The 56,629-nt window shown below is 59.5% G+C and carries 56 protein-coding genes and 2 pseudogenes; 36 read left to right on the top strand and 22 right to left on the bottom strand.

Annotated elements, in window-relative coordinates:
* Window positions 1-10 precede the first annotated feature (10 nt).
* The 6 genes from U1A53_RS23815 to U1A53_RS23790 all read right to left on the bottom strand — a co-directional run bounded on the left by U1A53_RS23815 (window position 11) and on the right by U1A53_RS23790 (window position 8,170).
* Window positions 11-472 carry a hypothetical protein gene (locus U1A53_RS23815; protein WP_322284377.1) on the bottom strand — a complete coding sequence of 154 codons (462 nt, stop codon included), beginning with the start codon at window positions 470-472 and terminating at the stop codon, window positions 11-13.
* 24 nt (window positions 473-496) lie between these two features.
* Window positions 497-2,425, bottom strand: coding sequence for a DNA topoisomerase IV subunit B (locus U1A53_RS23810; RefSeq protein WP_322284375.1), 1,929 nt, complete (start codon window positions 2,423-2,425; stop codon window positions 497-499).
* 171 nt (window positions 2,426-2,596) lie between these two features.
* On the bottom strand, window positions 2,597-3,484 hold the full coding sequence (locus U1A53_RS23805) for a TIM barrel protein (RefSeq protein ID WP_322284374.1): 888 nt from the start codon (window positions 3,482-3,484) through the stop codon (window positions 2,597-2,599).
* Between the two features lie 63 nt (window positions 3,485-3,547).
* Complete coding sequence (locus U1A53_RS23800; protein ID WP_322284373.1) at window positions 3,548-4,549, bottom strand: hypothetical protein; 1,002 nt, start codon at window positions 4,547-4,549, stop codon at window positions 3,548-3,550.
* Window positions 4,550-5,015: 466 nt separating this feature from the next.
* On the bottom strand, window positions 5,016-6,857 hold the full coding sequence (locus tag U1A53_RS23795) for a GreA/GreB family elongation factor (protein WP_322284372.1): 1,842 nt from the start codon (window positions 6,855-6,857) through the stop codon (window positions 5,016-5,018).
* Window positions 6,858-6,919: 62 nt separating this feature from the next.
* Window positions 6,920-8,170 carry a class I SAM-dependent rRNA methyltransferase gene (locus U1A53_RS23790; protein ID WP_322284371.1) on the bottom strand — a complete coding sequence of 417 codons (1,251 nt, stop codon included), beginning with the start codon at window positions 8,168-8,170 and terminating at the stop codon, window positions 6,920-6,922.
* A gap of 144 nt (window positions 8,171-8,314) precedes the next feature.
* On the opposite strand from U1A53_RS23790, the gene U1A53_RS23785 reads away from it, so the two are divergent.
* The gene (locus U1A53_RS23785; RefSeq protein ID WP_322284370.1) at window positions 8,315-10,501 is read left to right on the top strand and encodes an AMP-binding protein; all 2,187 of its coding nucleotides are present in this window, start codon (window positions 8,315-8,317) and stop codon (window positions 10,499-10,501) included.
* Window positions 10,502-10,567: 66 nt separating this feature from the next.
* On the opposite strand, the gene queA is transcribed toward U1A53_RS23785, so the two are convergent.
* Complete coding sequence (gene queA / locus U1A53_RS23780; RefSeq protein ID WP_322284369.1) at window positions 10,568-11,548, bottom strand: tRNA preQ1(34) S-adenosylmethionine ribosyltransferase-isomerase QueA; 981 nt, start codon at window positions 11,546-11,548, stop codon at window positions 10,568-10,570.
* 121 nt (window positions 11,549-11,669) lie between these two features.
* On the opposite strand from queA, the gene U1A53_RS23775 reads away from it, so the two are divergent.
* Together U1A53_RS23775 and U1A53_RS23770 are read left to right on the top strand one after the other, a co-directional pair.
* Window positions 11,670-12,797, top strand: a complete 1,128-nt coding sequence (locus U1A53_RS23775; RefSeq protein WP_322284368.1) for a Gfo/Idh/MocA family oxidoreductase — start codon at window positions 11,670-11,672, stop codon at window positions 12,795-12,797.
* Between the two features lie 4 nt (window positions 12,798-12,801).
* Window positions 12,802-13,482: an SDR family oxidoreductase gene (locus tag U1A53_RS23770; protein ID WP_322284367.1), complete on the top strand. Its 681-nt coding sequence runs from the start codon at window positions 12,802-12,804 to the stop codon at window positions 13,480-13,482.
* A 55-nt stretch (window positions 13,483-13,537) separates the two neighbouring features.
* Here the strand turns inward: U1A53_RS23770 and U1A53_RS23765 are convergent, their stop codons facing one another.
* Both U1A53_RS23765 and U1A53_RS23760 read right to left on the bottom strand, forming a co-directional pair.
* Complete coding sequence (locus U1A53_RS23765) at window positions 13,538-14,275, bottom strand: RNA pseudouridine synthase (RefSeq protein WP_322284366.1); 738 nt, start codon at window positions 14,273-14,275, stop codon at window positions 13,538-13,540.
* On the bottom strand, window positions 14,272-14,967 hold the full coding sequence (locus tag U1A53_RS23760; protein ID WP_322284365.1) for a M15 family metallopeptidase: 696 nt from the start codon (window positions 14,965-14,967) through the stop codon (window positions 14,272-14,274). Before U1A53_RS23760 ends, U1A53_RS23765 begins: the two co-directional genes overlap by 4 nt.
* A 62-nt stretch (window positions 14,968-15,029) precedes the next feature.
* Between U1A53_RS23760 and U1A53_RS23755 the strand changes: the two genes are divergently transcribed.
* Window positions 15,030-16,184, top strand: a complete 1,155-nt coding sequence (locus tag U1A53_RS23755) for a prepilin peptidase (RefSeq protein WP_322284364.1) — start codon at window positions 15,030-15,032, stop codon at window positions 16,182-16,184.
* A 10-nt stretch (window positions 16,185-16,194) separates the two neighbouring features.
* Here the strand turns inward: U1A53_RS23755 and U1A53_RS23750 are convergent, their stop codons facing one another.
* From U1A53_RS23750 to U1A53_RS23705, 10 genes are all read right to left on the bottom strand, one after another.
* Window positions 16,195-17,259 carry a cobalamin-independent methionine synthase II family protein gene (locus tag U1A53_RS23750; RefSeq protein ID WP_322284363.1) on the bottom strand — a complete coding sequence of 355 codons (1,065 nt, stop codon included), beginning with the start codon at window positions 17,257-17,259 and terminating at the stop codon, window positions 16,195-16,197.
* A gap of 9 nt (window positions 17,260-17,268) precedes the next feature.
* Entirely contained in the window at window positions 17,269-18,021 is a 753-nt protein-coding gene (locus U1A53_RS23745) for a phosphocholine cytidylyltransferase family protein (RefSeq protein WP_322284362.1), read from the bottom strand.
* A 23-nt stretch (window positions 18,022-18,044) separates the two neighbouring features.
* Window positions 18,045-19,307, bottom strand: coding sequence for an MFS transporter (locus U1A53_RS23740; RefSeq protein ID WP_322284361.1), 1,263 nt, complete (start codon window positions 19,305-19,307; stop codon window positions 18,045-18,047).
* Window positions 19,308-19,360: 53 nt separating this feature from the next.
* Window positions 19,361-20,941, bottom strand: a complete 1,581-nt coding sequence (locus U1A53_RS23735; protein ID WP_322284360.1) for a sulfatase — start codon at window positions 20,939-20,941, stop codon at window positions 19,361-19,363.
* Between the two features lie 34 nt (window positions 20,942-20,975).
* Window positions 20,976-22,487, bottom strand: a complete 1,512-nt coding sequence (locus tag U1A53_RS23730; protein ID WP_322284359.1) for a sugar ABC transporter ATP-binding protein — start codon at window positions 22,485-22,487, stop codon at window positions 20,976-20,978.
* The gene (locus U1A53_RS23725) at window positions 22,484-23,521 is read right to left on the bottom strand and encodes a substrate-binding domain-containing protein (protein ID WP_322284358.1); all 1,038 of its coding nucleotides are present in this window, start codon (window positions 23,519-23,521) and stop codon (window positions 22,484-22,486) included. The genes U1A53_RS23730 and U1A53_RS23725 overlap by 4 nt, the downstream gene beginning before the upstream one ends.
* 43 nt (window positions 23,522-23,564) lie before the next feature.
* Window positions 23,565-24,017 carry a ribosome silencing factor gene (gene rsfS / locus U1A53_RS23720; protein WP_322284357.1) on the bottom strand — a complete coding sequence of 151 codons (453 nt, stop codon included), beginning with the start codon at window positions 24,015-24,017 and terminating at the stop codon, window positions 23,565-23,567.
* A gap of 8 nt (window positions 24,018-24,025) precedes the next feature.
* On the bottom strand, window positions 24,026-25,276 hold the full coding sequence (locus U1A53_RS23715) for a DUF1343 domain-containing protein (RefSeq protein ID WP_322284356.1): 1,251 nt from the start codon (window positions 25,274-25,276) through the stop codon (window positions 24,026-24,028).
* A gap of 72 nt (window positions 25,277-25,348) precedes the next feature.
* Window positions 25,349-27,610, bottom strand: coding sequence for a peroxiredoxin family protein (locus U1A53_RS23710; protein WP_322284355.1), 2,262 nt, complete (start codon window positions 27,608-27,610; stop codon window positions 25,349-25,351).
* Between the two features lie 132 nt (window positions 27,611-27,742).
* Window positions 27,743-28,606: a ThuA domain-containing protein gene (locus U1A53_RS23705; protein ID WP_322284354.1), complete on the bottom strand. Its 864-nt coding sequence runs from the start codon at window positions 28,604-28,606 to the stop codon at window positions 27,743-27,745.
* Window positions 28,607-28,759: 153 nt separating this feature from the next.
* On the opposite strand from U1A53_RS23705, the gene aroE reads away from it, so the two are divergent.
* Both aroE and infC read left to right on the top strand, forming a co-directional pair.
* The gene (gene aroE, locus U1A53_RS23700; protein ID WP_322284353.1) at window positions 28,760-29,644 is read left to right on the top strand and encodes a shikimate dehydrogenase; all 885 of its coding nucleotides are present in this window, start codon (window positions 28,760-28,762) and stop codon (window positions 29,642-29,644) included.
* Between the two features lie 908 nt (window positions 29,645-30,552).
* On the top strand, window positions 30,553-31,239 hold the full coding sequence (infC, locus tag U1A53_RS23695) for a translation initiation factor IF-3 (protein ID WP_322284352.1): 687 nt from the start codon (window positions 30,553-30,555) through the stop codon (window positions 31,237-31,239).
* Between the two features lie 41 nt (window positions 31,240-31,280).
* On the opposite strand, the gene rpe is transcribed toward infC, so the two are convergent.
* Complete coding sequence (rpe, locus tag U1A53_RS23690; RefSeq protein WP_322284351.1) at window positions 31,281-31,955, bottom strand: ribulose-phosphate 3-epimerase; 675 nt, start codon at window positions 31,953-31,955, stop codon at window positions 31,281-31,283.
* A gap of 69 nt (window positions 31,956-32,024) precedes the next feature.
* Here rpe and tadA point away from each other — a divergent pair, with 69 nt between their 5' ends.
* On the top strand, window positions 32,025-32,576 hold the full coding sequence (tadA, locus tag U1A53_RS23685) for a tRNA adenosine(34) deaminase TadA (protein ID WP_322284350.1): 552 nt from the start codon (window positions 32,025-32,027) through the stop codon (window positions 32,574-32,576).
* 87 nt (window positions 32,577-32,663) lie between these two features.
* Here tadA and U1A53_RS23680 read toward each other — a convergent pair whose 3' ends face one another.
* The gene (locus tag U1A53_RS23680; protein ID WP_322284349.1) at window positions 32,664-33,056 is read right to left on the bottom strand and encodes a hypothetical protein; all 393 of its coding nucleotides are present in this window, start codon (window positions 33,054-33,056) and stop codon (window positions 32,664-32,666) included.
* A gap of 83 nt (window positions 33,057-33,139) precedes the next feature.
* The gene (locus tag U1A53_RS23675) at window positions 33,140-33,763 is read right to left on the bottom strand and encodes a hypothetical protein (protein ID WP_322284347.1); all 624 of its coding nucleotides are present in this window, start codon (window positions 33,761-33,763) and stop codon (window positions 33,140-33,142) included.
* Between the two features lie 431 nt (window positions 33,764-34,194).
* Here U1A53_RS23675 and rpsL point away from each other — a divergent pair, with 431 nt between their 5' ends.
* From rpsL to U1A53_RS23535, 29 genes and pseudogenes are all read left to right on the top strand, one after another.
* A complete protein-coding gene (gene rpsL, locus U1A53_RS23670) occupies window positions 34,195-34,599 on the top strand; it encodes a 30S ribosomal protein S12 (RefSeq protein WP_322284346.1) in 405 nt (134 codons plus the stop codon).
* Window positions 34,600-34,633: 34 nt separating this feature from the next.
* Window positions 34,634-35,107 carry a 30S ribosomal protein S7 gene (gene rpsG, locus U1A53_RS23665; RefSeq protein ID WP_322284345.1) on the top strand — a complete coding sequence of 158 codons (474 nt, stop codon included), beginning with the start codon at window positions 34,634-34,636 and terminating at the stop codon, window positions 35,105-35,107.
* 48 nt (window positions 35,108-35,155) lie between these two features.
* The gene (fusA, locus tag U1A53_RS23660; RefSeq protein WP_322284344.1) at window positions 35,156-37,306 is read left to right on the top strand and encodes an elongation factor G; all 2,151 of its coding nucleotides are present in this window, start codon (window positions 35,156-35,158) and stop codon (window positions 37,304-37,306) included.
* Window positions 37,307-37,345: 39 nt separating this feature from the next.
* Entirely contained in the window at window positions 37,346-37,654 is a 309-nt protein-coding gene (gene rpsJ, locus U1A53_RS23655; RefSeq protein ID WP_294398955.1) for a 30S ribosomal protein S10, read from the top strand.
* Window positions 37,655-37,689: 35 nt separating this feature from the next.
* Entirely contained in the window at window positions 37,690-38,382 is a 693-nt protein-coding gene (gene rplC, locus U1A53_RS23650; protein WP_322284343.1) for a 50S ribosomal protein L3, read from the top strand.
* Window positions 38,383-38,400: 18 nt separating this feature from the next.
* Window positions 38,401-39,012: a 50S ribosomal protein L4 gene (gene rplD / locus U1A53_RS23645; protein ID WP_322284342.1), complete on the top strand. Its 612-nt coding sequence runs from the start codon at window positions 38,401-38,403 to the stop codon at window positions 39,010-39,012.
* Window positions 39,013-39,014: 2 nt separating this feature from the next.
* Entirely contained in the window at window positions 39,015-39,299 is a 285-nt protein-coding gene (rplW, locus tag U1A53_RS23640) for a 50S ribosomal protein L23 (RefSeq protein ID WP_322284341.1), read from the top strand.
* A gap of 48 nt (window positions 39,300-39,347) precedes the next feature.
* The gene (rplB, locus tag U1A53_RS23635) at window positions 39,348-40,187 is read left to right on the top strand and encodes a 50S ribosomal protein L2 (RefSeq protein WP_322284340.1); all 840 of its coding nucleotides are present in this window, start codon (window positions 39,348-39,350) and stop codon (window positions 40,185-40,187) included.
* A 24-nt stretch (window positions 40,188-40,211) separates the two neighbouring features.
* Window positions 40,212-40,490: a 30S ribosomal protein S19 gene (gene rpsS, locus U1A53_RS23630; RefSeq protein ID WP_294398970.1), complete on the top strand. Its 279-nt coding sequence runs from the start codon at window positions 40,212-40,214 to the stop codon at window positions 40,488-40,490.
* A 21-nt stretch (window positions 40,491-40,511) separates the two neighbouring features.
* Entirely contained in the window at window positions 40,512-41,294 is a 783-nt protein-coding gene (locus U1A53_RS23625; RefSeq protein WP_322284339.1) for a hypothetical protein, read from the top strand.
* A gap of 25 nt (window positions 41,295-41,319) precedes the next feature.
* On the top strand, window positions 41,320-41,760 hold the full coding sequence (gene rplV / locus U1A53_RS23620; RefSeq protein ID WP_322284338.1) for a 50S ribosomal protein L22: 441 nt from the start codon (window positions 41,320-41,322) through the stop codon (window positions 41,758-41,760).
* A 32-nt stretch (window positions 41,761-41,792) separates the two neighbouring features.
* A complete protein-coding gene (gene rpsC / locus U1A53_RS23615) occupies window positions 41,793-42,593 on the top strand; it encodes a 30S ribosomal protein S3 (RefSeq protein WP_345786505.1) in 801 nt (266 codons plus the stop codon).
* 47 nt (window positions 42,594-42,640) lie between these two features.
* Window positions 42,641-43,063 (top strand): 50S ribosomal protein L16, encoded by a 423-nt coding sequence (rplP, locus tag U1A53_RS23610; protein WP_322284337.1) that lies wholly within the window; start codon window positions 42,641-42,643, stop codon window positions 43,061-43,063.
* Window positions 43,064-43,103: 40 nt separating this feature from the next.
* Window positions 43,104-43,322 carry a 50S ribosomal protein L29 gene (gene rpmC / locus U1A53_RS23605; protein WP_322284336.1) on the top strand — a complete coding sequence of 73 codons (219 nt, stop codon included), beginning with the start codon at window positions 43,104-43,106 and terminating at the stop codon, window positions 43,320-43,322.
* A gap of 35 nt (window positions 43,323-43,357) precedes the next feature.
* Window positions 43,358-43,642, top strand: a complete 285-nt coding sequence (gene rpsQ / locus U1A53_RS23600) for a 30S ribosomal protein S17 (protein ID WP_322284335.1) — start codon at window positions 43,358-43,360, stop codon at window positions 43,640-43,642.
* A 44-nt stretch (window positions 43,643-43,686) separates the two neighbouring features.
* Window positions 43,687-44,055, top strand: a complete 369-nt coding sequence (rplN, locus tag U1A53_RS23595; RefSeq protein ID WP_294398988.1) for a 50S ribosomal protein L14 — start codon at window positions 43,687-43,689, stop codon at window positions 44,053-44,055.
* Window positions 44,052-44,339: a 50S ribosomal protein L24 gene (rplX, locus tag U1A53_RS23590; RefSeq protein ID WP_322284334.1), complete on the top strand. Its 288-nt coding sequence runs from the start codon at window positions 44,052-44,054 to the stop codon at window positions 44,337-44,339. The genes rplN and rplX overlap by 4 nt, the downstream gene beginning before the upstream one ends.
* 90 nt (window positions 44,340-44,429) lie before the next feature.
* Window positions 44,430-45,017, top strand: a complete 588-nt coding sequence (gene rplE / locus U1A53_RS23585; RefSeq protein WP_322284333.1) for a 50S ribosomal protein L5 — start codon at window positions 44,430-44,432, stop codon at window positions 45,015-45,017.
* Between the two features lie 29 nt (window positions 45,018-45,046).
* The gene (gene rpsH, locus U1A53_RS23580) at window positions 45,047-45,436 is read left to right on the top strand and encodes a 30S ribosomal protein S8 (protein WP_322284332.1); all 390 of its coding nucleotides are present in this window, start codon (window positions 45,047-45,049) and stop codon (window positions 45,434-45,436) included.
* Window positions 45,437-45,458: 22 nt separating this feature from the next.
* Window positions 45,459-45,998, top strand: coding sequence for a 50S ribosomal protein L6 (rplF, locus tag U1A53_RS23575; protein WP_322284331.1), 540 nt, complete (start codon window positions 45,459-45,461; stop codon window positions 45,996-45,998).
* A gap of 15 nt (window positions 45,999-46,013) precedes the next feature.
* Window positions 46,014-46,373, top strand: coding sequence for a 50S ribosomal protein L18 (gene rplR, locus U1A53_RS23570; RefSeq protein ID WP_345786508.1), 360 nt, complete (start codon window positions 46,014-46,016; stop codon window positions 46,371-46,373).
* A 22-nt stretch (window positions 46,374-46,395) separates the two neighbouring features.
* The gene (rpsE, locus tag U1A53_RS23565) at window positions 46,396-46,983 is read left to right on the top strand and encodes a 30S ribosomal protein S5 (RefSeq protein WP_322284329.1); all 588 of its coding nucleotides are present in this window, start codon (window positions 46,396-46,398) and stop codon (window positions 46,981-46,983) included.
* Window positions 46,984-47,022: 39 nt separating this feature from the next.
* Window positions 47,023-47,466, top strand: a complete 444-nt coding sequence (gene rplO / locus U1A53_RS23560) for a 50S ribosomal protein L15 (RefSeq protein WP_322284328.1) — start codon at window positions 47,023-47,025, stop codon at window positions 47,464-47,466.
* Between the two features lie 91 nt (window positions 47,467-47,557).
* On the top strand, window positions 47,558-49,060 hold the full coding sequence (gene secY / locus U1A53_RS23555; protein ID WP_322284327.1) for a preprotein translocase subunit SecY: 1,503 nt from the start codon (window positions 47,558-47,560) through the stop codon (window positions 49,058-49,060).
* A 17-nt stretch (window positions 49,061-49,077) separates the two neighbouring features.
* A complete protein-coding gene (gene map, locus U1A53_RS23550; RefSeq protein ID WP_322284326.1) occupies window positions 49,078-49,905 on the top strand; it encodes a type I methionyl aminopeptidase in 828 nt (275 codons plus the stop codon).
* Between the two features lie 38 nt (window positions 49,906-49,943).
* On the top strand, window positions 49,944-51,125 hold the full coding sequence (locus U1A53_RS23545) for an efflux RND transporter periplasmic adaptor subunit (RefSeq protein WP_322284325.1): 1,182 nt from the start codon (window positions 49,944-49,946) through the stop codon (window positions 51,123-51,125).
* A gap of 1 nt (window position 51,126) precedes the next feature.
* Window positions 51,127-54,204: pseudogene (locus tag U1A53_RS23540) on the top strand (efflux RND transporter permease subunit); the annotation flags it as partial.
* On the top strand, window positions 54,187-55,641 hold the full coding sequence (locus U1A53_RS27115) for an efflux transporter outer membrane subunit (protein WP_345786507.1): 1,455 nt from the start codon (window positions 54,187-54,189) through the stop codon (window positions 55,639-55,641). The pseudogene U1A53_RS23540 and the gene U1A53_RS27115, both read left to right, overlap by 18 nt.
* 235 nt (window positions 55,642-55,876) lie before the next feature.
* Window positions 55,877-56,629 (top strand): annotated as a pseudogene (locus U1A53_RS23535) (hypothetical protein); the annotation flags it as partial.

The following is a 56,629-nucleotide window of genomic DNA, read 5'->3' as shown; positions in this document are numbered from 1 at the left end:
TTAACGGTCGTCATTCTTTATTGAAAGTCTTCATGAGCAACTTCCACTGATAAAGTTCTTCCGCCTTCATATGCGTCGGTGGATGTGAAATAACAAATTCAATAAACTCAAGCGAGCGCAAGAGGAGTGGCTGCATGATGTCTTGAAGCGGCCAAGGCTTTGTTTCTGATGTGTGACGCAGCCGAGAATATGTTAGGTGCATCATGTCTTTGTTGAACCTCTTTCGGTGCTCCGGCGCAAGATTAACTGCACGAGTGGGAAATCCAAAGTCAGAGCATAAAACATCGTCTTGGCGGCGATCAGCGGACTCAAAGAAATGAAGGAGAATACGAGCGTGAATTAGCATGGAAAGAAAGACAGACTCACGAATGTGTCCATCTTTCGGATTGTGCTTGGGAATGATAAAAGCCATCTCAATCTCATATCGGATGTGAGATGAAATTTCCGCGAGATCTTGGGAAGACGGCGGCATATTCGGTGATAGCTAGCCTGTGGATCAAGCCGCTGCGGGCAGTTCCGCGGCATCCTTGAATTCGAGTTCTTCCTCGATGCGAAGGTTCTCGACGATGTAGGTCTGGCGTTCGGGGGTGTTTTTGCCCATGTAAAAGGTGAGCATCTCCTTCACGCTTTTATGCTCGGAAGGGATGGGGTTGCCGTCGGCGTCGAGGGCGTGGTCGCGGATGGTGACGGGTTCCAGGCGCATGTTGGGGCCGATGAAGTGCTTGAACTCGTCGGGGCTGATTTCACCGAGGCCTTTGAAGCGGGTGATCTCGGCGGTCTTGCCGCAGCGGTGGATGGCGCGCTGGCGTTCGTCGTCGCTGTAGCAGTAGAAGGTCTCCTTTTTGTTCCGCACGCGGAACAGCGGTGTTTGCAGAATGTAGAGGTGGCCTTTGCGCACGAGTTCGGGGAAGAACTGCAGGAAGAAGGTGATCATGAGCAGGCGGATGTGCATGCCATCGACATCGGCATCGGTGGCGAGCACGACGCGGTTGAAGTGGAGTTCTTCGAGGTCTTCCTCGATCTGCAAGGCGTTGGCGAGGAGGTAGAACTCCTCGTTTTCATAGACGATCTTGCGGGTGAGGCCGAAGCAGTTGAGCGGCTTGCCGCGCAGGCTGAAGACGGCCTGCGTTTCGACATCACGGCTCTTGGTGATGCTGCCGGAGGCGCTGTCGCCTTCGGTGATGAAGAGGGTGCTGTCGTCGCGGCGCTTGTCCTTGGTGTCAAAGTGGACGCGGCAGTCGCGGAGCTTTTTGTTGTGAACCTTGGCCTTGCGAGCGTTTTCGCGGGCGGCTTTCTGGATGCCGCTGATCTCTTTGCGCTCCTTTTCGTTGGCGTTGATCTTTTCTTGGAGCGACTTAGCGACGTCGCCATGCTTGTGGAGGAAATTGTCGAGTTGCGCGGTGATGACGCTGGTGATGTGGCCACGCAGGTTGCGCCCGTTCGGTTCCATGTGGCTGGAGCCGAGTTTGGTCTTGGTTTGTGACTCGAACACCGGCTCCTGCACCTTCACGCTGACGGCGGCGATGAGGCTGCCGCGCACGTCGGCGGGATCGAACTGCTTTTTGAAGAACTCGCGGCATTCCTGCACGATGGCCTCGCGGAAGGCGGCAAGGTGCGTGCCGCCCTGAGTGGTGTGCTGGCCGTTGACGAAGCTGTAATACTCCTCGCCATAGCCGGTGCCGTGCGTGAAGGCGACCTCCACATCCTTGCCTTCGAGATGGATGATCGGGTACTGCGGCTCCTCGGTGAGCTTGGCGCGGATGAGGTCCATCAGGCCGTCCTTGGACTTAAACTTCTCGCCGTTGAGGATGATGGTGAGGCCGGGATTCAGCCACGCATAGAAGCGCAGCATCTCGCGCACGAAATCGAGGCGGTAATGCGTGTCGTCGGCGAAGCTCTCCGCATCGGCCCGGAAGGCGATGCGGGTGCCGTCCGGTTCGTCACAGGCCTTGGGCTTGCCCATGTCGTAGATGACCAGGCCCTGGCTGAACTCGATGGTGCGCGTCTGTTTCTCGCGGATGGCCTGGATTTCGAAGAACTCGGAGAGGGCATTGACGGCCTTGATGCCGACACCATTGAGGCCGACGGAGCGCTTGAAGACTTCGCTGTCGTATTTGGCACCCGTGTTGATCTGCGCGGCGCATTCCAGTAATTTTCCCAGAGGAATGCCGCGGCCGTAGTCGCGTACGGTGACGGTTTGATCCTCGGCGATGACGATGTCGATGGTGTTGCCGAAGCCCATGACGTGTTCGTCGATGCAGTTGTCGAGCACCTCTTTGAGCAGGACGTAGATGCCATCCTCGGGCAGTGAGCCGTCACCCAGCTTGCCAATGTACATGCCCGGGCGCAGGCGGATGTGCTCGCGCCAGTCGAGGGATTTGATGGAGTCTTCAGTGTAACCGTGAGCGGGGGCAGGATTGGCCATGGTGGAATGAGAAAATCAGAATGAGGAATGACGAATGGAACTGCTTGAGATGGCAGAGAGGGGGAGGGGAGTCAAGAGGTGGTCAAGAAGGTCAAGGAATTGGCAAGCAGCGTGCCTTGAACCACCTTGACCTCCTGACTGCGGATTGAACCAACGGTTCAGGCAGAAAGCTTAATCTTTGACGGTCTTGCGCGCCTCGGTGACGAGGTTCATGAACAGCTCACGCTGTTCGGCGAGAGCGGCCACAGGATCGCCATCGGGCTGTTTGCCGGCTTCGAGGCAGACGTGGCCTTCGTAATCGATTTCGACGAGCAGTTTGGCGAGCTTGTCGAGCGGGTAGTCGCTGAGCTTGACACCACGAATGTGAACTGTGTGTCCAAGGCGGTCTTTGACGAGGGCGAAGTTGGCCTCAAGGCCGGCTCCGATGAGGTCGGTATCATTGGAGTTCCAGCAGACGCGCACGTTGTCACGCTCGGCGGCATCCATGATCGTTTTGATGTGCGGCAGCTCGGATGAGTCTTTGCCGTGCACTTCGAGACGGATTTCCTGGCCGAAACCGATGGCGTAGTCACCGAGTTCAGCGAGCGCCTTGCCGATTTGGACGAGGGTCTTTTCGACGGGCACCTCTTTGGGCAGCGCATTGGGCTTCACCTTCACGCCGCTGCCACCAATATCATGGCTGAGTTTGATGAATGCCTTGGCTCCCTCGATGTTCTTCTTCACCTCGTCATCCTTGGGGGAGTGGAACTCGAAATTGGTGCCCATGCCGAGAACATCGACGGGGGAATCCTCGAACCGGCGGCGCACTTCCAAGCGCTGTGCGGGCGTCAAGGTTACGTCAACTTTGTGCGCATGCTCGATGCGGAGTTCGACGCCGAGAACCTTGGCGGTCTCGCAATTCTTGATAAGCGTAGGCAGATCCCAGTCCTTGCCCCATTGGTAGGTGACGAGGCCGAACTGAATGTTTTCCCCTTTGTAGGAGAGCTTGGAGTCAGCGGCGAAGGCTGAGGCGGCACCGGCTCCGAGCACGGTGTGAAGGAAGTGGCGACGTGAGGACATGGTGATGACAGTTAACGCCTCCTACCAAGGGTGCATTGCATCCGCATGTCAATCCTGGCGGTGTTATTGAGAACTCTGGGTCTCTTTTGCCGCGGCGATGTCTTTGCGCCGGAACCCCTGAACGCGTCCGTTGCCTTTGTAGAGATAGATCTTTTTGACGTCATCCAGCCGCATGATCACCCAGGGGGAAAGGATGTTTCGCCCGTTCTTGGTGAAAACAATATTGTCCGCCAGATGCACACAAGAATGGAAGGCGTCGCCTGTGGTGTTGTCCAAAAAGAAGAGGATGTCACCGAACTGATAGGGCGCTTCCACCGGGGAGAACTGCTCCAGCACCTGGCTGGTGGCCAGGCGGGCGTCCAGCAGGTACTCATGAGGCTCGAAGTTGAAAAAATTGAGCGAGGTCCAGTGACAGTCTGGCATGACGCCATGCTTGGCCATGTCCAGCCCAGGGTAGGTGTAGAGGAGCTTGCGGGCGAGTGCCGGGAGGAGGTGTGAGATGCCGATGTCATCAACGCCATCGAGTTCCATGATGGACTGAATCAGCGGTTCCAAATCCTTGCGCCGAATGCCGACGCCGCCGAAACTCCAGTATTTGAGGATTGCCTCGGGATTCACATTCTTGTCGAGGATGACACGGACCATCAGGTTACGGGTGCGGGTGCAGGCTTTGAAGATGGAGCGCGCCTCGGAGTCAGATTGCGCGTAGTTCAGCAAAACGGCGATGTCGCTGAAAGCGGTCGTTTCGCCCCGCTGATAACTGAGTTTTTTGATTTTGCCGATGATCTCCGGTCGCAGTTTGCTGCCTTTGTACCATTCCTCGACCGTGGTGCCGATGATGAGAACCGGATCCGTTTGGTATTCATTTTCGGGATACTTTGCCAGCTCGGTATAAATCAAGGCGCGGGTTTCCGGGGCGATGTTTTCCAGTTCCGCCAAGGGGGGGAGAAGATGCACGAACGCCGCCTCTTTCACCATGTGCTTAGGGGAGAGCAACTCCGTGATGAATGACTGCGAGAGGCCCGATTTGGCCAGGAATTCCGGCAGACTGGGGAGGAAGTCCATGGGGAACGTCCAGCGAGAAGTCGGACTGGGCAGCGGAAAGCCCTCAATGAGGCTCTGTGGAGCCTCCAAATAGACGTAAGCGCACAGCATCTTTCCCCAGGGCCCAGGATTGGCCTCGAAAACACTTGGGGAGACGACGGCGGTTGGAGGCTCGGCTGGCGTTTTCGGCGTGCTTCCAAGAAGGACTCCAAGGTTCTCAGCGCTGGTGATCTGCCCCTTGGCAAAGGGCATTGAAAAAAGGCAGAAAGACAGTCCAGCGAGACAAACAAAAAGTTGTGACTGAAAGGGTTTTCGAGAGGTCTTGGTCAGTGACATTGAGCGGTGGTTGGAGGTGCGAACATACGTACACTCACAATGGCAAATTTCACGCTGAATTTGAGGGCATGCCAAATCTCTGCAGAAGTGCCACCAAGATGCTCCCGCTGCATTTCACAGGATGCACTGATGGGGCTGAATGTTTCTTTAGCTATGGCTTGAATGCCCGGATCGCATTGACCTTCGCCCTGCGGGTGCCGTGATGGCTGTCGGTGGGCAGATCGGTTTCCTCGCCGACCGCCCTGCCGATGAGGGCCTTCGCGGACTCGGAGAGGTAGCTGATGATGTTCTTGTCCAAATCGCTGTCCCAGGCGCCGAGAATGGTGAAGGTTTCCTTTTCGCCGGAAGGGATGTCTTCGACATCGACAGCGGTTCCGATGCCGACCTTGTCGGTGGGAACATTCACGAAGTCGGTGCCGCGGGCGTTGCGCAACTCGCGCTCGAGCTTGCCCTGCATGCGCAGGAGGACGGACTGCTGGTCGCGGGCGGCCTTGTAGCCGCCATTTTCGCGGAGGTCACCCTCGTCGCGGGCGATCTGGATTTCGCGCTTGTTGTCGGGAATCTTGACGTTGACAAGCTCTTCGAGTTCCAGCTTTTTCTTTTCGAGGCTTTCCCAGGAGACAATGAGGGAGTCGTCGTGGCGGGGGCCGGCGTTTTCGTCCATCATGGCTTCCATTTCAGGACGCACCTTGATGATGCGCGCCATCAGGGAGCGGCGGGTGAGTTCATCAAAGAGGGAGCCGTTGATGAGGCGCTTGGCGAGCAGACGCACGTCTTCGTCCTCGGCATCGGCCACCATTTCACCCAGCAGTGTCTTGTCGTCCGAGAGAAGATCCTGCAGGCGGCCGGTGCGTTTCGGGCCGCCTTCCATGTGATCACTTTCAATGACGCCGAGGATGGCGTGTCCGAGATCGATGTCGAAGACAGATTCGGCCAGACCTTTGCGCTCACGGGCCATCCAGATCAGGAGATCGGCGGAAAGCATGCGGTTACGCAGGGATTTTTTCAGCGCTTCGGCGAGGACGTCGAGCTCGTCATTGGCATCCAGCACCACGGCGATTTCCGCGACGGCGCGACCGCCTGTTTTGGTGAGATGATGAAGGATTTCGGGAACCCAGCCACGATTGGGGAAGGCTTCGGGAAAGGCGCGGTAAATGCGGCCCAGCAGGCTGGCGGAAAGGCCCTTGATCGCATCGGCGAGGACATCCTTCGTCTCACAGATGAGGTCGGAAATCTTCATGGATCCCATCGGCGCGGCGGTGCCGAGGTTTTCGACGAGTTCGTCGCGTGCGAGGAGGAGTTGCAGGCACTCCTTGAGGTGCAGTTTGACCACCTTGCGTGCTGTGTCGGAAATGTCTTGGAAGACGGGGATGAGTTCGGTTTTGGGGTCGCTGAAGAGGTCGATGTCCTTCTGGATGCTGGCGAGGGCGGCGAGCTTCGCCTTCAAATCACGGGCGGCGAGGAAGGACTTCGCCATCTGGATGCCGGCGCTTTCCACCTGATCGCGCAGGACGAGTTTTTCGGTGCGTTTGGCAGGAACGACGATGTGGCGGTGTGTTTTAAGCGCGCGCTTGGCGGCTTCCCACCATTTCTTGTAATCTGCCTCGGGAATGATGCGGCCTTTGAGCAGCTTTTCGAGGTCGTCGAGGTGGAGGGCGCTGCCGCTGCTTTTGAGGGCAAGTTCGACGAGTGCCGGGGCGTTCTTGGCGGCCAGTTCCTTCAGTGAATCCAGATCGGCCAGACGGCGGGCGAGGATGTGATCGGCAGGGATGATCTCCAGCGAACTGATGGCGAACGCGAGTTTCAGCGGATGGCCGGGCTTGCCCTCGAAGTCGATCAAGATCCGATCTCCCAGCAAATCCCATTCGGCGATCTTGCCGACACCCCAGCTTTTGTGGAGACAGAAGGTTCCGGGTTCGAGTTTGGAAAGTTTTTCGCCGTCTGCAGCCGGGAGCTTGCCTGCGGCCACGATGTTTTGCACCTCTGGATTCATGGGACGCTCAGATTAGACGGTGGCTGGGTTTGAGCAAAGGAAACCTGCAAGCAAACCATCCCTTACCATGCCAGACACCACAGCACCTTCAAATAGCGGCCTTCGGGGCAGTTCGACATCACGGGATGGTCGGCCCCGGCTCCGGTACGGTCAAGGATTTGCAGGCGGCGCTTGTTACGGTGCGCAGCGCGCATGACGATATCCTCGAACTCGGCCACATCGAGCAGTCCCGAGCATGAGCAGGTGACGAACAGCCCGCCACGTTTCAGCAGGCCGAGGGCGACGGCGTTCATATCGTAGTACTTGTTGCGTCCGAGCTGGCCTTCTTCGGGATCACGGGAAAACACGAGCTTCGGCGGATCGAGCACGACGGCGTCCCACTGAGTACCGTTCTGCTGCATCTGGCGGCCCCAGGTGAAGGTATCGGCATGCACCCAGTCGATGCGGACCTGATTCAAATCAGCGTTTTTTTTGGCCTGTGCGACGGCTTTTTCATCCAGATCCACGCCGGTCACGTCTTCGCAGCCTCCGAGAACCTTGGCGCTGATCGCAAAGCCGCCGGTATAGCTGCACAAATCGAGTACACGACGTCCCCGGGCGAGGTGCGCGAACTTCAGGCGGTTGTCACGCTGATCGCAGAAGAAGCCGGTTTTGTGGCCGTCCTCGAAGCTGACCTGATAGCGCACGTTATTCTCACGCACCCGCACACCCCGAGGGGCCGGCGCGTCCGCCTCGGGCACATCGGCCCAGCGCATGTTTTCGATGCGGGCGATGTCGGGATCGACATGGATGAGGTGCTGCGAGGTGCCAAGCGCCGCATGCAGCTTCGGCAGCCAGCGGGGCAGACGGCGCCACACGCCGAGCGTGGTGACTTCGATGGACAGCACATCGGCGTAACGATCCACAACAAGGCCGCTAAGCCCGTCGCCATCCGAATGCACGGCACGCCAGGCCTCGGTGGTTTCGTCGAGACGCAGGGTCTTCAGGCGCAGATCGAGCGCGGCATCGAGCCGGGCATCCAGCGCATCTTCCGTGAGCACATTTTCACCATGCTGGATCACCCGCAGCGGCACATGGGCCTTGGGGTTGTAGAATCCGCTGCCGAAAATCTGGCCCTCTTTATCATACACGTTCACCAAATCACCCGGACCGGCGTCGGGTGAGACAGCACGAATCATGTTCGGATACACCGCTGGATTGAAGGAGAAATACTTCATCTGTGCCCAGGGGCGCAGCCACTCCTCGCTACCTGGAGGCAGGGTGGTGCTAGGGGCGGCGGATTCACGATGGGGGTTTCGCGGGGGAGGAGGCATGAGTGGGGTGGTTTGGGTTCTTCCTTCCACCGTCAACCATCGTCAACAACTGCAAACTACCGTCAACCTCCTTGTTCGGTCCTTTTCCCGCTGGCATGCGCGTTGCTCCCCGCTTAGGTGCACCTGCATTCCGCGCATCCACCCATGGCCACTGAAAAGCCCGTCACCCTGAACGACCTCACGATCCTCGGCAAAGAGAACTTGCCCTCCGGCGGCGGGTTCATGATCCTGCCCAGCCAGCTTGGTTACTTCGATCTGCTGCGGTTGGAACTCGTGCTGGAAGGCAGAGAGGTGATCTATTTGGTGAAAAAAAGCGCGGCGCTGCATCCGCTGCTACGTGCGCACCTGGAGCGGGACAATGTCCACGCCATGGAGTTCACCCTCGGCGAGACAGAGGTTTCCGCCTACCGGCGTGCTTTGGCGGACGCTGCCAAAAGCGGTGCCGTCATCATTTACCTGCCCTCCGAAGCGGCCACGATGACGTCTCCCATGACCACCGTGCCGGGCACGAAGCTCGAATTTCTGCTCAAGGCCGAAGTCCCCGTGCTGCCGCTGCATGTGCATCGCCGTCAGGACACCGCTATGCCCATTGAGCGCCGTCACAGCGATGCGGAGGTGATCTTCAACTTCGGCCGGCTGCTGCAAGGGCCGGACGTGAACCTGGCCACCTATCAGGAACGCCTGCTGGAGCTTTCCGAGCAAAGCATCAGTGGATGTCCCGCGCTCGACATCAGTCTTGGCTACGCCCTGATCATGGGCTTCAAAAAGCACGGCACACGCAACAGCGTCGTCGATGGAAAGGACGACAAAATCCTGCGCTTTGACAAAGTCTTCGCCACCGCGCTCGCCTTGTCAGAGGTCGTGAAACGGGAGACGAAAAAAGAGCGTGTCGGCATCATCCTGCCACCCGGTCTTGGTGGACTTATCTGCAATGTGGCGGTCGTCATGGCCGGGAAAATCCCGGTGAACCTCAATTTCACCGCCGGACGTTCTGCCATCGACAGCGCCATCCGTCAGGGTCAGATCGACCGCTTCCTCACCGCCGACATCTTCGTGCGCAAGATGCAGAGCTTCCCCTGGCCACCGAGCAAGCAGCTCATCCTCATCGAACGCATTCTGCCGAAGATGAAGTTCTCCATCGTGAAATGGCTCGTCCTGAGCAAGGTGCTGCCTGCGGTGGCCTTGGCGGCGCTGCTGGGCATCTCGAAGAAGGGCGGGCGCAAAGAGGCGCTGCTGCTCTTCACCAGCGGCAGTTCCGGCGAGCCCAAAGGCGTTGCGCTCACCCATCGCAACTTAGTCGCCAACGTCATGCAATTTGGCAGCCGCCTCGGCATGAAAAGCAATGACAGCATCCTCGGCTGCCTGCCGCTCTTCCACAGCTTCGGCTGCACCGTCACGCTGTGGTTCCCCATTATTTACGGGCTCCACCTCATCACCTATCCCACGCCGTTGGAGGTGAAGAAACTCGCCGAGCTCATCGAGAAATACCGCGTCACCCTCATGATCGCCACGCCCACCTTCCTGCGCGGCTACCTGCGTGGCGTGAACCGCGAGCAACTCACTTCCATCAAGCTTTGCGTCACCGGCGCGGAAAAACTCCCCAGCACGGTGGCCGACGCGTTTGAAACCCGCTTCGGCAAACGCGTGCTCGAAGGTTATGGCCTCACCGAAACCTCCCCTGCCTCCAATTTGAACCTGCCCGACCCCGAGCCGCTCGGCGATGAGGACAGCGGCTACTCCTGGCTGCCCAGCCATCGCCAGGGCTCGGTCGGTCATGTCGTGCCCGGCATGGCGCTGCGCATCACGAATCCAGACACCGGCCAACCCATCCCGCTGCACCAGAGCGGCATGATCTGGTTCAAGGGTCCCAACGTCTTCGAAGGCTACCTCAACGATCCCAAACGCACCGCCGACGTTCTCAAGGATGGCTGGTTCCGCACCGGCGACATCGGCCGCGTCGATCTCGATGGCTTCCTCTACATCGAAGGCCGCCTCAGCCGCTTCTCCAAGATCGCCGGCGAGATGGTGCCGCATGAAACCGTCGAGGAAGCCCTCGTCAAAGCCATGGGCCTCGAAAATGAAGCCACGCGCAAGATCGCCGTCGTTGGCGTCCCCGACATCGATAAAGGCGAGGCGCTCATCCTCCTCACCAGCATGCCCGGCGGCCCCGAGCACCAGGAAATCCTCGACCTCCGCTACCGCCTGCTCGACAAAGGCATGCCCCCGCTCTGGATTCCGAAAAAGATGATCCGCGTCAGCGACATCCCCGTCCTCGCCTCCGGCAAGCTCGACGTGCAGAGCTGTGAGAAGATTGCACGGGCAGGGATGTAAAAAGTAGCCCAGTTGCTTCGCAACTGGGTTCTCCACGACCAGTTGCACAGCAACTGGACTACTTTCTCACACGATCAGCATGCAGTCCCCATAGCTGAAGAAGCGATAGCGCTCGCGAATTGCCTCTGCATAAGCCCGCATCGTCAGCTCCTTGCCCGCAAAAGCACTGACCAGCATGATGAGCGTTGATTTAGGCAGATGGAAATTCGTCAGCAAGCCGCCAGCGACATGGAACTCGAAACCAGGATGAATGAAGATGTCCGTGCTGCCTCGCGTGGCGATGACTCGGCCATGATCGCGGGCCACGGTTTCCAACGTGCGCAGGGCCGTGGTGCCGACGGGAATGACGCGTTTGGCCGATTGAATCGCCGCAGCGGTCGATTCGGAGACTTCATAGACTTCGGAGTGCATCTTGTGATCCGCGATGTTCGCTACCTTCACTGGCTGAAACGTGCCGACACCGACATGGAGCGTCACAAACGTGTGGGGCAGGGGATTCAGCACCTCCGGCGTGAAGTGAAGGCCAGCCGTGGGTGCGGCGATGGAGCCTTCCTGGCGTGCAAACACGGTTTGATAGCGTTCGCGGTCCGCAGGCTGGTCCTCGCGGCCCATGTAGTGCGGCAAGGCGAGGTGGCCGTGCTTCGATTCATCCACCACGCGGTCGAACTCGATGATGCGGTCGCCGTTTTCCTCCAGAATCTCGATCACACGGCCCGTGGCCTCGCCAATCGGCACCGTGTGGCCGATTCGGAACTTTTTCCCCGGCTTCACCATGCAGCGCCAGCGTGTGGGTGTGAGAATCTGCAACCGCAGTACCTCATGACCGCGATCCGTGAAGTAGCGGGCCGGAACGACCCGCGTGTCGTTCAAAACCAGCATGTCCCCTGCCTCCCGCGATACAAACTGCCCGATGTCCCGAAACATCCGGTGCTCGATCTTCCCCGAACCCCGATGCACCACCATCATCCGCGACGCCGACCGATCCGCCAGCGGTTCACTGGCGATCAATTCAGGCGGCAGATGGTAATCGAAGTCGGCGGTCAGCATCGCCCATCCATCAACCATCAACTCAGAACCATCAACCAAAGCCCGTCCGATCAGGCCTAAACTTTGTCCTTCCCCTTGGCTGCCGTTCACGCCTATAAGAGCGCCGCAACTTCCAGCCATCATGTCTGACAAAAAACTCAACATCGCCGTCGTCGGCCTCGGATTCGGGGCAGAATTCATCCCCATCTGGCAACGTCACCCGCTCACGACCTGCTACGCCATCTGCCAGCGCGACCCGAAGAAACTCAACACCATCGGCGACGCCTTCGACATCGCCGTGCGTTACACGGATTTCAAAGCGATGCTCAAAGACCCGAACATCGACGCCGTCCACATCAACTCGCCCATTCCCGACCACGGCTGGATGAGCATCGAAGCGCTCAAGGCCGGCAAACACGTCGCCTGCACCGTGCCGATGGCCACCAGCATCGAAGACTGCAAAAAGATCTGCGATCTCGTCAAAAAAACCGGCCTTAAGTACATGATGATGGAGACTGTGGTCTATGCCCGAGAGTATCTCTTCATGAAGGAGCAGCTTGATCAGGGCAAACTCGGCAAGCTGCAGTTCGTGCAGGCCTCGCATCAGCAGGACATGGACGGCTGGCCGAACTACTGGCCCGGCCTGCCGCCGATGTGGTATGCCACGCACTGCGTCGGTCCCGTGGCCGGCATGATCGGCAAACCCGCCGAATACGTGAGCTGCTTTGGCTCCGGCACCGTGCGCAAGGAATTGCAAAAGTGCTACGGCTCGCCGTTTGCCGTCGAAACGGCGCACATCAAATTCAAAGGCACCGATGTCAGCGCCCGCATCATTCGCAGTCTGTTTGACACCGCGCGTCAGTATCGCGAGAGCATCGACGTGTATGGCGACAAAGCCTCCATCGAATGGCCTCTCATCGAGCACGAACCGCTCGTCATGCACCGCGCCAAACTGCCCGAGCCAAAGATTCCCAAGCTCGTGAAGACTCCTGACTTCGCCAAACGCCTGCCGAAGCCAATCCAGCGCTTCACCACGAAGGGCGTCTATGACATTGGCAAGAAAACCCATCTCAGCTTCACCCAAGGCTCCGGTCACGGCGGCAGTCATCCGCATCTCGCCAACGAGTTCGCCTACGCCCTCGCCGAAAAGCGCCAGCCCTTCCCGAACGCCGCGCAATCTGCCAACTGGACCTGTGTAGGCCTCTGCGCGCATCAGTCGGCCATGGCAGGTGGCAAGATCGTGAAGCTGCCGGCTTTCACGCTCGGTTGATCACATGGATGTGTCCACCTCTCCGCCGCGCACCGCCGTCATCACCGGCGGTGAGGGCGATTTGGCGAAATCGATTTACGAAGAACTCAAGCAGGCGGGTTTCGACGTTGTGACACCGGGTCGTGGCGATCTCGATGTAACGAATGCGGACTCGGTGAAGGCGTTTTTCGCCACGGTGAAGCAGCTTGATCTGCTGGTGAACAATGCCGGTGTGTGTCGCGATGTTTCCATCGCGAAGATGGAAGAGACGGAGTTCGATCAAGTCGTCGATGTGAATCTCAAAGGCGCATTCTTGGTGTCACAGGCGGCGGTGAAGCTCATGGCGAAGCAGCGGCATGGGCACATCGTGAACATTGGCTCGTATTCGGCGCTCAGCGGCCCTTATGGCCAGGCAAATTACGCGGCGGCTAAGGCGGGCTTGATCGGACTGACGCAGAGCATTGCCAAGGAGTATGGCGCGCGCAATGTGCGGGCGAACTGCGTGCTGCCGGGATTTCTGGAGACGAAAATGACGCATCATCTGCTGGTAGATGCGGCGTTCCGCGAAAATCTACTGAACGCGCATGCCTTGGGACGTCTGAATACGCCACAGGACGCAGCGCGCTTCATCGTCTTCTTGCACAGCCTGGAGAACGTGAGCGGGCAGGTGTTTCAACTCGACAGCCGAGTCAGGCGCTGGGCTTGAGTGCAGCGTTTTGTAGTCCCGGCTTTAGCCGGTTCTGAGCCGCCTAAAGGCGGAACTACAATACGAACTCGGATGGCAGCGGCGCCTTCCAGCAGCTCGGAAAGCCTTCGAGATTGAGTTCAAGTCGTGAGGAGTGCAGTGCTTGGCGCGGCAAGAGCAGTTTTTTCTCCAAAGCAGGCGTCCAGCCAGTTTCGATGAACTCCAGGTAGCAGCGGTCATCGCGGCCATAGAGTTTGTCGCCGACGATGGGGAGGCCGAGGTGATGGAGATGCACGCGGATCTGATGCATGCGGCCGGTTTCAGGCTTCGCCTCGACCAATGCGAACTTCATGTCGTTGCGCTCGAAGCGTTGCAGCGTGCGGAACGAGGTGCGGCACGCAGCACCTTGCGGATGGACGATTTGTTTGACCCAAATGTCGGCGGGGCCGACTTCGCGGGCGCTCAAGATCGGTGCATCAAGGTTTTTCTCCTCCCACTCCGGCCAGCCATGGACGAGGGCGACGTACGTTTTATGAATCTTGCGGTCTTGCATCGCCATGCCGAAGAGGCGGGCGAGTTCGTGATTCTTTGCCACGAGCACGACTCCACTGGTCTCGCGGTCGAGGCGGTTGATGATGGAGACCTGGCCGCCGTTGGCGATTTCATACGACAGGAGATCGCAGAGCCGATGCCAGAGCGTGGGCGGGCCATTCGGATCACCGGGATGGATTTGCAGCGGGGCGGGTTTGTTGACGACGATGTAGCCATCGGTCTCGTCGATGACGGTGAAGGTGGCGTCGTTACGGATGCTCACAGCATGGGGATGGCGAGTTCCCGGCCATAGACGATGGGCTGGGGATCGTGGATGTAGTCCTCGTCGTCGAAGTGCCACCACTCGGACTCCAACTGCGTGAAACCGGCCTGCTTCATGGCCTCTTTGAGGATGGCTAAATTCTGCTTCACCATGGGATCGCTGCCGCGGTAGTGGTGGCTGGCGTTTTCGAAGTCCTGGTCAAAGTAGGTGGGCATTCGCTGCTCGCGACCTTGTGCATCGACGAGCGTGAGATCGACGGCGATGCCGCCGCAGTGGCGGCTCCAGCCGGCCTTCGGAGAAAGGAACATGCCGGTGCTGCCGCCATGCTGATGCAGTGTTTCCTGTGCCTCCGGGGGACGATACGCGTCCCAGATGCGCAGGCCGTAGCCTTGGGCGCGCAACAGAGCCTGTGCGGTCTTCAGCTTTTCCGCTGTCTCTATGCGCAGCAGGCAGGGCATGCGGGAAGGATAGATAGGGTGACCGGCAACATTGTGGGGCGTGGCGTAGCGCAGATCGATGGCGATGTCGGGAATGGTGGCGCGGACATCGACGAAATCGAAGCGCTTCGCGAGTTCGATGGAGTGGCTGGGCACTAGGGCGCTGCGGCGTTCCTCTTTCGTGGCACAGGCGACCAGAGTGATGATGGCAAGGAGGGGGGCAGTGCGCAGGCGGCGCCAGGAATCTGAGGTCATGTGGAGTTTTTGCTTCCGTACTCACGCACGGCGGGGCAAGTTTGCAAATCCCGCCATCATTCATGCGCTTTCAAATTCTCAACGCCCTGCTGCACTTCCTGGCCTTCTACATTGGCACCGGGATTGGTTCCTTCCTCAATGTGGTCATCTACCGCATGCCGCTGGGCATTTCGGTGAACAATCCCAGGCGCAGCTTTTGCCCCTCGTGCAAATACCAGATCCCCATGTGGCAGAACATCCCGCTGCTGAGCTGGCTGCTGCTGCGCGGGAAGTGCGCGAACTGCGGCGGCAAGATTTCCATCCGCTACTTCATGGTCGAACTGCTCACCGGCGTGATGTTCTACCTCGTGTTTCTGAAGATCAGCGGAGAATACCCGGATCCGTGGCCTTACATCAGCACCTGGGGGCCGCAGGTGCTCTGCCTGTGGGTGTTTATGAGCCTGCTGATTTCCGGCACCTTCATCGACATCGATCATTTCATCCTGCCGCATACGATTACCATCGGGGGTGCCGTGGTGGGAGTGCTTTCAGCGTGGTGGGTGCCGGCGCTGGTGGAGCAGGAGACGCACACCCGTGGCTTGCTCATCTCGCTGGCCAGCGCCGCGCTCGGTCTTGGCGGGCTCTGGCTGGTGGTGGAACTCGGAAAACTGGCGTTTGGGCGGAAGAAGTTCGTCTTTGCCAAGGAAGAAACCTGGGAGGTGACCCAGCCGGATGATAACGAGCCCCCCGTGGTTGCCTTCGGTGAGCACAAGTATGACTGGGCCGATCTCTTCATGCGCGCGACTGACCGCATGGTGGTCTCATGCAGCACCTTGCAGGTGAATGAACGTTCCTTTGGCGCCGTGACCGCCGAACTGTGGATGGAAAAACTCAAGGTGCGCGACGGCACGAACCTGGAGGAGTTTTCGCTCGAAGGAGTGACGACGCTGAAAGCGCAAACGACGCAGGTGGTGATCCCGCGTGAGGCGATGGGATTCGGCGACGTGCTGTTCCTGATGATGATCGGCGCCTTCACCGGCTGGCAGGCGGTGTTGTTCACGATTCTCGCCGCTTCGGTGCTCGGCACGGTCTTTGCCGTGATCCACCGCGTCACGGGCAAAGCGGAATGGGGTGCGAAGATCCCGTTCGGTCCTTATCTCGCGATGGGAGCCGTGATCTGGGTCTTCTACGGCCCGCAGTTCGTTGAGTGGTATGTGAGCAAGACGATGTGGCGGTGAGATCGCGTTCTCACGCGAACTCCGCGCGCAGGATTCGCGCTGCCTCCACCTCGTTGCAGAGCTTCTGATAGGTCTCGTCAATGCTCACCACCGCGCCGGAGCCGGGGGCGAAGCCGCAATCGGGATTCAGCGAAATGCGTTCGGGAGCGAGGAACTGCAAAGCCTTGCGCACGCGGCTGACGATGGTCTCAGCGCTGTCCACCTGGCCTGGCGTCACGTCTACACAGCCAAGACCGATTTCGAGATCTTCGCGCAGTTCACGGAAGACGGTCATGTCGCCAGCTTGTGGCGCGGTGAACTCCATGGTGAGGTGATGCGCGTTGAGCTTGTTGAGGTGCTTGATGATGGGGCCATAGCCGCCGCCGTGGCAGACTTCACCACGCGCACGGCCACCGGCGCGGCGGCAGAGATGCACGGCGATCTTCACGCCGGTGATGCCGCTGACGACTTCATTGACCATGTCCACGGCGAAGTCGGCGGCGGCATCGGGGTCGGTGTAACGGCCGCGCACGTCATGATCGACGAAGAGGCACAAATGCGGGTCGTCGATCTGTACGATGTCGGCCCCGGCATCACTGACGAGTTCGAGTTCGCGGCGCAGGACGGGAACACAATCGCGCACGAAGTCGTCGCGGTTCGGATAGGCTTTGGCGGACTTCTCCGGATGCCACATGCGCTCGCCGAGCAGCGCGGGAGACGGCAGCGTGGATTTGATGAGGCGGCTCGTGATCGTTTTGAGAAAGGTGACTTCGCGGGCGATGAAGCCCGGTGTTTTGGGCGATAGTTTCTCTGTGACAACGGTCATGGGCCTGCCATCCGGTGCGGTGCCGAGTTCGAAGCCATGCGCGAGTTCGGCGATGACGCCGATGTAGCTTTTGCGCCACCATTCGCCGTCGGTGATGACATCCAGCCCTGCGTGCTCCTGCATGGCGACGGCGTAGCGTACGGCGGCCTGCATCTCGTTGGTGTAGCATTCAGTGGAGAGCGGTGGACGGTCGTTGATGAGGTCGAGCACAAAAGCCGGACGCGGCAGCGAGCCGACGACGGAGGTGGGGAAGAGGAGTGGCTTGCTCATGACGGTGGATTATTTGGACCAGTGTTTGCGGGCGAGTTCGAAGTCTTCCTGCGTGTCCACTTCCATGTAGTGGCCGGGCGTGTCGGAGTGGGCCATGGGGATGCCGGCTTCGATCATTTGCTGGAGCAGGAGAATGAGATAGGCCTTCTCAAAGACGACGGCTTCGCGGAAGGGCTTGCCTGCGAACTGCTCGCGCGCCTGATGAAAATGCTCGCGCAAATTGGCCGCTCCCTTCGCGGTGAACTTCGCGATGCCGGTGTATTCGCCATACGCTTCTTCCGGTGTGATACCGCGATGCACGCGCTGCACCAGGCCGTTGTTCACGATCACCTTCTCCGCGTCGTCGGGCGGGTGTTGTGAGCGATGCTGGTAGCGGTCGAGCCATTGCGTATCGACGCTTAATGCGATGTCGGCGGGGTGTCGTAGCACACCCTCAATCACGTCGTTCGTGAACAGAATGTCCGAGTAGCAGCAGATGAAGCCATCCTCCATGAGGTCTTCCGCGTGCATCAGGCTGAGCAGGATGTTGTTATCCTCCCAGCCGGTGTTGTGGCGAAATGTGAACTGCGGGTAGTCGGCGCGCACCTTGTCGATCTGGTAGCCACCGATGAAGCACACATCGCTGATGCCCGCGCCTGCGAAGGCATTGAGCGCGTGGTCCAGCATGCGCTTGCCGTTGATCTCGGCGTAGCACTTGGGGGCGGCGGCGGTGGTGGGCATGAGGCGGCGTCCGCGACCGGCTGCGATGATGATGGCTCTCATTGGAGGAAGAAAAAGTTGGGTGTTTATGTGTTATGTGGGCGTGCGGTTGCCTTCCACAGGCATGCGATGACCAATGATCCGGCGAAGGCGCACGCGGCCCAGAAGCGCACGGCGGTGGGCCAGCCGTAATCTTCGGCAAGGCGGCCTGTCAATTTGTCGCCTGCGGCCGCACCCATGTAGCCCATGAAGTTCACGAAGCCCACGGCTGCGGCGGCAGTACCGCGTCGCGCGAGATCCACAGGCAGAGTGCCGACGAGCAGCACCTGCGGGCCAAAAATACAGAAGCCAATGCAGAACAAGATCGCTACAGATGGCAACATGCCCCAGTGAATCACGGAATCATAAGCCAGCGCGAGCAAACCGAGCGCGAAGAGCAAGATGCAGATCACTGGCGCGCGTCGTCCTTTGAAGAAACGATCCGTGGCCCAGCCCGACAAGTAAGCGCCCGCAATGCCGCCGAAGGGCAGCACTGCGTATTTGAACGCCGCCGTGCCGACGCTGGCGTTTTGCACTTCCTTGAGATGTGTCACACCCCAGTCGGTGAAGCCGTAGCGACAGGCATCCAGCAGACAGAGCGCCACCGCCACCAGCCACAGCGCTGGATTGGTCAATGTCACCACGAGATTCTCCCGCAGCGACCGGTTCGCCATCGCCGTCGCATGCTCCATGTCCTCAAGCGCATGCTCCGCCGCAGGTTTTTCTTTGAGAAACACCAGCATGTGAACGGCACTGATTGAGACCAGCACCGCCGGTACATACAACGCGCCGCGCCAGCCGAAGCGTTCCGCCGCCCAGCCAGCGACGACGAAAGTCAGCGCACCACAGAGTTGATAGCCGGTGCCGATGATGCCGATGGCGCGTCCGCGTTGCAGCGGCGGAAACCAGTTCGCTGCCACACGCATCGTCGGCGGCCAGCCCAGCGCCTGCACGTAGCCGTTGCAGGCCCACACGAAGGTCAGGAAATACAGCGCCGTCATCCAGCCAAACACCACATTCAGCGCCGCCGACGCCAGCAGGCCCAGCGCCAGCAGTTTGCGCGGCTGCCAGTGCTCCGCCATCTGCCCGTTGATGAACTGCCCCGCGCCATACGCCAGCTTCAACACCATGAGCACCGTGCCCATCTGCGACTTCGTGTAACCCAGCTCCTCCTGAATGCCGGGCAGCGCGACGCTCAAATTGTTCCGGCAGAAGTAAAACGAGCCGTAGGTCAGCCACAAAACCCACAGCACCATGCGCTGGTCGGATGAAAAGGCCCGTTGATCCGAACTATGGCTGGTGGTGTTCAACGGGCGTGAGAAAAGCGAAAAGGGAACGACACGTCAATAGTGCAAAGCGGGTCCTACTGCTGCTTCGCCGCTTTTTTCTTGCCGACCCCCTTGCCTTTCGGCTGCTCGGGCGGATTGACTTCGCCATCGAATGCCTTGTTGCCGTGTGTGAAGCGAGGCGGGGGCATGGTTTCCTTCACCTCGGCCTGGAGGCGGAGGATTTCGGCTTTGAGTTCCTTCACTTTGTCGGCGTAAGCGGGGTCGTTGTAGAAGTCCTTCACTTCGAGCGGGTCGGCTTTGCGGTCGAGCAGCTCCCAATCATCGACATCCGGCTTGTAGTAATGCACGAGCTTAAACTGGTCGGTGATGACGCCGTAGTGCGGGCGCACGCGATGCGGCACGGGATACTCGTAGTAGTGGTAGTAGAGCGATTTGCGCCAGTCTTCGGGCGTTTCACCCTTCATGAGCGGAACGATGCTGCGGCCATGCACGTCGGCCATGTTTGGCGCACCGGCGATGTCGAGGAAGGTGCTGGCGAAGTCGATGAGCGACACGATCTGGCTCGTGCTGCTGCCGGGTTTGATCACGCCGGGCCAGCGCACCATCAAGGGTGTGCGCAGGGACTCTTCAAAGATCCAGCGCTTGTCGAACCAGCCGTGTTCGCCGAGGAAGAAGCCCTGATCGCTGCTGAGGATAACGACGGTGTTCTCCGCGAGGCCTTCTTTATCGAGGTAATCGAGCACACGGCCCACATTCTCATCCACCGCCTTCACGCAGGCCAGATAGTCGTGCATGTAGCGCTGGTAACGCCATTTGACGAGTTCGCGACCAGCAGGAGCTGCCTCGCGGTATTTGGCGTTGCGCGGCTCGTAGTAGGCATTCCAGGCGGTCTTCTGCTCCTCGGTCAAATTGCCGGGAACGACGAGTTTCGCATCGCGTTCGGTGAAGGTGCGGTCGATGCCCATGTCGTGGTCACTTACCGCTTTGCTGCGACCGGAGTAACTGTCGAACAATGTTTCCGGCTCCTCATAAACGCGATCCTTGTCGAAGCCGAGCAGGCGGCTTGGCGGCTCCCATTCGCGATGTGGGGCCTTGTGCTGGCTCATCATCATGAAGGGTTTGGTTTTGTCGCGGCCCTTGAGCCAGTCGAGCGTGAGATCGCCGATGATGTCGGTCGTATAGCCTGCCAGTTTCTCGGTCTTGCCGTTGTTGATGATTGCCGGGTTGTAATAGGCACCCTGGCCCGGCAGCACGTTCCAGTAGTCGTAACCCACGGGATCGGTCATGAGGTGCCATTTGCCGATCACCGCCATCTGATAGCCGCTTTTTTGCATCACCTTCGGGAACGTCGGCTGGCTGCTGTCGAACTTGCTGTTGCTGTTGTTGTAGAATCCGTTGGCATGCGAGTACTTGCCGGTCTGGATCACCGCGCGGCTGGGGCCGCAGATCGAGTTCGTCACGAGGCAGCGGTCAAAGCGCATGCCCTCCTTGGCGATGCGATCCATGTTCGGCGTTTCGAGCAGCTTGCGCTTGTCGCCGTAGCAACTGATGGCCTGCGTGGTCAAATCATCGCAGAAGATGAAGACGATGTTGGGTGTCTTGGCTGCCTGCGCAAAGGTGGTGAGAACGAGAAAGGCGAGGAGAGGGCGAATCATGGTGGAGTTTGAACGCGAGGGTTGTTTTCAACTTTCAGCCTGCATGACCCATGGCGGCGGCCATGAGTTTTTCCTGCGTGGCCTTGCTGCGGGTGAAGGAACCGCCGATGCGCCCGGCGTTGAGCATGAGAATGCGGTCGCTCATGCCGATGAGTTCGGGCAGTTCGCTGGAGACGAGAATGACGGCCTTGCCTTCAGCGGTGAGCTGATTGATGATTTCGTAGATTTCGAGCTTCGCACCCACGTCGATGCCGCGCGTCGGCTCATCGAGCAGAATGACGGAAGGTTCGGTCAGTAGGGCCTTGCCGAGCACGACTTTTTGCTGATTGCCGCCAGAGAGTTTGCCCACAACGGCTTCTAGGCCGGTCGCTTTGACGCGGAGGGAATCGAAGATGCCTTGGTTGCGTTGAATTTCCCGATTCCGGCGGATGAAGCCGCTGCGAGTGACGCTTTGCAGCGAGGAAAGCGAGAGATTGAAGCCAATCTCGTGATCGAGATGCAGCCCGTAACGACGACGATCTTCGGAAGCCAGCACCAGGCCACGCTGGATGATGGTTTCGGGTGTGAGGCCGCTCAGAGGTTGATTGCGAAGCTGCACGCTGCCAGAAAGGCCGCGTCCCCAGGCTCCGAAGAGGTGCATGAGCAGCTCCGTGCGCCCAGCGCCCATCAGACCGCCGATGCCGAGCACTTCACCGGCACGCAATTCGAAGCTGATGTCATGGAGCTTCGTGGTTCCGGTCTCAGCATCCGCCACGGCGAGGGAATCGACGCGCAGAATGATCTCGCCGGGGTGTGAGGTGCGGCGTGGGAACAGATCGCCCAACTCGCGACCGACCATGTGGCGGATGACCTCATTCTTGTTCGTACTGGCGGCCTGCTGCGTGCAAACCGTCGTGCCATCGCGCAACACGGTGATGCGGTCGGCGATGCTGAAGACCTCATCGAGCTTGTGGGAGATGTAGATGCTGGCGATGCCGCGCTTGCGCAGATCGCGCAGGATGTCGAGAAGGATCAAGACCTCGTGCTCGGCGAGTGCGGCGGTCGGTTCATCGAGAATGAGGATTTTGGAGTCTTTAGCGAGCGCCTTGACGATCTCGACGAGTTGCTTCTGCCCCACGCCAAGCGTGCGCACGGGAGCAGATGGCTCGAGATCGACCTTGAAACGATCCAGCAATGCCTGCGCCTCGCGATGCATGCGAGGCCAGTCGATGAAGGCTCCCCAACGACGTGGTTCACGTCCCAGGAAGATGTTTTCGGCCACGGTCATCTCCTCGACGAGCGCTAGCTCTTGATAAATGACCGCAATGCCAGTGCGCTCGGCATCCTTGATCGTTTCAAAGCGAGCTTCGTTGCCATTCACCTCGAATTTGCCTTCGTAGCTCCCGTGTGGGTGAATGCCAGAGAGCAGCTTGATCAGCGTGCTCTTGCCTGCGCCGTTTTCTCCACACAGCGCATGGATTTCACCTTCGCGAAGATCAAACGACACATCCTTGAGTGCCGTGACACCGGGGAAGCGTTTGGTGATGTTTTCAGCGCGAAGAATCATTGGAACACGTCGCTTTCTTTGCGGAAGCCGTCCTTGATGACTGTTTCACGCAGGTTTTCCTTCGTGACAGAGGTGATTTCGAGCAGGACGGATGGGACGTCGATTTTGCCGTTGGAAACGGCGTCGCGGGCGACGATGGGCTGGCGGCGGGCGAGTTTGAGGGCGAGTTCGGCGGCTTTGGTGGCGATGCTTTGGATGGGTTTGTACACGGTCATGGCCTGCGTTCCACGCGCGATGCGCTGGCAGGCGGCGAGATCGGCGTCCTGGCCGGTGACGATGATTTTTCCGGCGAGGCCTTCTTCGGTGAGCGCTTGAATGGCCCCACCGGCGGTGCCGTCGTTGCTGGCGAGGATGGCGTCGAAATTTTGGCCGATCTTGGTGATGGCGGCGTTGGTGATCTTCTTGGCATTCTCGGGCTTCCAGTCTTCGGTCCAGTCTTCAAACATCACCTCGACTTTGCCTGCGGCGATCAAGGGTTGGAGGATGTTGTCCTGTCCTTGTTTGAAGAGCTTGGCGTTGTTGTCGGTCTTCGCGCCGTAGATGCGGATGAGGCGCAGCTTGCCGCTGGGAGGGATGCGATCCGCGAGGAACTTGGCCTGCAACTCGCCGACTTTGACGTTGTCGAAGGTCAGATACAAATCGAGATCACAGCCGGTGATGAGGCGATCATACGAAAGCACCGGAATGCCGGCCTGATGGGCGAGTTCGACGCCTTTGGCCATGGCGGCGGCATCTTTGGGGATGATGACGAGCACATCGACCTTCTGTGTGATGAGGCTCTCGATGTTCTGGAGCTGGACCACATCGTTGCTGTTGGCGGATTGCACCAAAACGTCCGCTCCGGCGGCTTGAGCGGCGGCGGTGAACAAATCGCGGTCAATCTGCCAGCGTTCCTCTTTGAGTGTGTCCATCGACAGGCCGATGAGGGGGCGCTGTCGCACTGCTGTGACGCCAACGCCGCCGCGTGCAATGACGAGGCCGGTGATGACGCTCAGGGTGCAGGAGACAATGACGAGCAGGACACGGACGTTCATGCCTGCTGTGTAGCGAAGTCAGTGACGGATGACGAGAAGAAAATCAGTCTGCCTTCTTCTTCGTCGCGCGTTTTGCCGGGGCTTTCTTGGCCGCGACTTTCTTCACGGCGGCTTTCTTGACCACGGGTTTCGGCTCCTGTTTTGGTTCTTCCAAGGTCAGAGCAAGCTCAGGCGCATCGCCCCAGAGTTCTTCGAGGGCGTAGAACTCGCGCTTTTCAGGCGTGAGCACATGCACCATGACGTTGCCATAGACGAGGATGATCCACTGGCTCTCGAAGTTGCCGTCCTTCACGTCGGGCGGCGTGTCGTGTTCGTCCTTCATGCGCTCGATGATTTCATCGCGCACGGCACGCAACTGCGGCGTGGATGTGGCGGTCACGAGCACAAAGTAGTCGCAGATGGGGCTGAGGCCGCGCAGGTCGAGGATGCGGATGTCCTCCGCTTTTTTGTCATCGGCGTAAAGGGCGCAGGCGCGGGCGAGTTCGAGATCTTCCATGGTTAGAATCAAGGATAAAGCAGGAAACGCTGCCTTTGCGAGCGGAAGCTCTGGTTATAACCCTGCCAGCGGGAAACGATGCTCATGGCGGGGACGCCACGACGAAGGTCGCTGTAGAGCGATTCGCTGCCATAAACCTTGTTGAACAGGTTCAGCTTGGATCCGCTCATGCGGCCGACGACTTTGCCGCCGCTGAGGCGGTTGATTTCAGCGAGAAGCAGAACGTCCAGCGCGGTGAGGTCCGCGGTGGCTCGGGGGTTAATACTGAGGCGGACCCCACCGAAGTCGTTCTTGGAATAAGGTGCGAAACTGACACCTGGAGTGTTGAGGCGCTGGCAGTAGGCGAGCAGGGCATTGGGATTGACGCCGCTGCCACCGGCGTAGCCGAAGGGATTCTCGGTGCCGATGCCAATGTCCACGGAGGTGGCTCCGCCGAGAATGCCGGTGGTGACGTAGTAGAAGGGGGAGGTGGCGTGCGGGATGTTGGGCGAGGTGGGATGCCAGCGCAGCCCGGTATCCTGCCAGACCATGCCACGGTGCCAGCCTTGCATTTTGACGACATCGAGACGCGGAACACGCGAGACCCAGCCGCGCGAGCAGGCCATCATGGCGAGTTCGCCGGCGGTCATGCCATGAACGTAAGGAACGGGAATCTGGCCGACGAAGGATTTCCATTTCGATTCCAGCGGCGGACCTTCGACACGCCAGCCGCCCATGGGATTCGGGCGATCAAGCACGACGAACTGTTTGCCGTTCTCTGCGGCGGCCTCCATCGCCACGATCATGGTGCTGATGTAGGTGTAACTGCGGCAGCCAATGTCCTGGAGGTCAAAGACGAGCACGTCGATGGGCGCGAGCATCGCAGGCGTTGGTTTGCGAGTCGGGCCATAGAGCGAATAGACCGTGAGACCGGTCACACTGTCGCGACGGGTGCTGACATGGATGCCAGCACCGATGGTGCCGTCGATGCCATGCTCGGGGGCATAGAGCGCGGTGAGATTGCTGCCCAGTGCCCGCTGCATGACAGTGCGCGTGCGTTCGCCACGGCCCGTTAAGCTGGTGTGGTTGGTGATAAGGCCGACACGCTTGCCACGGATCAAATCAAAGCCGCGTGAGGCCAGGACATCGACCCCGAGCATGAACGGTCCGACTTGTGCCGCCTGGGGCTGATACACCTGCGGCGCAGGCATCTGGCAGGAGACGAGAATGAGCGCCGTAAAGGCCGACACGATGCGAAGAAAGCCGCGAGAGAACATCATGCTGCTCTTTAGCGGAGGATCGTCCGAACGGCAACGCCACCGATGGGGAAAACGATAAATCCGCGGGCTGATTTACTCGCTGGCTTGAGTTATCACGGGCGTATTGAGCTGGAGCAGGCGCTTGGACTCCTCCAAGGCAAACTTGGCGTCGGTGAAGGGCTGCCAACTGATGTCGAGCCAGCGGAGTTTGTTGGATGGGTCGATCAGCAGGGTGGCGTGGAGAGTTTCCTTTTCGAAATCGTCGTAGGCGCGGACTTTTTTGAAAGCTTCGAGGCTGCTGTCGCACAGGATGGGGAAGGGGAGTGGCTGGTCCTTTTTGAGGGCGAGTTTCTCGCGGATTTTTCCAGCGACCTGCGTGGGCTCCAGAGTGACGGCGACAAGCTGGATGCCGGCTTTGTCGAAGTCGGCGGCGGCTTTGGAGAAAGCCTGGATCTGCTCGACGCAGTGGCCGCATTCGTGGCCGAGGTAGAACATGAACAGCGTCGGCTTTTTCGAGCTGTAGTCGGTGCTTTTCACGGGTTTGTTGTCGAGCGTGAGGGCTTCGAAAGTGGGAGCATCGGGCGCGTGCCAGTGGACTGGGCCGAGTGATTCGATCGGAGGGCGGATGCCGCTGTCGGTGCGTTTTGGTGCGGGCGCAGGCCAGTCTCCGCTGATGGCGAAGGTTTTGGCGAGTGCGTCGAAGCGTTTGGCGATGGGAAGGTTGCGATCCATCGCGAAAGCCTGTTTGCGGGTTTCCTCGAAAGCCTTTTTGGCTTCGTCGGTTTTGCCGCAGGCGAGAAGGACTTCAGTTTTGGTGGCGAGGCCGACAAGGTCTTGGGTGAAGTTCTTGGTGAGGTCGGCGGCTTTGGTTTTGTCGTCGAGCTTGAGCCAGTAACGGGCGAGGCGGTCTTTGGGGACGTCGGTGTCTTTGATGGCGTCGAGGAGTTTGGTTTTGTCGGTCTTGGGCAATTTGCTGTCGAGGAGGGCAGTGATGGCCTTCAATTCGGTGAGGGCGTTGTTTTTCGCTTTGACCTCGGGTTTTTCGGCGGGCTTGTCGCTTTTCTTCTTCGGGTCGGATTTTTCTGACTTGTCGGACGAGTCTGCCTTTTTGGGTTTGAGCTTGCTGGTGTCGATGTTGACGAGTTTTTGATCGGTTTTGACGGCTTCGAGAGCCTTGAGTGACTCGGCGAGCAGCTTGGTGTCGTTTTGATGATACGCGGCGAGGCCTTGGGCGCGGAGACGGGTGATGTCGTGAGCGGGATGACCGACGGGGGGGGAGGTGAAGGTTTTCAAGTCGTCCCAGAGTTCCCATTTGATCAGGGTCTCGATCAAGCGGGTGCGGCCGTAGCTGGCGGAAGTGGTTTGTTTGTCGAGGGTGTTGTAGCTCGGGTGACGTGGATTGCCGATGAGGCTGTGCGCGAGGCCGATGGCATCTTTGGCGCGACCGAGGTCGTTGTAGGTGCGGATGAGCCACTCCTCGTTGTGGGCGTAGTTGTGAATTTGATCGGGGAGGACGAACTGGCGGATCATGTAGGCGTGATCGACGCGGGTGCTGGCCTCCTGCTGCCAGGCGGCGTCATCGGGACGCTTCAATTTGGAGAAGGTGTGGCCGGGCATGTGCCACATGTGGGCGATGCCGGGTGCTGCCTGACCACATTGCGCACCGGACTTCAGGGCGAGAATGGGTTTGCTCTGATCCCACAGATGGATGCGGTAGTGATGCGCGGGATGATTGGGAACTGCGGCGAAGATTTGATCGAGCAGGGCATCGACGGCTTGATTGCTGGAGATGGGAGCCTCGGTGCGGGAAAACCAGATGCGCCAGACGAGGAAAGCTTTGGCTTCGATGTCTTTCGGGTCGTCTTGGACGAGGGTTTCGAAGTCTTTGATGCAGTCGAGGCTGCGCTGTTTTTTGTCGCGCTTGTCGTCGCCTTCACGGTAGAGGGTTTCGAGGACGGTGATCCACTTCTGCTCGCGTGGGGTGGCTTTGGCTTTGAGTGGCGTGGCTTTCTTGATGAAGGCGCGGGCGCGTTTTTCGTTGTTCACGTTGGCCATGGACATTCCCCAGTAGGCCATGGCGCAGTCTGGATCAATGGCGGCGACCTGACGGAAGGAGCGCTCAGCTTCGTAATACCAGAAGCCATGAAGCTGGCCGACGCCCTGCGTGAAGAAAGTCTGCGCGTCGGGCTTTTTGGAGCTGATGGGGAATTTGACGGCGTCGCCGCAGCCTGGAATGAGCACGGCGGCTTGACGCGGGCCTTCGTTGAAGGCTTCGCCATGCGCGGAGTGGCCGGGAAGTTCGTCGGCGTGAAGCGGGAGTGCGAGGAGGAGGGCGAGAGGAAGGAACGGGCGCATGAGCAGACTCAAAGAACGTGGCTGGAGGTTGGAAATTGAGAATTACAGGATGAAAAATGCAAAATGCCCGGAGGTGTTACCGCCGGGCATTCGCGAGATGGATGGAGTCATGCCGGAGCATGAACGGCAAACTCACTTGCCGTATCCGGGGGCCGCCTGGCCGTTTTCGTTGATGTGGCCGGTGGTCCAGAGGATGCCGCGGGTGATGAGGTCGAGGTAGCGGGCGTCGCCGACGGTGGCGGTGTTGTGGCCGATGGTGGTGGAGAAGATCTTGGTCTTATTCGGGCCGTATTCGTTGGTCCAGGCGACGACGGCAGTGGCTTCGGTGGCTTTGGCGTCGGGAGGCAGTGTTTCGCCTTTTTTGGCCTTGGGCGGGACGATTTGGATGCCAGAGGCCAGAGGTTTGCCGGTGAGGACCTGGATGTTGTTGTAGAGTTCTTCGTTGATGGTGGTCCAGTTTTCGAGGCCCTGGGTGATGGGGTGCGTTTTGTCGGTGAAGGTGATGGAGATGGGCTGCTGCGGGCCGTGGCCGGTGGACTGGAGGCCGAGCATTTCATACCAGCCAGCGTTGTCGGCACCGGCCTTCACCGGCTCGCGGAAATTGCCCCAGCGGTAGCTGTGCATGGCGCAGTGGAGATTGACGGCGGGCTTGCCGGCTTTGTGCGCGCCGAGAATGGCACCGACGTAGGCAGGATCGGTGACATCGGCGCTGCATTCGTCGTGGATGATGACGTCGAAATCCTTGTCCCAGTCTTTTGCCTTGTAGATTTCAAAGGTGGCCTTGGTGCTCTTGTCGGGGTTGTAGGCAATGTCCACAATGGCGTTGATGCGAGACTCGATGCCTTCTTTGAGTGCCATGGGCTGCTTGTCATACTCATGGCAGCAACCACCAGCGACGATCAAAACGCGGAGTGGCTTGACGGCAGAGTCGGCGGCCTGGGCGAGGAAGAGGCCAGTGGCGAGCGCGAGGGTGGCGAGAGGGAAGAGGAGTTTCATGGTTGGAATGACAGAGGCAGGTTTTGCGAGGCGATGATTGCTGCGCGGATCAAACGAGATGTCGAGCGGTAAAATTGCGGCGGGAACTTTGACAGGAAGAGCATCTGTGGCGATGGCTGGGGTGTGGGAGATTTTTTATCGTTTGATGATTTGATGCACTGGAACGCGGTGGCTGAGCGCTTCACGCCGCCTGCGCGGCTGGCGGTTATAGGCGACCCGATTGCGCATTCTCGTAGCCCGCAGATGCACAATCCGGCGCTGAAGGCCTGTGGCATTGAGGCGCAGTACATTCGTGTGCAAGTGCCAGTGGGGCAGGTGGCGGAGGCTTTCCGGCAGTTCGCGGCGTGTGGCTTCCTCGGCGTGAACATCACCATCCCGCACAAGTTCGAGGCGCTGGATGCCGTGGACGTGCTCGATCCGCTGGCACGGCAGCTCGGTGCGGTTAACACACTGGCGATTCGCGATGGCAAACTGTATGGCTACAATAGTGACGGACCGGGCTTTTTGCGGAGCGTGAAGGAGGTGTTCGGAGTCGAGGTGAAGGATCTGCGCGTGCTGATTCTCGGTGCTGGTGGCGGCGCGGGACGTGCGGTGGCGGTGCAGAGCGCTTTGGAGCAGTGTCCGAGGCTTGTTTTGGCGAATCGCACCGCAGCGAAAGCGGAGGCTCTGGCGGCGGAGGTGGCTAAATTCTCACCGAAAGCGGAGGTGAAGGTGATTCCATGGACGGATGAGGCCGTGGCAGCGGAAATGGCGGGAATTGATCTTGTCGTGAATGCGACCTCGCTTGGCATGAAGTCCGGCGACACTAAACTCCTGCCTGCGGAGGCGCTGCAAGCCCGACATCTCGTGTTTGACATGGTTTACCGCGCCGGTGGTGAAACGCCGCTGCTGACAGATGCGAAACGGGCAGGTGCGAAGGTGGTGGACGGTCTCACGCTGCTGCTGCATCAGGGTGCGATCTCGTTTGAGCACTGGTTTGAGCGGCCTGCACCGCTGGAAGAGATGCGTGAAGGCTTGCGCAATGCTGTGATGACGTGAAGATTACTACGCCTCCCGCATGACCTCCTCACAGCATTTTGCCCTTAGCTTTTTTGGACCCGTTCTCATGGGCGCGTTCTATTGTGGGTTCATTTACCTGATTTGGAACTGGTTGGAATTTCACCGCCTCCCGCCGCTGGTAATGATGCTGGTAGGGGGGGTGGCTGTTGCCATGGCGACACGTTGGTTTGTGAGAAATTGCATTTCGGTGGCCTGTCCGTTCTGCGGCGGGAAGAGCTACGAGATCCCCGACAGGGGCAACCGCTTCATGTGCCGTGTCTGTGGCAAGGACCACTAGGCACGCTGGGCGGCAATAAATCGGCTTGCTCAATGTCGTGAAAGTCGTTACCTATGAACGGCGTTTGAGTCCTTGGCTCCGCCAGCGTCTTTCTGTAAGCGCTTTCCTTTCTGACTTTCCCTGCATGATTTTTTCTTTGTCGCGTCCACCCACCCCGCATGATCGGGAGACAGCAGACGCGTGCATGTCGGAATCGAGTCCGTGCTGATATGATGTTTGCAGCGCGTTTTTCTCGAATGATTTTCCAGGTGGTTGCCACAAGGCGGCCTGGAGTTTTGAACACACCCGGAGGTATCCCATAAGCAATCCATTCCAGCAATTGAGCGGCGGCAATTTCGCGCCGCGTCCCCAGCAAAACCAGGGCGGAGGAGTTCCACCGCCGTCGCCAGCGCTGCGTCCAACAGGCCCAGCAGGCCCGGCGCTGCGTCCAGCGGGTCCAGCGGGTCCAGCGGGTCCATCCGGCCCGGCGCCGCGTCCAGCGGGTCCAGCAGGGCCTGCGCGCCCCGCAGGTGCTTACGCGGGTGGTGGCAACAGCCAGTTCCGTCCAGGGGGGCAAAATCGCCCCGGTGGTCGTGACAGGCCGAACGGACGCTTTGTGGATCAGACCCGTGTGAACGAGCGCATTCGTGCGCCGAAGGTGCGGGTGGTTGAGGAGGATGGGCATCATCAATTGGGCATCATTCCGACTTCGCAGGCCATTCGCATCGCCAAAGAGCGTGGATTGGACCTCGTGGAAGTCGCGCCGAACGCCGACCCGCCCGTGTGCAAGATCGTCAACTACGGCAAATACAAATACATCCAGGAGAAGCACAAGAAGGAGGCCCACAAGCATCACAAGGCCGGCAAGGTGAAGGAAATGAAGTTCCGCATCGGCATCGACCCGCATGACTACCTGATCAAGATCACGCATGCCGAGGACTTCCTGGCCGAAGGCCACAAGGTGCGCATTCAGCTTCAGTTTCGCGGCCGCCAGATGGCGCATCAGGAGCTGGGACATCTGCTGGCCAAGAAGATTAAGGAAGATCTTCTCACCATGGGCCATGTCGATCAGGAGCCGAGGATGGCCGGCCGAAACATCAACATGCAGATCAGTCCGCTGCCGGAACGCCAGCGCCACCGCAAGTTCAAGACTCACCTCAAAGGCGTCACCGCGCACAGTGACATCTTGCACGCGGAAGGTCACGATCCGCGTGAAGAGAAGCACGATGAGGAGCCTCATGATGACAATCATCACGATGAGAATCACGAGGCACCACCGCCGGAAGAAAAAGCCGCACCAGCACCCGCTGCTGAATAAAATTACGAAGGGCAGGAGTTCATCTCCTGCCCTTTCTCATTTCAGGCCACGGACGCCGCCAGATCGCGCATCGACTGATTCATGTCCGGTGGTCCGAATGATGACGTGCCGCAGACGAACAAGTTCGCGCCGTTCTGCTTCGCAATCGGCGCGGTATTCGTGTAGATGCCGCCATCCACCTCCAGGTGGAACTTCAAACCGTGCGCATCGCGGTAATCGCGTGCGGCAGCCAGCTTTGGCATTGTTTCCTTCTCCATGAAGGGCTGCCCGCCAAATCCGGGCACCACGGTCATCACCAGCAGCAGGTCGATGTCCTTCACAAACGGCAGCGCCGCCTCAAACGGCGTGCTTGGGTGCAGCGCGATGCCGCAGTGCAAACCGGCGGCCCGGATACGCTGCAAAGTCTCCGCCACCGAGGTGTCGTAGTTTGCTTCGACGTGGATTGTGATGTTGTTCGCACCCGCTTTGATGAACCGTTCCAGATAATGGTCCGCCCGGTGAATCATGAGATGCACGTCCAGGTACAGGTCCGTCACCTTGCGCACCGTCTGTACCATCTGCGGACCGAAGGAGATGTTATCGACGAACGCCCCGTCCATCACGTCCAGGTGAAGCCACTGTGCCCCGGCGTTTGAGGCGCGTTTCACTTCGGCGTCGATTTTTGACCAGTCGGAGGCCAGCAGGGACGGGAGAATGAGGTCGGTCGTGTGATCCATGCCCTGAGATAAGGTTCAAGGTTCAAAGTTCAAGGTTTGAGTTGGCCGCGCAGCCGTTTATAAACCCGCGTGGCCGATACCCTCATCATCAACCCCTTCGACGACGAGCATTTCATGCGCGAGGCGCTGCGGCAGGCCCGCAAGGCCGCCAAACAGGATGAAGTGCCCATTGGAGCCATCATCGTGCATCAAGGGAACGTCATCGGCCGCGCCTGGAACCAGGTAGAGACCCTCAAGGACGCCACCGCTCATGCCGAAATGCTCGCCCTCACCCAGGCTGAGAGCGCCCTGGGCGACTGGCGGCTCAACGAATGCGATCTCTATGTCACCAAGGAGCCCTGCCCGATGTGTGCCGGTGCCATCATCCACTGCCGCGTCCGCCGCGTCATCTTCGGCTGCCCCGATGTCAAAGGTGGCGCCGCCGGCGGCTACTGGAACCTCCTCCAAGCCCCCAACCTCAACCATCGCTGCGAAATCACTCCTGGTGTGCTCAATGCCGACTGCGTTGCCATCCTCAAAGAATTCTTCGCTGAAGCTCGTCGCCGTCGGGCCGAAGGACTGGAGCACAAAAAGGGCGCAGCCAAAGACGGTGATGATGTCGTGGTGTTCGATGGGCCGTGAGGAGGCAAATACCGCAGTCACGGTTCTCCTTGATCGGATGCAGCGTGAACGTAGCATCGGGCGAAGTGGGTGCTGACGTTCCTAGCCTTACAGTCTGCTGCCCGTGATCCGCACGTTGTTGAAATCGATGGCTTCGAATGTCTTGAAGTCTGTGTCGAAAGTCAGCACTGCCTTCCCGCCCTTTTTTGTCAGTACCACCACATGCGGGTCTTTGACAGTAAACTTGGCGACGAAGTGGGGATGCCGGAAAGTGCCATCGTCCATGAATATGCATTCACGGTCTGGCACCCCGGCACTCACATTGCGCCACGACCATTTCGTGCCGATCAGGAACGCCCGCACATCCACCGTCGTGCCACCCTTCTTCGGGGCCGCAGGGGGAGTCTTGGCAGCCTCCTTCTTCGACGCTGCCGGTGGGGCTGGCTCACCCAAGCACAACGACGATAAACCCAGGATGGAGAGGAGTAGGAATGTTTTCATGGGAGGGACACAAGAGAGAAACGGATAGGGGGATCCGAACCATTGAATGAAAACCGCTCATGTCGAGCATGATAAAGGTGGCTTCACTCCTCACCCGCAAACGTCGCCACCACACGCGGTTCTTCGCCTGTCTTGATTGAAAACACCTCGCAGCTCGCGGCAAAGGGATCACTGGTATAGCGTTCAGCGAGGTCGGCGGTGAATTCCTGGAGAATGTCAGACCGGGCGGGGAAGACGTAGAGAGCGTGGCGGTCCGGCATGGCGACCCAGATTTCTTTGCCGAACAGCTCCTCGAAAATCTTCGGCAGGGAAGGAGCGCTGAGCAGGGTGGGGAACAGGGGCGACTCACCGCGATAGACGGCATAGGCGATCTTGCCGTCCGCTCCCTTTTTCAATTCGGGCTGCATCTGCGTCAGGCGCTTGTCAGCGGCGGTTTTGGCTCGCTGGGCGAAGGTTTCGACGCTCAGGCCGAGTTTGGCGAAGGAGGCCTGCGAGTACGGCTCGATTCCGCTCGGTGACACGGCGGATTCGCGATACGGCGTGAGTACGGTCTGCTTCGCGCCTGCTGGTACGATGGAAAGAGCAGTGCGCATCGCCTTCGGCTCCGGCATGAGCAGCAGGGTTTCGAGCTTGCGTTCCGTCTTGGCGGGTTGCTGTGCGTGCAGAGCATTCGCGGCGAGGAGAAGGAGGCAGAGAAGCGTGCGCATGAGGCAAGACAGTGGCGGGAACTGGCCACGAAGCAAACGCACGCATCTACTGGGAGTTGCTGGTAGAGAATAGAGGTCAAATTTGCCCGGGTTCTCCCAAGTGTCTGGGCATGGGTTTGTGATAATTTCGAGAAAGGTCATCCGCTGAGCGGATCACTGGCTGGCCGGCTATTTTCAGATTTGCCTGGAAAGCAGGGAGAAATTATTTCAAAAACCCTGAAATACTGCTTGCGAGAGCAGAGGGAATCGCCAGAATGCGCGCTCCCAAGGCCCAGCCTCCTTCGTGAAGCTGGTAGATCAAGGCCCTCCACGGAGGGCCTTCATTATCGGAGCCAGAACCGGAAAAGTCTGCGCGTGCTCATTGTGAGCATGGCGCGCTGTCTTCCGAAACCGGCTCCAATAAAAGCCAAGGATCACAGCTCTTTCACACCATGCCCACCATCAATCAACTCGTCAGACACGGCCGCAAAGACAAGGCGGTAAAGTCGAAGTCACCCGCGCTTGCCAAGTGCCCGCAGCGTCGTGGCGTTTGCCTCCAGGTGATGACCCGCACGCCCAAGAAACCGAACTCGGCCTTGCGCAAGGTGGCCAAGGTACGCCTGACCAACGGCTATGAAGTCATCGCCTACATCGGCGGCGAAGGTCACAACCTCCAGGAGCACAGCATTGTTCTCGTGCGTGGCGGACGTGTGAAGGATTTGCCGGGTGTGCGTTACCACATCGTGCGCGGCACGCTGGACTGCCTTGGAGTTGACGCTCGTCGTCGCGGCCGTTCCAAATACGGTGCGAAACGTCCGAAGGCCGGTGCCGCCGCCGTTGCCGCGAAGAAGAAGTAATTCCCGCTGATTTCACCCTCCATCTCACCACGTCATGGCCCGCAGAAAACGCGTTTATAACAAAGAGGTTCGCAAGGATAGCCGCTACGATAGCGAACTGGTCGCCGCCCTCATCAGCAACATCATGCTGGATGGCAAGAAGTCGCTCGCCGAGCGCATTGTCTATACAGCCATCGAACAGCTCAATGACAAGACGGACAGCGTCGATCCGCTGGAGCTCTTCAATCGCGCCATTGAGAACACCAAGCCACGCGTGGAAGTCAAAGCCCGCCGCGTCGGTGGTGCCACCTATCAGGTGCCGCTGGAAGTTTCCCCTCGTCGTCAGGAGTCCCTGGCCATGCGCTGGATTGTTGGTTTTGCCCGTGGCCGCAAAGGCCAGGCCATGCACCGCGCCCTGGCGAATGAGCTGAAGGATGCCGCACAAGGGCAGGGGAATGCCGTCCGCAAGCGGGACGACGTTCACAAGCAGGCGCAGGCCAACCGTGCGTTCGCTCACTTCCGCTTCTAAGCCGTCTCTCATCACGATTTCCCGTCCATTTCACGTCAATTTTGTTCCATGGCTAACCCCAACTCCCCCAACCGCGAATACCCTCTTGAGCGCACCCGGAATATCGGGATCTGCGCGCATATTGACGCGGGCAAGACGACCCTGACCGAGCGTATTCTCTTCTACACCGGCATGATCCACAAGATCGGCGAGGTGCATGACGGTGCTGCGACCACCGACTGGATGGAGCAGGAAAAAGAGCGTGGTATCACCATCACTTCTGCTGCTGTGACCGCACGCTGGAAGCAGCTCAAGGAAGAGGGCATCTTCAAGCTGCGCGAATTGGAAGACATTCGCGTCAACATCATCGACACCCCCGGACACGTGGACTTCACCGCTGAAGTGGAACGTTCCCTCCGTGTGCTTGACGGCGCGATCTTTGTGCTTTGCGGTGTGGCCGGCGTCCAGCCGCAGTCTGAGACGGTGTATCGTCAGGCTGAGAAATACAGCGTTCCTCGCATCGCCTTCGTGAACAAGATGGACCGCACGGGCGCCAATTTCGACAATGTGGTGAATGACGTGCGCAAAAAGCTGGGTGCGAATGCCTGGCCGATCCTGATTCCGATCGGTGCCGAAGAAAATCTCATTGGTCAGATCGACGTGGTGAACCAAAAGGCGATCATCTATAACGATGACGAAAAGTTTGGCTCTTCCTACACGGTGCGTGACCTGGAAGGCGACGAAATCAAGAAGGCCAAGGAAAACTACGACGGCCTCGTTGCTGAGATTTGCAATCATGACGAAGAACTCGGCATGATGTTCCTTGAAGAGAAGCCGATCACGATTCGGGAAGTGAAAGAAGCCCTTCGCCGCACGGTGATCGCCAACAAGATCATTCCGATGGCCGGTGGTTCCGCCTTCAAAAACAAGGGCGTGCAGTATCTGATCGATGCTGTGATCGACTATCTCCCAGGGCCGCTCGATATTCAGCCCCAGACGGGTCAGCTTGTGGATGATCCTGAAGTGAAGGTCGAAGCGCTGCCAGACGATAATGGCAAATTCTGCGCCCTTGGCTTCAAGCTCTGGTCCGACAAATTTGGCCGCCTCGTGTTCTTCCGTGTGTATTCCGGCTGCGTCAGAAAAGGCGACACGATCTACAATCCCCGCACCCGCAAATCCGAGCGCGTGGGCCGCTTGATTCAGATTCAGGCCAGCGTTCACAAGGACATTGATTGTTGCTACTCCGGCGATATCGCCGCCCTCGTGGGTGTGAAGGATGTGCGCACAGGCGATACCTTCTGCGACGAAGACCTCGACATCCTGCTCGAGCCTCCAACCTTCCCAGAACCCGTTATCTCGATGGCTGTTGAGCCAAAGACCAAGGGCGACCAGGAAAAGATGGGCAATGCCCTGCAGCGCCTCTCCGAAGAAGATCCGACCTTCTTCGTCAAGACCGACGAAGAAACCGGCCAGGTCATCATCGCCGGCATGGGCGAACTGCACCTCGAAATTCTCTGCGACCGCCTCAAGCGCGAGCACAAGGTCGAAACCAACACCGGCAAGCCGCAGATCGCCTACCGCGAGACGCTCACCATCCCGGCGGATGGCGAAGGCAAGCTCGTCAAGCAGTCCGGTGGTCGCGGTCAATACGGCCACGTTGTGGTCAAAATTCGCCCTGGCGAAAAAGGTTCCGGCATCGTGGTTGAAAACAAAGTCGTCGGCGGCACCATCCCGAAAGAATTCATCAATCCGGCCAAGAACGGCTGCATTGAAGCAGCGCTCAACGGCATCATCGCCGGTTACCCGGTGATCGACATGCAGATCGATCTCGTGGATGGTTCCAGCCATGAAGTCGATTCCAACGAAAACGCCTTCAAAATGGCTGGTATCTTCGCCGTGAAAGACGCGCTCAAGAAAGCCAAGTGCATCCTGCTTGAGCCGATCATGGCCGTGGAAGCCTCCACGCCAGAAGATTACCAGGGCGATATTCTTGGCGACTTGAACCGCCGCCGCGGCAAGATTCAGGGCATGGACATGCGCGGTGCCACCGCCATCCTGCGCGCTGAAGTGCCCCTGGCCGAAATGTTCGGCTACTCCACTGCCATCCGCACCCTTTCCTCCGGCCGCGCCAGCTACTCGATGCAGCCCTCACACTTCGAACAAGTGCCGTCACAGATCGTCGAGACGATCGTCGAACAGCGCGGAGGCGGCAAATCTTAACCTCAGCGGATTGAACCCACTCACCCACGGATCATCGTCATGACTAATCAACGCATCAGAATCCGCCTCCGCGCGTATGACTACCGCGTGCTCGACAAGAGCACTGCCGATATTGTCGAAACCGCGAAGCGCACCGGCGCCCGCGTCGCAGGCCCCATCCCGTTGCCCACCCGCATCGAGAAGTTCACTGTGAACCGTTCCCCGCACGTCGATAAGAAGTCGATGGACCAGTTCGAAATCCGCACGCACAAGCGGCTGCTGGACATCGTCGATCCCACATCCCGCACCGTGGACGAGCTGAAGAAGCTCAACCTCCCATCTGGTGTGGACATCACGATCAAGATCTAACACGGCCACCCATTTTACCCCAGGAGGACACACTCATGAGTCTCGGATTGATCGGCAAAAAACTAGGAATGACCAAGGTCTATGACGCCAAAGGCGATGCCGTGGCAGTCACTGTGGTCGATGTCAGCGGCAACACCATTCTTCAGGTGAAGCGCAGCGACGGCAAAGACAAGTACAGCGCTGTGCAGATCGGTTATGGCGACCAGCTTAAAGAATCCCGTGTCAGCAAGCCGCTGCTCGGTCATTTCAAGAAGCATGGTTGCACCACCGCCAAGCGCATCGTCAAAGAATTCCGCCTCACCGGCGACGACAAGCTGCCTGCGGAAGATTTCAAGCTCGACGCCAGCCTGTTCACCAACGGCCAGGTCGTCGATGTGATCGGCACCACCAAGGGCAAGGGTTTCCAGGGCGTTGTGAAGCGCCACGGTTTCGCCGGCCAGCCTGCCACGCACGGTCACATGATGCATCGTCGTCCTGGTTCCATCGGTTGCCGTCTTACCCCCGGTCTCGTCTGGAAGAATCAGAAGATGCCCGGCCATGACGGCGTCTCCCGCCGCACAGTGCAGAATCTCGTTGTCGTGCAGAGCCGTCCTGAAGAAGGCGTGCTGCTCATCGGTGGCGCGCTTCCTGGGAACACCGGCAGCATCGTTGTGGTGCGTCCTGGCAAGAAGGCCGGCGCTAAAAAAGTAGTCGTCCAACGTGTCTCCACCAAGGCAGCTAAGAAATAATTTCTGAGGAACTGAATCATGTCCGCGAACATTCTAACAGCCGATGCCGCAAAGCAGGCGAACATTCAACTCACCGAGGGCTACAAAGGCTCCCAGGCGCTGAGTGACACCTTGGTGGCCTACCGTGCCAACCGCCGTCAAAGCAACGCCCACACCAAAAACCGTTCGGAAGTCTCCGGTTCCGGCAAGAAAATGTGGAACCAGAAGGGCACCGGCAATGCTCGTATGGGCAGCAAGCGCTCCCCGATTTGGAGTGGTGGTGGTGTCGTCTTCGGCCCACGCAACACCACCGTTTACGCGAAGAAGATCCCCAAGAGCACCAAAAAGCTCGCCCTCCGCGCCGCTTTGACCGCCCGCATCCTGGATGGTGAAGTGCTCACCACCAGCAATTTCGCCGTCGCTGATGGCAAGACCAAGAGCTTCATCGCCGCAGTCAACGGTCTCACCACCGCCAAGAACGTGCTGCTCATCGGCAAAGGCTTTGATGAACTCACCTTCCGCGCCGGCCGCAATGTCCAGAACGTCCAGCTCATCTCCGCTGATGACGTGAACGCCGAGCACCTCCTCCGCTATCGCAGCGTCGTTGTCACCGGCGACGCCCTTGAAACCCTTGCCAAAAGGACCGCCTGATCATGAAAGACCTTCATAAAGTCATCAAAACCATCCGCCTCAGCGAAAAAGCCACGCTGCTGGGCGAGAAGAACAACGAGTACGTGTTTTCCGTCGATGTCGAAGCCACCAAAATCGACATCAAGCAGGCCATCGAAAAGCTGTTCGGCAAGAAAGTCACCGGCGTCCGCACTTGCAATTATGATGGCAAGGCCCGTCGTGAACGCCGCGCCGACTACGGCCGCACCAATCATTGGAAGAAAGCCATCGTCCGCCTCAAGGCGGGTGAAAAGTTCGATCTCGCTTAACCCAGGTATCCGGCCCGCAGGCACAACCCTTTAACTTATCCCACCGTCATGGCGCTGAAAACATTCAAGCCCACCACTCCCACCAATCGCTACAAGGAGTGGAACTCCTTTGAGGAGATCACCAAGCACTCGCCGGAGAAAAGCCTCACCGTGGCTCTCCGCAAGTCTGGTGGCCGTAACAACACTGGCCGCATCACCACCCGTCACATCGGCGGTGGTCACGTCCAGCGCTATCGCCTCATCGACTTCAAGCGTTCCCGTCGCGATGAAGCTGCGAAGGTCGTCGGCATCGAATACGATCCGAACCGCTCCTCCCGCATCGCCCTCATCGAATACAAGGACGGTCAGCGTGCCTACATCCTCGCGCCGAACAATCTCGCTGTCGGTGCCTCCGTGACCGCTGGTGAAAAAGCCGCTCCAGAACTCGGCAATGCGCTTCCTTTGAGCAAAATCCCTCTTGGCACCTCGATCCACAACATCGAGCTGTCCCCCGGCAAAGGTGGCGTTGTCGCCCGTGCCGCTGGTCAGGCAGCCGTGCTCTCCAACCGTGAAGGTGAGTTCGCCCTTGTGCGCATGCCTTCCGGCGAAATCCGCAAGATTCTCGCCACCTGCTATGCCACCATCGGCCAGGTCGGTAACGTCGAGCACATGAACGTCGTCAGCGCCAAGGCGGGCCGCACCCGCTGGCAGGGCACCCGCCCGACCGTGCGCGGCATGTGTATGAACCCGATTGACCATCCGAACGGTGGTGGCGAAGGCCGCTCCAAGTCAGGTGGTGGTCGTCAGCACCTTCTTAGCCCTTGGGGCCATGCGAAGGGCGAGAAGACTCGCAACAAGAAGAAGGCCACGAACAAGCTCATCGTGCAGACCCGTCACGCCAAGAAGTAATCCATTCCCTACTCACGCATTCTCATGGCACGCTCCCTCAAAAAAGGTCCCTTCGTTCAGCAAGCCCTCCTCGACAAGGTGGACAAGCTCAACGACGCCAAGCAAAAACGCCCGATCAAGACTTGGGCACGTTCCTCCATGGTCACTCCTGACCTGGTGGGCCACACCTTCCTCGTTCACAACGGCAAGGACTTCGTCTCCGTCTATGTGACTGAAAACATGGTCGGCCATCGCCTCGGAGAGTTCTCCCTGACCCGCCTCTTCAAGTCTCACGGTGCCGTCACCGTCAAGGCCGCCAAATAATCACTGAGCATCGAGAACTTCATGTCCATCCGCACCTCCATCGCCAAACTCACTCTCTCGCTGCTCCTCGCGGCGGGTGTGGCTGGCGTGCGTGCGGATGACAGGCTGGAACTTCAGGAACTTCACACCACGCTTCAGGTCGCTGCCGCCAAGATCCAGGCCCTCGAAGCCCAGAACAACGCGTCCAAGGACAAGAACGATGCGCTGGCCCAGAGTGCCGCCGCCGCCAACTCCGAGAGCAACGAATTGAAGGACCGCTACGAAAAACTGCGCGGCCTGCTCGAAGGGCTCGGCGTGGGTGCGCTCGAAAACTCCAAAGATCAGACTCAGGAGCGTCTGCTCTCCGCCCTCAGCGACTTGCGTATCATGAAGGAGCAGCGCGATGAACTCGCCAATGCCCTGATTGAACTCGCCGAAGCCGGCATGGGGCTGATGAAGAGCGCCCAGAACGCCGATCCTGCCACATCTGACCGCCTCAACAAAGCGATCACCAAGGCTGACGGTGCGCTCGTCAAAGCCGGTGGTGGCCAGGCCGAAGGCCAGCCCGCTGGTGACATGCAAAATGCCCGTGTGGTCAGTCTGAAGAATGAACTCGGCATCGCCGTGCTCTCCATCGGTGCCAAAGACGGCGTGAAGCCAGGCATGCCGTTTGAAATTTTCCGCGAGGACAAGCCCATCGCCAAAGTCCTCGTCACTGAAGTTCGCAACTCCGTCTGTGGTGCCGTGGTCCAAGAACTGGCCAGCGCCAACGATCCCGTCCGCGTGGGCGACCGGGGCCGCGTCGATCTCAACAAATCCCTCTAAGCAAGTCCAGAACCCCCCTCGCTTTATGTCCGTCCGCTCAGTCCTCAAATACGCCAGGATCTCCTCGCAGAAAGCCCGTCAGGTCACGCGCGCCATCACCGGCCTGCCTGTTTCCCAGGCGTTGAGCGTTCTCGACTTCACGCCAAAGAAGGCCGCCTTCCTCATTGGTAAAACCCTCCGCTCCGCCATCGCGAACGCCGAGAACAACCATGAGTTGGACGCCTCCGAGTTCATCGTCGAATCCGCCATCGCCACTCCTGGTCCCGTCCTCAGTCGTATCATGCCGCGTGCGCGTGGCTCCGCCGCTCCGATCAAGAAGCGCATGACGCACATCACTATCATCATCGGTGCTCCGAAAGCTGAAGAAGCCAAAGCCGAAGGAGAGAAGAAAGCTCCTAAATCCGCCCGCCGTGACGCTCCTGCCAAGAAGAAGGCAGCTAAAGCCAAAGCCAAAGTTTCCGAATAACCGCCCGCCACCGAACCGCACCTCCTCACTTTATGGGACAGAAAGTAAATCCGATCGGCTTCCGCCTCGCAGTCACCAAAGACTGGCGCTCCAAGTGGTATGCCCCTGAAAAAGAATATGCAGACTCGCTGCACAGCGACCTCGCTATCCGTGGCTATCTCAAGGAGAAGCTCATGCAGGCCGCAATCTCGAAGATCGTCATCGAACGCGCCTGGAACCAGGTCCGTGTGACGCTCCACACCGCCCGTCCCGGTCTCGTCATCGGCCGCAAAGGCCAGGAAATCGACGTGATGAGCCAGAAGATCTCCGAGATGTGCGGTGGCAAGCAGGTGAAAATCGACATCTTTGAAATCAAGCAGCCCGAGCTCGACGCCCAGCTCGTCGCCGAGGCCGTTGCCGTTCAGCTTGAACGCCGTATTTCCTTCCGCCGCGCCATGAAGCGCTCCGTGCAGACCGCGATGGACATGGGTGCTGACGGCATCCGTCTCCGCTGCGCCGGTCGTCTCGGTGGCGCCGACATTGCCCGTGCTGAGTGGTATCGCCAGGGCAAGGTGCCGCTTCAAACGCTGCGTATCCCGATTGACTATGGCTTTGCCGAAGCCCGCACCGTTTACGGCATCATCGGCGTGAAGTGCTGGATGAACCGTGGCAATGCCCCTGAAGGCGTCTCCCGTCCTTCCGGTGACCGCCGCCCGCGCAACAACGACCGTGGTGACCGCCGCCCTGGCGCTCCCGGTCCCCGTGGTGGCGAACGTGGTCGTGGCGGCCCTGGTGGTGGTTCCGGTTATGGTTCCCCCGCTCCCGCCCCGGCACCAGCCCCCGCCCAGGCATGATCAGCCTCCACCTTTTGAACTAAAACCTTCCCACAGGACAGAGACGTATGGCCCTTCTTCCCAGCAGAGTTAAATATCGCAAATCGCAACGCGGCAACCGCGGTGGCAACGCCACCAGCGGCAACAAGCTCGACTTCGGTGAGTTCGGACTCCAGACCCTTGAACGCGGCTGGATCAAGAACATCCACATTGAAGCCTGCCGTGTCGCCATCACCCGCTTCCTGAAGCGCAAAGGCAAGGTTTTCGTCCGCATTTTCCCGCACAAGCCCGTCACCCAGCGCCCGCCGGAAGTCCGAATGGGTAAAGGTAAAGGCGCCCCGGAATTCTGGGTCGCTGTCGTCCTCCCCGGGCACATGCTGTTTGAAATCTCCGGCGTCAACGAGGCCACCGCCCGTGAAGCCTGCCGCCTGGCCGCTACGAAACTCGGCCTCCGTTGCCGCTTCGTCAGCCGCGAAAGCCTGCACAAATAACCACCACGCGAACCGAGAACCGCGAACTGCGAACTGAATTATGAAGATCAAAGAACTCCGTGAATCGACTGTGGAAGAGCTTTCCGCACGCCGTCGCGAACTGAAGCAGGAGGCGCTCAATCTGCGCATCCAGCAGAGCGCCGGTGGCGGCCAGCTCGAAAATCCTGCGCGCCTGACCCACATCCGCAAGGAGATCGCCCGCATCGAAACCATCATCACCGAGCGCACCCGCGCCGCGGCTGCCAAGAAGGCCGCCTGATCCGGTCACCAACCCCCTGAAGCAATTTTAACATCATGAGCGAGACCACCGCAGCAGCCCCTGCCGCCACCGAAAAGAAAACCGTGCGCAAGACGCGCGTCGGCGTCGTGTTGTCCGACAAAATGGCGAAGACCATCGTCGTCAAAGTCGAACGCCGCGTTCCGCATCCGCAGTTCAAGAAGATCGTGCGCAAGACCTCCAAGTTCTATGCTCATGACGAGAAGGAACAGGCCAAGGAGGGCGACAAGGTGCTCATCGGCGAAACCCGTCCGCTTTCGAAGCTGAAGCGCTGGGAACTGCTGGAAGTTCAGAAGCACTAATCGCAATTTTTTGAACCCCTTAACCTGACCAGGAGAAACAGCTTATGTTGCAAATGGAATCTTCAATCCCGGTGGCTGACAACACCGGTGCCCGCTTGGCCACGATGATCGGCGTGCTGGGCAAGAAAAACACCCGCTTCGCCTATGTTGGCGACATCATCACCGCGCACGTTCGCGAGTCCACCCCGACCGCCGCCGTGAAGAAGGGCGAAGTCGTCCGTGCCGTGATCGTCCGCACCTCGCATCCGATCCGTCGTGTGGATGGCTCGATCCTGCGTTTCGACCGGAACGCCATGGTCATCATCGACAAGGACAACAACCCGCGCGGCACCCGCATCTTTGGCCCGGTGGCCCGTGAGCTGCGCGACAAAAACTTCATGAAGATCGTTTCCCTCGCCCCCGAAGTGCTATGAGCAGCCACATCAAGACCCACGTTAAAAAGGGCGACAATGTCGTCGTCATCTCCGGAGCCGCCAAAGGCGCGCAGGGCGTTGTCCTGCAAGTGCAGCCGGGCAAAGGCCGTGTGCTCGTTGAAGGCGTGCGCATGATCAAAAAAGCGATCAAGCCCACCCAGCAGAACCAGGCCGGCGGCTTCCAGGAAAAAGAAGCCCCCATCCACATTTCCAACGTGAAGCGCGTCGAAGCGCCCGCGAAAGAGAAGAAAAAGAAAGTTGCTAAGAAGAAGGCCAAAGCCTAAATCCCCGCCCCCCATTTGCTTCCCCCTTTACCATCGTCGCTCCGCACGGTGCGGCCATTGAAGGAAAGGAGGCACAGCCCAAACTGAATCATGGAATACTCCCTCAAGACCCTCTACAAACAGAAGCGCGACGAACTGAAGACCCAGCTCGCCCTCACCAACATCCATCAGGTTCCCAAGCTTGAAAAAATCGTCATCAACTGCTCTGTCGGCAGCCAGGGCGAACGCAAGCAGGCGATCGAAGATGCGGTGAACGAAGTCACTCTCATCACCGGCCAGAAGCCCATCATCACCAAAAGCAAGAAGGCCATCGCCAACTTCAAGCTGCGTGAAGGTGAAAACATCGGCGTTAAAGTTACTCTGCGCGGCGTTAAGATGTATGACTTCATGATGCGCCTCGTGCGCACCGCCATCCCGCGTATTCGTGACTTCCGTGGTGTCGCTCCCCGCGCCTTTGACGGCCGTGGCAACTACACCCTCGGTGTCTCCGACCAGTCTATCTTCCCTGAGATCGAGATCGACAAGATCAAGCGTCCCCTCGGTTTTGACATCACCTTCGTCACCAGCACGAACAATGATGATCATGCGCGTGAAATGCTGCGTGCCCTGGGCATGCCGTTCCGCACCCGCACCGCCCAGCCGAAGAAGGAAGATGGCTCTGAAGCCGCTGCCGCCTAATTTAAGAACCCCCGGACACCCTCAGCGTCATGACCGACCCGATCGCAGATTATCTCACCCGCATCCGCAATGCCTGCTCCGCACAGCAGGAGCAGGTGCTCATTCCCTTCTCGAAGATGAAAGCCGAACTCTCCCGCATCCTGCAGGAAGAAGGCTACATCTGGAGCTATGAAGTGGACACCAACGCCACCCATCCTCGCCTCAAGCTCAAGCTCAAGTATCAGGACAAGGCACCTGTCATCCGCAAGATCGACCGCGCCAGCAAGCCCGGCCTGCGCAAGTATGTGGGCAGCGATGAGATCCCCCGCGTCCTCGGCGGCCTCGGCATTTCCATTCTTTCCACCCCGCGTGGCATCATGACCGGTGCCAAGGCCCGCAAGGCCAAAGTGGGTGGCGAACTCCTCGCCACCGTCTGGTAAACCTCCAACTGTCACCACCTTCATGTCACGCGTAGGCAAACAACCCATCACCATTCCCGACAAGGTCAGCATCAAGATCGGCGACGACCGTTCGGTGCATGTCAAAGGCCCCAAGGGCGAACTTGGCTGGAATCTTCCGCTCGGCGTCAAAGTCGATGCCGATGCCAAGACCATCAACGTCACCCGCGAGTCCGATGAGCGCCAGGTGCGTGCTCTTCACGGCACCACGCAGCGATTGATCTCGAACATGCTCATCGGCGTCAGCCAGGGCTACACCAAGAACCTCGAAATCCACGGCGTCGGCTTCCGCGCTGCGGTCAAAGGCTCCGAGATCGACCTCCAGCTTGGCCAGTCCCATGAACGTCTGCATCCCATCCCGAAAGGGGTGAAGGTGACCGTCACTGAAAACACCAAGATCGCCATCGAAGGCATCGACAAACAGGTTGTCGGGCAGCTTGCCGCCGACATCCGCGCCTACTACCCGCCGGAGCCTTACAAGGCCAAGGGCGTTCGTTATGTGGGCGAGCACATCCGCCGCAAAGCCGGCAAATCCGTCAAGTAATCCCCGGAGATATTCATCATGGCCCTCACCAATCGCAAAGACATCCGCGCTCGCATTCACAAGCGCATCCGCCGCAAGCTCAGCGGCACCGCCGAGCGTCCCCGTCTCGCTGTTTACTTCTCGAACACCAACGTTTACGCCCAGGTCATCGACGATGCGGCCGGCAAGACTCTTGTTTCGGCCTCCACCAAGGAAAAAGGCTACGGCGCTGGCAAGGCCAACGTCGAGAACGCCACCAAGGTCGGTGCCGTCCTCGCCGAGCGTGCCATCGCCAAGAACATCTCCGAAGTGGTCTTCGACCGCGCGGGCTTCATTTATCATGGCAAGGTCAAGGCTCTCGCCGATGCCGCCCGCGAAAAGGGCCTGAAATTCTAATCCACCCGCATTCATTTCTTATATGGCCGATGAAACAGTAATTATTGAGGCACCGCCGGTGGAAGCCGTTGAAGTCGCTGCTCCCGCACCTTCAGTCTTCCGTGGTCGCGATGATCGTGGGCCGCGTGAAGTGGATGGCGTTGAAAAAGTCGTTCACATCAACCGTTGCGCCAAGGTCGTCAAAGGCGGTCGTCGCTTCAGCTTCAGCGCTCTCGTTGTCTCTGGTGATGCCAAGGGCAAGGTCGGTTGCGGATTTGGCAAAGCGAACGAAGTCTCCGACGCCATCAAAAAGGCCACCGAGGCATCCCGCAAGAACATGTACTCCATCTGCCTCAAGGACAGCACCATTCCCCATGAGGTGACCGGTTCCCACGGCGGCGGCCACATTCTGCTCAAGCCTGCCACGCCAGGTACCGGCATCATCGCCGGTGGTGGCGCACGCGCCGTGCTTGAAGCCGCTGGCGTCAAAGACGTGATCGGCAAGTCCCTTGGTTCCAGCAATCACGCCAACGTCGTCAAGGCCACGCTCGCCGCCCTCAGCGCGCTGCGCCCTGCTGACGAAATCCTCCGTGCCCGTGGCAAGCAGATCAAAGAGCGCAAAGCCCTCTGATTCATTTTAGCTTTCAGCTTTTAACTTTTAGTTTTCATCATGCAACTCCAAGACGTTAAACCCCGCCCCGGTGCCAAAAAGCGCCGCAAACGCCTCGGCTGTGGCGAAAGCTCCGGCCACGGCAAAACCTGTGGCAAAGGCAACAAAGGTCAGATGGCCCGCGCAGGACGCGGCATCCGCCCCGGCTTTGAAGGTGGTCAGATGCCCATGCACCGCCGTCTTCCCAAGAAGGGTTTCAACAACAAGGCGTTCAAAGACGTCTTCGAAGTCGTGAATGTTGGCGAACTCAACGATGCCTTCCAGGACGGTGCCGTCATCAACGAAGCCGCTCTGCGTGAAATCGGGCTCGTCAGCCGCAACTGCGATGCCATCAAGATCCTCGGCACTGGCGATCTCGCCCGCAAACTCACCATCCAAGGCGCGCAAGTCAGCGCTGCGGCCCGTGAAAAGATTGAGAAAGCCGGCGGTTCCATCGCCGCCTGATTTTTTCTGACCCAACCGTTTTGATGGGCCGGTCTCCGCGCAGCAAGTGCTGTCAGGAACCAGGCCCATCTTCGCTTAGAGCCCCTCTCCCATGATCTCCGCCTTCGCCAACAGCTTCAAAGTCCCCGAACTTCGCTCGCGCATCCTCTTCACGCTGGCGATGATTGTCATCGTCCGTATCGGCACCTCCATCACGCTTCCGGGCGTCGATCCGACGGTGCTGAATGCCTGGATCGAAAACAAGGCGGGTGACAGTGCCTCCGGTGCCGCCCAGGTCGCCGCGCTGCTCAACATCTTCAGCGGTGGTGGCCTGCAAAACTGCGCCATCTTCGCCCTCGGCATCATGCCTTACATCAGTGCGAGCATCATGCTGCAGCTCCTCACCGCCGTGTGGCCGCCGCTCAGCAAACTGGCCCGCGAGGAGGGCGGTCGTCAGAAGATCACGCAGTACACCCGCATCGCCACCATTGTGCTCTGCGTCTTCCAGGCCACCCTGCTCGCGCAATCACTGGCCGATCCGCAGCAAAACTATCTGATGGCCGGCTTGCAGGATGCCATCGACAAACTAGGCGGGCGACCGCTCGTGCCCAATTACGGCATTGGCTTTGTCTTCACCTCCGTCATCACCATCACGGCCGGCACCATGCTCATGATGTGGCTCGGTGAGCAGATCACCGACCGCGGCATTGGCAACGGCGTCTCCATCCTCATCTGCGTCAACATTGTCTCCGACCTGCCTGGGGCCCTCATCCAGGTCTGGCAGACCTTCGTCGGCAGCGTGAAAGCCAGCCCGGCCAGCGCCTTCACTCTCGTGTTGCTCATGGGCTTCATGATTCTCGTCATCGCCGGTGTTATTGCGCTCACCCAGGCGACACGACGAATTGCCATCACTTACGCCAAACGCGTCGTCGGCCGCAAGGTCTATGGCGGCCAGACGCAGTATCTGCCGCTGAAGATCAATTATTCCGGCGTCATGCCGATCATTTTCGCGCAGGCGATCCTGCTGTTCCCTTCCACCATCCTGGCCTCCTTGTTCAAGGACGTGAACTGGATTCAGCGCATGGCCATCTTCATCAGCACCGGAACCACTTACTACGTCATCTCCGCCGCCCTGATTTTCTTCTTCAGCTACTTCTGGGTCGCCACCATGTTCCAGCCCACGCAGATTTCCGAAGATCTCAAAAAGAGCGGCGGCTACGTCCCTGGCATCCGTCCTGGCAAGCCCACCGCCGACTTCCTCGACTTCACCATGAGCCGCCTCACCTTTGCCGGGGCGATCTTCCTCACCGGTCTCTATGTGATGCCCGGCATCGTCAGCAGTTCCATGCAGATTTCGAGCTCCGCCGCCCAGTTCTTCGGCGGCACCAGCCTGCTGATTCTCGTTGGCGTCGTGCTGGATGTCATGCGTCAGGTCGAAACGCATCTCTTGCAGAGCCATTATGACGGCTTCCTCAAGAAAGGCCGCATCCGTGGCCGCGTGGACCGCGTCCAGCAGGGTGGCCGCACGATGGACTCCACCACCATTGTCTGGATGTGGGTCGGTCTTGCCATCATCGTGCTCTTCGGTGTGGTGTATAAACTGGCTCTGAAGTGAGTTTCATTGATCGCGTCATGGCCTTCGTCAAATCCGGGAACATTCCCATCCGCCACGGCGCTCAGCAGCAGAGCATTCGCAAGGCCTGCCAGGTCGCGCGTGATGTACTGATCAAAACCGCCGCCCAAGTCCACGCCGGTGCCACCACCGCCGAGATCGACCGCTTTGCCGCCGCTGAGATGAAGGCACGTGGTGCCACCAGCGCCTTCCTCGGCTACCGCCAGTTCCCTGGCAACATCTGCGTCTCCATCAACGAAGAAGTGGTACATGGCATCGGCGGCCCGCGCGTCATCCAGGACGGCGACGTCGTCAAAATCGACGTTGGAGTCTATTACGACGGCTGGGTGGGCGACAACGCTCTCACCGTTCCTGTGGGCAATGTCGCCAAGGAAACGCTCCACCTTCTCGCCGCCACCGAGGAATCGCTTCTCGTCGCCGTCAAATACGCTCGTGACGGCTGGATGCTGGGTGACCTCTGCCACAGCGTCGAACATCACGTCACCCAATACGGCTACAGTGTCGTCCGCGAGTTTGTCGGTCATGGTGTCGGCAGAAAGCTCCACGAGGAGCCCCAGGTGCCCAACTACGGCAAAAAAGGCGCGCGTCCGCGCCTCAAGGCCGGCATGACCCTCGCCATCGAGCCCATGATCAACATGGGCACCGACAAGACGCGCATCCTCGCCGACAAATGGACGGTGGTGACGACTGACCGCAAGCCTTCCGCACACTTCGAGCACGTCGTCCTCGTCACCGAAGACGAGCCGGAGATCCTCACCGCTCGTGACCGCATGTTCCCCAAGGGAACCGCCGATCTGACGCCTCGACCGGTGGCAGAACTGGGCTGATTTTTCAGACGTGGCGCTGGCAAAAAAGTCCGCTTTGCATGTCCTTTGCTGCTAGCGATTTCTCCGGCCTGCGTTTGTTTGAATCCCCCATGTCCGAAGCCAGGCCAAGTGCATTCTTTCGTTTCTTTGCGTTCATCCTCGTCACCGGAGGTGTGGTTGTGGGCGGCTGGATGTTTCTGAAGCAGCGTGATCAAACTTCTACCGCCAAACCTGCGGCGGTCGCCAAGGGTGCGGCCCCGGTTTTGACCGCCAAGGTTGCCAAGGAGAACTATGCGCTCGATCTCGATGCCATCGGCACGGTGCGGTCCTTTGAGTCCATCGACATCAGTTCGAACGTGACCGAGTCGGTGACACAGTTGTCCTTCAACGACGGGGACTTCGTCAAAAAGGGCACTCTGCTGGCCCTGCTGAGCGATTCCGAGGAGCAGGCGATGCTCGCATCTGCCAGGGCGACGCTCGCCGAGGAAGAGCGTGAGATCGAGCGTCTCAAAAATCTCGTCAAAGACGGCGCGGCACCCGAGGCACGGCTGGCGGAGCGCAAAACGCTCGCCGACATCGCGAAGCAAAAAATATTCGAGGCCGAGGCGAAGCTCACGGATCGCCGCATCACGGCGCCCTTCGACGGCTGGCTCGGTTTGCGGCGCATCAGTGTCGGCGCGCTGGTCACCCCCGGAACGGTCATTGCCTCGCTCGACAAGATGGACGTGGTGAAGATCGACTTCTCCGTGCCGGAAACCTATCTCGGCACCGTGAAGCCTGGAACATTGATCACCGCGCGCACGGATTCGGATCGCGAACGCAAATACGAGGGCAAAGTGTCGCACCTCGACTCACGCATCGACCCCGTGACGCGCTCCATCCCCACGCGTGCGGAGGTGGCAAATCCCGATCTCGCGCTCAAGCCCGGCATGCTCGTCATGGTGCGGCTCGTGGTAGAGCCGAAGATGTCGCTCTCCATTCCTGAACGCGCGCTGGTTCCCATCGGTGCCAAGGCTTACGTGTTCACGATCCTGGGTGACAAAGCGAAGCGCGTTGAGGTCAAAACCGGCCGCCGCAAGCCGGGCTTTGTCGAAATCACGAGCGGACTCAGTGAAGGGCAGTTGATCGTTGCCGATGGCATCGTCGGTTTGCAGGACGGGGCCGCTGTGAAGGCCGCCGGTGACTACGGCGGTCCTGTGGAGGCCTTCAACCCCGAACAACCCGACACGACGACTCCCTGACATGTGGCTCTCGGATACATCGGTGCGTCGCCCTGTGCTGGCGATGGTGATGAACCTCATCCTCATCGCCTTCGGCGTCGTGGCTTACACGCGTCTGCAAGTCCGTGAGTATCCCGACATCGAGCCGCCCATCGTGACGGTTGAAACTTATTATCGAGGTGCTTCCGCCAGCGTCGTCGAGCGTCGCATCACGCAGCGGCTCGAAGACCGCATCTCGCAGGTGGAGGCCATCAAAAACATCTCCTCCATCAGCGTTGACGGCAAATCCGAGATCACCGTCGAGTTCAATCTGGGCCGCGATCTCGATGCAGGGGCCAATGATATTCGAGAAGCCATCAGTCCGATCCTGCCGACGATGCCGGAGGAAGTGGAGCCGCCGAACGTCGGCAAAACCGAGCTCAGCGCCGAGGTGCTGATGTATCTGAACCTCGCCAGCGACACCCGCAGCACGCTGGAGCTGAACGATTATGCGGAGCGCTACCTGATGGACCGCTTCTCGCGCCTCCCTGGCATCGCTCGCGTGCGCATCTCCGGCGCCGCGCGGTATGCGTTGCGCATCTGGTTGGATCGTGAGGCGCTCGCCGCGCGCGGCCTCACCGCGCTCGATGTCGAGGAGGCCCTGCGCCGTGAAAACATCGACCCGCCTGCGGGAACGGTGCAGTCGCTCGACCGCCAGTTCACCGTGCGCATCAACCGCCAGTATGAGACGACGCAGGACTTTGAAAAACTCGTCATCGCGCGTGGCGAGAACGGTTATCAGGTGCGTCTGGCTGAAGTGGCGAAGGTGGAGCTTGGCGCTGACGAGGCGCGAACCTCGTTCAAAGGCAACCGCGTGCGCATGGTGTCGCTCGGCATGGTGCGCCAGTCGCGCGCGAACCCGCTCGACGTGGCCAGGGCCGTGCGCGCCGAGGCTGACAAGATCCGCGCCACGCTGCCGAAGGACATGCGGCTCGACAACAGCTACGACATCAGCCAGTTCATCGAGGAATCCATCCACGAGGTCTATCGCACGCTTGTCATCGCCCTCGCCCTCGTCGTGGCGATCATCTATCTCTTCCTGGGCAATATGCGCGCCGTGCTGGTGCCCATCGTGGCCGTTCCGGTCAGCGTGTTCGCCACCTGCATCGTTTTGTATGCCCTGGATTTCTCGATGAACACGCTCACGCTGCTGGCGTTCGTGCTCGCCATCGGCCTCGTGGTCGATGATGCCATCGTGGTGCTCGAAAACATCCACCGCCGCATCGAACTGGGCGAAAAGCCGCTCGTGGCATCCTTCCTCGGCACGCGGCAGGTCGGATTCGCCGTCATCGCCACGACGCTGGTGCTGCTGGCGGTGTTTGTGCCCGTCACTTTCATGCCGGGGGACACGGGTCGCTTGTTTGCCGAGTTCAGCGTCACTCTGGCCATCGCCGTGGGATTCAGCGGCTTCGTGGCGCTCACGCTTTCTCCCATGCTGGCCTCCAAGATCATGCGGGATCGTGAATCCGACGGCTTCCTGGCCCGTCTGCTGCAACGCACCTTTGAGTTTGTGCAGAGCCTGTATCGCAAAGCGCTGGCGCTATTGCTCAATTTTCCCGCCACGGCCATCCCGGTCGTTCTAGGTCTCACGGCGATGTGCTGGTGGCTGCTGAAGTACATCCCGGAAGAATTCACGCCGCGTGAAGACCGCGGCTCCTTCTTCGTCACCGCCACCAGTCCGCCGGGCACAACGTTTGCCAACACGATGCAGACGCTCGACGCGCTCAACGAGCGCCTGATGTATCTCGTCGAAGAAACGCATGAGGCCACCCGTGTGAATGCCCGCGCGCCGCGTAGCTTCGGTGCCTCGGCGGATTTCAACGAATCCATCGCCGTGCTCACGCTTTCGCCGTTTGGCACGCGGCGGAACGGCTTCGAAATCATGGCCGAGATCCGCAAGAAGACTGCGGACATCCCCAGCGCCAAGGTGTCCGTCGTCATGCGCCAGGGCATGATGCGCGGCCTGAACAAGCCGTTGGAAATCGTCGTCAGCGGCCCCACCTTTGAAGAACTGGCCGCATGGCGTGACATCATTCTCAGCAAGGCCAGGGAGAACACAAATCTTGTGGGCTTCGACTGCGATTATCGCGACACCAAGCCGCAGCTCCGTGTGAGCATCAATCAAGCGCGTGCCGCCGATCTCGGCGTGTCTTCGGCCAACATTGGCCGCACGCTGGAAACACTGCTTGGCGGCCGCCGTGCCACCACCTTCATTTATCAAGGCGAGGAATACGACGTGATGCTCGAAGGCAGCTACGCGGACAAACGCAGCCCGCTGGATCTCAACAACATCTTCGTGCGCAGCGAGCGCAGCAAACAGCTCATCCCGCTGGCGAATCTCGTCACGATGGATGAATTCGCTGACAGCGGCACGCTGAACCGCTACAACCGCATGCGCAGCATCACCTTCGATGCCGAACTCGCCACGGGCTACAGCCTTGGCGCGGCCGTGGAGTACATGGAGCAGTTGATCCAGGAAAACCTGCCAACCACCGCCATCGTCGGTTACAAAGGAAACGCCCTGAAGATGAAGGAGAACAGCGGCAGCATCGGTTTGATCTTCGCGCTGGCCATGCTCATCGCCTTCCTGGTGCTGGCGGCGCAGTTTGAGAGCTTTGTACATCCACTGACGATCATGCTGACGGTTCCTGTGGCCGTGGCGGGTGCGCTGATTGGTTTGCAGGTCATGGGCCTGAATCAAAGCATCTACAGCCAGATCGGACTCATCATGCTCATCGGTCTGGCGGCGAAGAACGGCATTCTTATCGTCGAATTCATCAACCAGCTTCGCGATGAAGGCATGGATTTCCGCGAGGCCATTCTCACCGCCAGCGAGCAGCGTCTGCGCCCCATCGTGATGACCGCGCTGGCCACCGTGATGGGCGCTTTGCCGCTCATGCTCGGCCACGGGGCAGGGTATGAGACGCGCATGGTCGTCGGCGTTGTGATTGTGTTCGGCGTGTCACTCGCCACCATTGTCACCTTGTTCCTCGTTCCCATGGTCTATGCCCTGATCGCCCAGCACACGGGTTCGCCCCTTGATGTGACACGCAAACTCGAATCAGCCCTGACCGGCGAGGAAGTGAAGACGAAACCCAAATATCCCGCGCTCATTCACGTGCTGCTGTTTGCGTTCCTGTTGCTGCCTTCATGCAACCTCGCTCCCAAATACTTTTCCCCGAAGCCGGATCTGCCGACCGAGTTCAAAACCAGCGGCCCCTGGCGCACGGCGAAACCGCGTGACGATGCCAGCCGTGGCAACTGGTGGAGCTTGTTTGGTGATTTTCGCTTGAACGCGTTGATGCAACAGGCCGAGGCGGGCAGTCCGACCTTGGAACTGGCGATGCATCGTGTCACCGAGGCCAAAGCATTGGCACGTGCTGACCGGGCCAGCCTGTTTCCGTTCCTCACGCTGAACGGCTCGGCCAATCGCAGCCGTGGTTCGGGAAACATGAAGTTCCAGTTCGCTGGCGGGCGCACGCGCAATGTGATGGGGGCGACGCTCGATTTTGAATACGAACTCGATTTCTGGGGCAAGCTGCGCAATCAAAGCAGCGCCGGAGCCGCGCGTGCTGAAGCAGAGCAAGGGGATTATCAAAACGCCCTGCTTGGCCTGCAAAGCGAACTGGCGCTGAATTACTTCGCGTTGCGTGCGCAGGATGCACAGATCGCCTTGTTAAAGCGCACGGTCGCCCTGCGTCGCAGAACTGTCGAACTGGCACGCACGCGCTTTGAGCAGGGAGACATCGCGCAAATCGACGTGGCGCAGGCGGAGACTGACATGGCGGCGACGGAGGCGGAAGCCATCGGTTTGGAAAAAAGGCGTGCAGAACTCGAACATGCCATTGCCCTGCTGCTCGGAAAGACGCCGTCGCAGTTCAACCAGTCGGCGCATGAAATCAGCGGTGCGCCGCCTACCGTGCCTGCCAGCGTGCCGAGCGATCTGCTGGAGCGACGCCCTGACATTGCCGCGGCGGAGCGTCAAATGGCTTCGTTGAATGCCGAGATCGGTGTGGCGAAAGCGGCCCTGTTCCCCAGCCTGAGCATTGGCCTCACGGGTGGCACGCAGACGAGCTATTTTTGGAAGATAGGCGATGCGCAGAGCCGTGTCTGGGGGCTGGGACCGGCGGCGGTCGAATGGCCTTTGCTGCGAGGTGGAGGAGTCAGGGCGAACATTGAGGCGACGAAGGCGCGCTATGATCAAGCGGCGGCAAGCTACAAAAGCACGGTGCTCGGAGCCATGCGTGATGCCGAGGATGCCCTGAGCGGCGTGGCCGTGTTGAGGCGGCAGACGGCGGCCCAAGATGCCACGGTGGCCTCGGCTCGAAAGGCGCTGGAGCTTTCCCAGAAACGCTACGATTCCGGGCTGGTGGCCTATTACGAGGTGCTGGACAGCCAGCGCACGCACCTGCGTGCGGAACAGGAGGCCACGCGCCTCCGGGGCGAGAGCTTCCTGGCCTGTGTGCTGCTCATCAAGGCCCTAGGTGGCGGCTGGTGAAAGGCGGAGGTCTCTTGTCGATGAACGTCCGAGCGAGAGCCATGCGTGGGCGCGGCACTGACGGACCGAAGGTTTGTATCGACACCGGCCACAACGGGCAGGTAGTCTCCCGCAATGCTGGACTGAACGATGGGCGGATAGCTCAACGACATCACCATGGCCCGGCGTGAAATCTCGTTCAGATGCGTAACATGAACCGAAATCGTGGGTATCCCATCAAGGAAGCCTGAACTCCATGACCCGAACCCATTCCCATCTCAGCCTTCTCCTTGGTGCTGTCAGCGCCCTCGCCAGCCTTCCTGTCGCTGCCGAGCCAGGTGATCTGGACGTGAGCTTTGGCATTGGGGGTATCGTGACGACAGCCTTTGGCAGCGGCAATGATCGCGGCTATAGCCTGGTGTTGCAGAGCGATGGCAAGATCGTGGTGGCGGGGCAGGCCGCCGCCGCTGACTTTGCGGTGGCACGCTACAATCCGGACGGAACGCTGGACACGACCTTCAACGGCACGGGCAAGGTGACCACGAACATTCGCGGCACCGATGATAACGGGAGGGGTGTGGCATTGCAGAGCGATGGCAAGATCGTCGTCGTGGGAAGCTCTTCTGACGGCGGCAACAGGAGCGATGTCACGCTGGTGCGTTACAACACCGATGGAACGCTGGACACCAGTTTCGGCCAGGCTGGCACCGGCAAGATCGTCACCACCATTGCTGGGGGCAGTTCTGCTGGTTCCGTGGCAGTGCAGGCGGATGGGAAGATTGTGGTCGCGGGCGACGCGATCTACAGCACCCTTGATTTCGTGGTGCTGCGCTACAACGGCGACGGAACACTGGACAACAGTTTTGGTGTCGGCGGCCTGATGAGCACCGACCTGAGCGGCACCCACGATGTCATGAACGGCATGGTCTTGCAGGGTGACGGGAAGATCGTCGTCAGCGGTTACGACTCAGGCAGCCGTTTCCGCGTGGCACGCTACAACCCCAATGGG

Source organism: Prosthecobacter sp. (assembly GCF_034366625.1).
Taxonomy (GTDB): Bacteria; Verrucomicrobiota; Verrucomicrobiia; order Verrucomicrobiales; family Verrucomicrobiaceae; genus Prosthecobacter.
This window is presented reverse-complemented; position numbering and strand designations above follow the sequence as displayed.

Coding starts and splice junctions, on each gene's coding strand:
- rplW (WP_322284341.1), top strand. CDS start 39,015: ATGAAAGACCTTCATAAAGTCATCAAAACCATCCGCCTCAGCGAAAAA.
- U1A53_RS23735 (WP_322284360.1), bottom strand. CDS start 20,941: ATGATTCGCCCTCTCCTCGCCTTTCTCGTTCTCACCACCTTTGCGCAG.
- fusA (WP_322284344.1), top strand. CDS start 35,156: ATGGCTAACCCCAACTCCCCCAACCGCGAATACCCTCTTGAGCGCACC.
- U1A53_RS23545 (WP_322284325.1), top strand. CDS start 49,944: ATGTCCTTTGCTGCTAGCGATTTCTCCGGCCTGCGTTTGTTTGAATCC.
- rpmC (WP_322284336.1), top strand. CDS start 43,104: ATGAAGATCAAAGAACTCCGTGAATCGACTGTGGAAGAGCTTTCCGCA.
- U1A53_RS23775 (WP_322284368.1), top strand. CDS start 11,670: ATGTCTGACAAAAAACTCAACATCGCCGTCGTCGGCCTCGGATTCGGG.
- U1A53_RS23710 (WP_322284355.1), bottom strand. CDS start 27,610: ATGCGCCCGTTCCTTCCTCTCGCCCTCCTCCTCGCACTCCCGCTTCAC.
- U1A53_RS23815 (WP_322284377.1), bottom strand. CDS start 472: ATGCCGCCGTCTTCCCAAGATCTCGCGGAAATTTCATCTCACATCCGA.
- U1A53_RS23810 (WP_322284375.1), bottom strand. CDS start 2,425: ATGGCCAATCCTGCCCCCGCTCACGGTTACACTGAAGACTCCATCAAA.
- rplO (WP_322284328.1), top strand. CDS start 47,023: ATGCAACTCCAAGACGTTAAACCCCGCCCCGGTGCCAAAAAGCGCCGC.
- U1A53_RS23760 (WP_322284365.1), bottom strand. CDS start 14,967: ATGACCTCAGATTCCTGGCGCCGCCTGCGCACTGCCCCCCTCCTTGCC.
- U1A53_RS23755 (WP_322284364.1), top strand. CDS start 15,030: ATGCGCTTTCAAATTCTCAACGCCCTGCTGCACTTCCTGGCCTTCTAC.
- U1A53_RS23725 (WP_322284358.1), bottom strand. CDS start 23,521: ATGAACGTCCGTGTCCTGCTCGTCATTGTCTCCTGCACCCTGAGCGTC.
- U1A53_RS23795 (WP_322284372.1), bottom strand. CDS start 6,857: ATGAATCCAGAGGTGCAAAACATCGTGGCCGCAGGCAAGCTCCCGGCT.
- rpe (WP_322284351.1), bottom strand. CDS start 31,955: ATGGATCACACGACCGACCTCATTCTCCCGTCCCTGCTGGCCTCCGAC.
- U1A53_RS23785 (WP_322284370.1), top strand. CDS start 8,315: ATGGCCACTGAAAAGCCCGTCACCCTGAACGACCTCACGATCCTCGGC.
- rplE (WP_322284333.1), top strand. CDS start 44,430: ATGGAATACTCCCTCAAGACCCTCTACAAACAGAAGCGCGACGAACTG.
- U1A53_RS23715 (WP_322284356.1), bottom strand. CDS start 25,276: ATGATGTTCTCTCGCGGCTTTCTTCGCATCGTGTCGGCCTTTACGGCG.
- U1A53_RS23745 (WP_322284362.1), bottom strand. CDS start 18,021: ATGAGAGCCATCATCATCGCAGCCGGTCGCGGACGCCGCCTCATGCCC.
- rpsJ (WP_294398955.1), top strand. CDS start 37,346: ATGACTAATCAACGCATCAGAATCCGCCTCCGCGCGTATGACTACCGC.
- rplD (WP_322284342.1), top strand. CDS start 38,401: ATGTCCGCGAACATTCTAACAGCCGATGCCGCAAAGCAGGCGAACATT.
- rpsH (WP_322284332.1), top strand. CDS start 45,047: ATGACCGACCCGATCGCAGATTATCTCACCCGCATCCGCAATGCCTGC.
- U1A53_RS23730 (WP_322284359.1), bottom strand. CDS start 22,487: ATGATTCTTCGCGCTGAAAACATCACCAAACGCTTCCCCGGTGTCACG.
- rplF (WP_322284331.1), top strand. CDS start 45,459: ATGTCACGCGTAGGCAAACAACCCATCACCATTCCCGACAAGGTCAGC.
- U1A53_RS23680 (WP_322284349.1), bottom strand. CDS start 33,056: ATGAAAACATTCCTACTCCTCTCCATCCTGGGTTTATCGTCGTTGTGC.
- U1A53_RS23790 (WP_322284371.1), bottom strand. CDS start 8,170: ATGCCTCCTCCCCCGCGAAACCCCCATCGTGAATCCGCCGCCCCTAGC.
- rplB (WP_322284340.1), top strand. CDS start 39,348: ATGGCGCTGAAAACATTCAAGCCCACCACTCCCACCAATCGCTACAAG.
- rplN (WP_294398988.1), top strand. CDS start 43,687: ATGTTGCAAATGGAATCTTCAATCCCGGTGGCTGACAACACCGGTGCC.
- rplC (WP_322284343.1), top strand. CDS start 37,690: ATGAGTCTCGGATTGATCGGCAAAAAACTAGGAATGACCAAGGTCTAT.
- rpsE (WP_322284329.1), top strand. CDS start 46,396: ATGGCCGATGAAACAGTAATTATTGAGGCACCGCCGGTGGAAGCCGTT.
- rsfS (WP_322284357.1), bottom strand. CDS start 24,017: ATGGAAGATCTCGAACTCGCCCGCGCCTGCGCCCTTTACGCCGATGAC.
- U1A53_RS23805 (WP_322284374.1), bottom strand. CDS start 3,484: ATGTCCTCACGTCGCCACTTCCTTCACACCGTGCTCGGAGCCGGTGCC.
- rplV (WP_322284338.1), top strand. CDS start 41,320: ATGTCCGTCCGCTCAGTCCTCAAATACGCCAGGATCTCCTCGCAGAAA.
- rplP (WP_322284337.1), top strand. CDS start 42,641: ATGGCCCTTCTTCCCAGCAGAGTTAAATATCGCAAATCGCAACGCGGC.
- U1A53_RS23770 (WP_322284367.1), top strand. CDS start 12,802: ATGGATGTGTCCACCTCTCCGCCGCGCACCGCCGTCATCACCGGCGGT.
- secY (WP_322284327.1), top strand. CDS start 47,558: ATGATCTCCGCCTTCGCCAACAGCTTCAAAGTCCCCGAACTTCGCTCG.
- U1A53_RS23800 (WP_322284373.1), bottom strand. CDS start 4,549: ATGGACTTCCTCCCCAGTCTGCCGGAATTCCTGGCCAAATCGGGCCTC.
- rpsL (WP_322284346.1), top strand. CDS start 34,195: ATGCCCACCATCAATCAACTCGTCAGACACGGCCGCAAAGACAAGGCG.
- queA (WP_322284369.1), bottom strand. CDS start 11,548: ATGCTGACCGCCGACTTCGATTACCATCTGCCGCCTGAATTGATCGCC.
- U1A53_RS23750 (WP_322284363.1), bottom strand. CDS start 17,259: ATGAGCAAGCCACTCCTCTTCCCCACCTCCGTCGTCGGCTCGCTGCCG.
- rpsQ (WP_322284335.1), top strand. CDS start 43,358: ATGAGCGAGACCACCGCAGCAGCCCCTGCCGCCACCGAAAAGAAAACC.
- rplX (WP_322284334.1), top strand. CDS start 44,052: ATGAGCAGCCACATCAAGACCCACGTTAAAAAGGGCGACAATGTCGTC.
- rpsC (WP_345786505.1), top strand. CDS start 41,793: ATGGGACAGAAAGTAAATCCGATCGGCTTCCGCCTCGCAGTCACCAAA.
- map (WP_322284326.1), top strand. CDS start 49,078: ATGGCCTTCGTCAAATCCGGGAACATTCCCATCCGCCACGGCGCTCAG.
- U1A53_RS23625 (WP_322284339.1), top strand. CDS start 40,512: ATGTCCATCCGCACCTCCATCGCCAAACTCACTCTCTCGCTGCTCCTC.
- rpsS (WP_294398970.1), top strand. CDS start 40,212: ATGGCACGCTCCCTCAAAAAAGGTCCCTTCGTTCAGCAAGCCCTCCTC.
- rpsG (WP_322284345.1), top strand. CDS start 34,634: ATGGCCCGCAGAAAACGCGTTTATAACAAAGAGGTTCGCAAGGATAGC.
- U1A53_RS23705 (WP_322284354.1), bottom strand. CDS start 28,606: ATGAAACTCCTCTTCCCTCTCGCCACCCTCGCGCTCGCCACTGGCCTC.
- U1A53_RS23675 (WP_322284347.1), bottom strand. CDS start 33,763: ATGCGCACGCTTCTCTGCCTCCTTCTCCTCGCCGCGAATGCTCTGCAC.
- aroE (WP_322284353.1), top strand. CDS start 28,760: ATGCACTGGAACGCGGTGGCTGAGCGCTTCACGCCGCCTGCGCGGCTG.